Here is a 47,072-nt window from a genome sequence, read left to right as displayed (position 1 = left end):
CGGGAAGGCCCCCAGGCCTCAGACTTTGCTTCGGGCTAGACGCACCAATGCCAACCGAGCTCAGCCGGACCCGACCCGATTCTCATACCTCGTGGCGGCCGAAGGCCATGGGGGACTTTGCTGCAATCCGGCGCGGACGGCTCAGCCGTGCCGCTGCGCCTGCCGCTGCAGCTCGCGGCGCGCGAGGGCGTTCTTGTGCACCTCGTCGGGGCCGTCGGCGAACCGGAGCGTCCGGATGCCGGCGAACGCGCGGGCGAGCGGGAAGTCCTGCGAGACCCCGCCGGCCCCGTGCACCTGGATCGCCTTGTCCAGGATCCACTCCACCGTCCGCGGGGCGGCGATCTTGATGGCCTGGATCTCGGTGTGGGCCCCCTTGTTGCCGACGTTGTCCATCAGCCAGGCGGCCTTGAGCGTCAGCAGCCGCAGCTGCTCGATCCGCACCCGCGCCTCGGCGATCCAGTCCCGGATCACGCCCTGCTCGGACAACTTCTTGCCGAACGCCTCGCGCTGCGACGCGCGGTCGCACATCAGCTCCACCGCGCGCTCGGCGACGCCGATCACGCGCATGCAGTGGTGGATCCGGCCCGGGCCGAGCCGGGCCTGCGCGATGGCGAACCCGTCGCCCTCCTGCCCGACGAGGTTGGCCGCGGGCACCCGGACGTCGGCGAACTCCAGCTCGGCGTGCCCGCCCTTCTCCCGGTCGTCGTAGCCGAAGACCTCCATCCCGCGCTTGATCGTCAGGCCGGGGGTGTCGCGTGGCACCAGGATCATCGACTGCTGCCGGTGCCGCGCCGCCTCCGGATCGGACTTGCCCATGACGATGAAGACGGCGGCCTCGGGGTTGAGCGCGCCGGTGATCCACCACTTGCGGCCGTTGAGGACGTAGTCGTCGCCGTCGCGCTCGATCCGGGTGCTGATGTTGGTGGCGTCCGAGGACGCGACGTCCGGCTCGGTCATCGCGAACGACGAGCGGACCTCACCGGAGAGCAGCGGCTCCAGCCACTCCTTGCGCTGCATCTCCGTGCCGAACATCGACAGCACTTCCATGTTGCCGGTGTCGGGGGCCGAGCAGTTGATCGCGGCCGGGGCGACGCCGACCCGGCCGGTGATCTCGGCGAGCGGGGCGTACTGCAGGTTGCTGAGTCCGGCGCCGTGCTCGCCGGGCAGGAACAGGTTCCACAGCCCGCGCGAGCGCGCCTCGCGGCGCAGGTCCTGCAGGACGGGCGCCGTGGACCAGGCCCACGGGTTCTCCAGCTGGTCGAGCTGGTCGTGGAACACCTGCTCGGCCGGGTACACGGCCTCGTCCATGAACGCGAGCAGCTGGGTGCGCAGCTCCTCGGTGCGGGGGTCGAAGGAAAAGTCCATCGGAGGGCTCCTTGGTCGAGAGATCAGGCGTGGTCGAAGCGGCGCTGCAGCTTGCGCATGCCGGCGAGCCACCGCTCGTGGTCGGTCGCGCGCCGCGCCATGTAGCCGCGCACCTCGGGATGCGGCAGCACCAGGAACTCCCCGGTGCACATGGCCTGCCAGAGGGCCTCGGCGACCTGCTCCGGCTCGAGCGCGCTGTCGTGGGTGAGGATCCCGCGGCGGGACCCGGCGTTCTCGAGCATCCGCGTGTTGACGCCCTGCGGGCAGATGCAGTGCACGGCGAGCCCACGGTCGCCGTAGGTGGCCGCGAGCCATTCCGCGAACGCCACCGCGGCGTGCTTGGTGACGGCGTACGGGGCGCTGCCCAGCGAGGTCAGCAGCCCGGCGGCCGACGCGGTGACGACGAACCGCCCGTGGCCGCGCTCGACCCAGCCGGGGACGAGCAGCCGCGCCGCGCGCACGTGGGCGAGCACGTTGACCTCGAGCATCTGCGCCCACCGGTCGTCCTCGGTGGTGACGTCCCCCGCCCCGGCGATCCCGGCGTTGGCGCAGTAGACGTCGATCTCCCCGACCGCGTCGCGGGCCGCGGCGACGAGCGCCTCCACCCCGGCTTCGGACGCGGCGTCGCCGCCGATCGCGTGCCCGCCGATCTCGCGCGCGACGGACTCGGCCGCCTCGGCGTCCAGGTCGTTGACGACGACGTGGGCGCCCCGGTCGGCGAACAGTCGGGCGATCGCCCGCCCGATGCCCCGCCCGCCACCGGTGACGACGACGCCGGACCCGGCCACGTCCACGTCGGTCACCGCTCCCGGGTCAACGTGACGCCGCCGTCGAGCACCACGAGCTCGCCGGTCATCCAGGACGCGTCCTCGGACAGCAGGAACGCCACCGCGCTGCCGATGTCCGCCGGGACGCCGAGCCGCTTGAGCGGGTACGCCTGCGCGACCTTCTCCTCGCCCTCGGAGTAGAGCGCCTTGGCGAAGTCGGTCTTGACCACGGCCGGGGCGACCGCGTTGACCCGCACGGCCGGCCCGAGCTCCACCGCCAGCTGCCGGGTCATGTTGATCAGCATCGCCTTGCTGGCGCCGTAGAGCCCGATCCCCGGCGACGATCCGAGGCCCGCCACCGAGGCGACGTTGACGATCGAGCCGCCGTGCTCGGCCATCCACCCGTGGTAGGCCCGCTGCGTCCACGCCAGCGCCGCCAGGCAGTTCACCTCGACGATCTTGCGGGCGGCGCCCAGGTCGAGGTCGACCAGCCGCCCGTACACCGGGTTGATCCCGGCGTTGTTCACCAGGCAGTCGATGCGGCCGAACGCCTCCAGCGTGGCCTTCACCGCCGACTCCTGGTGCTCGGCGTCGTCACCCTTGCCGGCCACCGCGATGGCCCGGTCCGCGCCCAGGGCCGCGACGGCCTCGTCGAGCGTCTCCTGCTTGCGGGCGGTGATGCACACGCGGCCGCCCTCGTCGACGATGCGCTGCGCGATCGCCAGCCCGATCCCCCGGCTGGCGCCGGTGACGATCGCGGCCTTTCCCTCGAACCTGGTGTCCACTCCGGACGTTCCTCCCTAGTCGTTGCTTCGCAGCGCCGCCAGCCCGGCGGCCAGCAGCGGTTCCACCGCCTGTCCGACGGTGTCGAACCCGGCCCCGACGGTCTGGCCCTGCTGGTAGCGGTAGTGGATCCCCTCGCAGATCACGGCGGACTTGAAGTAGCCGAGCGCGAGGTGGAAGCCGAGCTCCGACAGGTCCCGCCCGCTGCGCTCGGCGTAGCGCGCCACGGCCTCGTCCGGGCGCAGGAACCCGGGCGCGGTCGCGACGCCGCCGGTGAACGTGCCGCCGAGCTCGTGGCGGCGTTGGTAGACCAGCAGCAGGCCGACGTCGGCCAGCGGGTCGCCGAGCGTGGCCATCTCCCAGTCCAGCACCGCCCGCACCCGGCCGTCGTCGTCGACGAGGGCGTTGTCGAGCCGGTAGTCGCCGTGCACGATCGCGGCGGCCTGCTGCTCGGGCACGTTCTCCGCCAGCTGCCGGTGCAGCTCCTCGGCGCCGGCGAGGTCCCGGCTGTGCGACGCGTCGAGCTGCTGCTTCCAGCGCCGCACCTGCCGCGCGAGGTAGCCGTCCGGGCGGCCGAAGTCGCGCAGGCCCACCTGCTCGGGGTCCACCGAGTGCAGGAGGGCGAGGGTGTCGACCAGCCGCGTGGAGATGGCGCGCACCTCTTCGGGCGAGAACCGGCCGAGCTCCTCCGCCGTCCGGTAGGGCACGCCCTCGACCTTCTCCATCACGTAGAACGGCGCGCCGATCACCTCCGGGTCGGTGCACAGGGCGTACGTCCGGGGCACCGGCACCGGGGTCGCGCTCAGCGCGCTGATCACCCGGTGCTCGCGGCCCATGTCGTGGGCCGTGGCCAGCACGTGCCCCAGCGGCGGGCGGCGCACGATCCACTCGCCGTGCCCGTCGGTGATCTCGTAGGTCAGGTTCGACTTCCCGCCGGCGATCACCCGCCCGCGCAGCTCGCCCTGCACCGTCCCCGGGAGCTCGGCGTCGAGGTACGCCCGCAGCCGGGGCAGGTCCAGCCCGGGAAGGTCGACGGCGACGGCTGGGGATCCCGTCCGGTTCGTCATCGCGGTCCTCTCATCCCAGTTCACGGTCAGCGCAGCTCACCATGCGTCGAGGGTCGGGCGCAGGCGCGGGTTGGTCCAGCCCTCCCGCGGCACCGACGGCAGCGACGCCAGCAGGACGTCGCGGGTGTCGGCGGGGTCGATCACGTCGTCGACCTCCAGGGCCATCGCGGTGTTCAGCGCGCTCCCCCGCTCGTACATCTGCTCGAGCAGTTCGTCGTAGCGCCGTTCCCTGGCCTGCGGGTCGGCGATCGCCTCCAGCTCCTTGCGGAACCCGAGCCGGACCGCGCCCTCGAGCCCCATGCCGCCGAACTCGCCGGTCGGCCAGGACACGGTGACGCCCGGTTCGCCGAACCCGCCGCCCGCCATCGCCATCGCGCCGAGCCCGTAGCCCTTGCGCAGAACGACGGTGGCGAGCGGCACGGTCAGGTTCGCGCCGCGGACGAACAGCCGGCTGAAGTGCCGCACGGTCGCCGTCCGTTCCGCGTCGGGGCCGACCATGAACCCCGGGGTGTCGCACAGCGAGACGACCGGCAGCCCGAACACGTCGCACAGCTGCAGGAACCGCGCGAGTTTGTCGGCGCCGTCGGCGTCGATGGCGCCGCCGAGCACGGCCGGGTTGTTCGCGACCAGCCCCATCGGCCTGCCGGCGATGCGCACGAGCGCGGTGAGCACGCACTTGCCGAACGCGGGACGCAGCTCCAGCACCGAACCGACGTCGCACAGGATCTCGACGGCGCGGCGGACGTCGTAGGCGCGCTTGCGGTTCTCCGGCACCACGTGCCGCAGCCGCCGCTGGTCGTGGGCCTCGAACCGGTCCAGGTCGCCCTGGAAGTAGCCGAGGTAGCGCTTGGCGACCGCCACGGCCTCTGCCTCGTCGGCCACCGCGACGTCCACGACGCCGTTGGCGGTCTGCACGTCGATGGGCCCGACGTCCTCCGGCGCGAACCGGCCCAGTCCGGCCCCCTCGATCATCGCGGGACCACTCATCCCGATCGTGGAGTCGGCCGTGGCGATCACGACGTCGCAGGTGCCGAGGAGAGCGGCGTTGCCCGCGAAGCAGCGGCCCGCGGCGATCCCGACGAGCGGCACCTTCCCGCTCAGCGCCCTGGTTGAGCCCGCCGACCTTGGGGACGTCGACGTCGCCCGGCCGGCCGCCCCCACCTTCGGCGAACAGGACCAGCGGGTGGCGGTGCCTGCCCACCACGTCGAGCAGCCGGTCGGTCTTCTTGTGGTTGAACCAGCCCTGGGTGCCGGCGAGCACGGTGTAGTCGTAGGCGAGCACGGCGCAGGTGGCGCGGTCCGGCCCGAACACGTCGCCGTTGACGCTGCCGATGCCGGCGACGATGCCGTCGGCCGGGGTGGTGCGGATCAGGTCGTCGAGCTGTCGGCGGCTGCGCTGGGCGGCCACGGCGAACCCGCCGTACTCGACGCGCAGCCCGTCGTCGAGCAGGTCGTCGACGTTCTCCCGGGCGGTGCGCCCGCCCCGGTCGTGGCGCTTGCGCACCGCCTCGGGCCGCGCCGCGTCGTGCAGGAGCGCCCGGCGGGCCAGCAGCGCCGCGAGGTCGGGCCGGATGTACCCGGGCTCGGGCTCCGCGTCGACGGCGACCGCGTCCTGTGCTTCCCCCGACGGTTCCAGGTACACCAGAGGGTCCCCGGGCGCGACGACGTCACCGATCTCCACGAGCACGTCACGGACGACGCCGCCGGTGGCGACGTGCACCGGGTGCTGCATCTTCATCGACTCCAGCACCACGGCGGACCGGCCCGCCGCGACGGGCTCGCCGACGGTCACCTCGATCGCCGTGACCACGCCGGCCATCGGCGCGGTGAGCACGACGACCCCGTCCGGCGCGACCGGATCGCTCGAATCGCCCGACTCGCGCACACGGATCGCCCGACTCGCGGAAGGAGGGACAGGAACTCCCCGCGAGTCGGAACCTGAGTGCGCGCGAGTCGGGGCCTGGGTGCCCGCGAGTCGGGGCTCGGGTGCGGGTGAGTCGGGGCGTCCGTGCGGCCCGACGGCGTCCGCGCCGCTCTCGGCCACCAGCCGAGCAGCGTGTTCGTCGACGAAGCGGGTGTGCATCGCGCCGCCGACGAACGCGTCGTCGGCGAGGATCGCGCTCTGCAGCGCGAGGTTCGTGGGCACGCCCTCGATCGCGGTCTCGCGCAGCGCGGCCAGCGCCCGGCGGCGGGCGCCCTCGAACCCCGAGCGGTCGTGCACCACGACCTTCGCGAGCAGCGAGTCGAAGCGCGGGTTGATCCGCTGCCCGGTGGCCGCCGCCGTGTCGACGCGGACGCCGGCGCCGGTCGGCAGGTCCAGCCGCGTCACGGTGCCCGGGTGCGGGACCACGGTGCCGTCGGGACGCAGGGTCTCGGCGTTGATCCGGATCTGGATCGCGCACCCGGCGGGGGCGGGGACCTGGTCCTGGGTGAGGCCGAGCGCGGCCGGCTCGGCGCCCGCCGCCACGTCCAGCTGGGCCCGCACCAGGTCGATGCCGAGGATCTCCTCGGTGACGGTGTGCTCCACCTGCAGGCGCGGGTTGACCTCCAGGAAGAAGAACGTGCCGTCGGCGGCGACCAGGAACTCCACCGTGGCGAGGCCGCGGTAGCCGACGCCCGCGGCCAACCTGGTGGCGGCCTGCAGGATCTCCGCGCGCACCGCCGGGTCCAGGCCGGGGGCGGGCGCGACCTCGATGAGCTTCTGGTGCCGGCGCTGCACGCTGCAGTCGCGGTCCCACAGGTGCACGACGGTGCCGGTGCCGTCGCCGAGCACCTGCACCTCGACGTGCCGCGCGCCCTCGAGGAGCTGCTCGACGTAGAGCTCCCCCGACCCGAAGGCCGCCTCGGCCTCGGCCGCGCACTCCCGGAACGCGCCGTCCAGCGCCGTGCGGTCGCGAACGACGCGCATCCCCCGGCCGCCGCCCCCGGCGACCGCCTTGATGACGACGGGGGCGTCGACCTCCTCGAGGAACTTCTCCATCTCCGACACCGTGGTCGCGCCGGTGGTGCCCGGCAGGGTCGGCACGTCCTGCGCCTCGGCGAGCTCGCGGGCGCGGCCCTTGTCACCGAACACGTCGAGGTCCTCCGGGGACGGCCCCACGAAGGTGACGCCCGCGGCCGCACAGGCCCGGGCCAGCTCGCCGCTCTCGGACAGCAGCCCGTAGCCCGGGTGCACCGCGTCCGCGCCGCTGCGCACGGCCGCGTCGACGATCGCGGCGGGGTCGAGGTACGCCGCCGGGCCGGTCCCGGGCAGCGCCATCGCCTCGTCGCAGCGCCGGACGTGCAGGGCGTCGGCGTCGTCGGCCGAGTACACCCCGACCGTACGGATGCCCATCGCCGCGGCGGTGCGGAACACCCGCAGCGCGATCTCACCCCGGTTGGCGACGAGGAGGGTGCCGATGGCCGTCACGAGGCCACCCCGGTGATCCCGGCCGTGCGCAGCCCCGCGACGCGGGCGTCGGAGTAGCCGAGCTCGGTGAGGACGGCCTCGTCGTCCTCACCCAGGCGCGGGGCGCGCCTGCCGGGCCGCGCCGGGGTGTCCTCCAGGCGCAGCGCCGGTCCGGCGACGGTCGCGGGCGCGCCGCTGTCGAGCTCCATCTCGTAGGTCATCCCGCGCTCCCGGACGTGGTCGTCGGCCAGGACGTCGGTGACGGACTGCACCGGGCCGCAGACGACGCCCGCTGCCTGGCAGATGTCGACGATCTCCCGCGTGGTCCGGCTCCGCGTCCAGTCGTTGACCACGGGGTTGAGCTGCGGGCGGCAGCGTAGCCGCCAGCGCGGCTCGCGCTCCTCGTGCTCGGCCCACTCCGGGTGCCCGACGATCGTGCTGAACGCCGCCCACATCCCCGGCGTCACCGGCGCGAGGTAGACCCACCCGTCGGACGCGGGGTACAGGCCGCAGAAGGAGGTGGGCAGCTCGGCGCCGAAGCGGGTGGGGGCGAGCCCGGCCGCGGCCGCGGCGACGTGGTGGCCGAGCAGGGGCAGCAGCCCGTCGAGCATGGCGGCGTCGACGAGCTGTCCGGCACCGGTGCGCTCCCGTGCCGCGAGCCCGAGCAGCACCGCGATGACGCCCTGCAGGGCGGCGACGTTGTCGGCGACGAACGGCCCGGCGATCGTCGGCGGCCCGTCCGGGCACCCGGTCATGTCGGCCAGCCCGCTCATCGCCTGCACGATCCCGTCGTAGGCGACCCAGGACGACTTCGGCCCGCTGCGCCCGAACCCGGTGATGTGGACCAGCACGGTCCTCGGGTTGATCGCGCGGATGTCCTCGAAGCCGAAGCCGAGCTTCTCCGGCACCCCGGCGGCGTAGTTGGTGACCAGCACGTCCGCGGTCCGGACGAGGTCGTGCAGCACCTCCTTGCCCTCCGGCCGGGCCAGGTCGAGCGTGAGGCTGCGCTTGCCGCGGTTGTTGGCGGCGAAGTAGATGCTGTCGGTGCCCGTGCCGTAGGCCGGCCCCGAGCGGCGGCCCTGCTCACCGGTCCTCGGCTCGATCTTGACGACCTCCGCGCCGTGGTCGGCGAGGACCTGGCAGCACTGGGGACCTGCGATGTAGTGCGCGATCTCGAGGACACGGACACCGTTCAGGGCGCTGATCGCGGTCACTGTTTCCGGTCACCTCTCGGAAGTCGGGACGGCACGCGGGCGAGCACTGCCTGCTAAGGGCTCATTCAGCTTGCGCATCTCCTGCAGTAGAGTCAACGAGCAGTTGCCGGAACGAAGGGGGCAACGGTGGGCCAGGCCTCATCGAGCAGTCGCACGCTGCGGGAGATCCGCTCCGACGACACCCGCGAGCGACTCCTCGACGCCGCGCTGGAGTGCTTCGCGAACAAAGGTTTCCACGCCACGACCACCCGGGACATCAGCAACGGGGCCGGGCTGAGCCCGGCGGCCCTCTACGTGCACTTCAAGTCGAAGGAAGACCTGCTCTACCAGCTGTCGATCGTGGGCCACAGCCGGATCCTCGACCGCATCCGGCGGGCGGGCGCGACCGGATCGACCCCGCCTCGCGAGAAGCTCGTCGACGTCGTCCGCGCCTTCGTGCTCTGGCAGCTGCAGACCCACACCCGCTCCCGGGTCAACAACCACGAGTACGGGGCGCTGAGCCCCGCACACCGCCGCGAGGTGTCGGCCCTGCGCCGGAGCGTCGAGGAGGAGATGCGTCGGCTCGTCGATGCCGGCATCGCCTCCGGCCACTTCGTCACGAATCGGCCCGACATGACCGCGGTGGCCATCCTGTCGCTGGGCATCGACACCACCCGGTGGTACCGCGAGGACGGCAAGTGGAGCGCGGACGAGATCGCCGACCACTACTGCGACCTCGCCCTGGGCATGCTCGGCGCCGCGGACCGAGCCGCTCGTCCAGCGGCAGCCGCTGAATAAGCGATCGCTCAGCATCCCGGCACTCGGGCGGCGAGCAGCCGGGAACAGGCCGCGCCGCGTCACGCCACGACGGCGATCACGTCGCCCTCCTGCACGGCGTCGCCCTCCGCCACGGTGAACCGCTGCAGGACCCCGGCGGTCTCGGTGACGACGGGGATCTCCATCTTCATCGACTCGAGGATGCAGATCTCGTCACCCGCGTCGACGGCACTGCCCTCCGTGACCACCAGCTTCCACACGTTCGCCACCATCTCGGCTCGGATCTCGGCCATGTCTCTCCTCCGTTCACGGCCGCCGCGAGGCGACGAGCCGGTCCACGATCCCGGTGTCGTAGGTGCCCGAGGTGAACTCGGGGTCGGCGAGGACCTCCCGCAGGAACGGCAGGTTGATCTTCGGCCCGCGGACGCGGAACGCCTCGAGCGCGTCCCGCGCCCGTTCGAGCACCTGGGTGCGATCCGCGCCGCTGACCACCAGCTTCGCCAGCAGGGGGTCGAAGTGCGGGGTGACGGTCGTGCCCGCCGCGTAGCCCGAGTCCACCCGGATCCCCGGCCCGGAGGGCTCCGCCCACTCCGTCACCGCACCCGGCCCGGGCAGGAAACGCACCGGATCCTCGGCGCACACCCGGAACTCCATCGCGTGGCCCCGGACCTCCACCGGTTCGACGTGCACGTCCTCCCCGGCCGCCACCCGCAGCTGCAGCTCGACGAGATCGACACCGCACGCCTCCTCGGTGATCGGGTGCTCCACCTGCAGCCGCGTGTTGACCTCGAGGAAGAAGAACTCGCCGGTGCCGGGCTGCAGGAGGAACTCGACGGTGCCGGCGTTGCGGTAGCCCACGCTCTGCGCCGCCGTGACGGCCGCCGCGCGCAGCCGCGAGCGCAGCGGCGCGTCCACCGCGGGCGAGGGCGTCTCCTCCACCACCTTCTGGTGCCGGCGCTGCACCGAGCAGTCGCGCTCGGCGGGGAAGGCGACGACGGAGCCGTCCGGCAGGCCGAGCACCTGCACCTCCACGTGCCGCGCACCCGACACGTAGCGCTCCAGGAGCACCCGCGCGTCGCCGAACGCGCCGCGGCCGCGGGACGCCGCCGTCGCCACCGCCCGGCCGAGCTCGTCGTCGTTGCCGGCGACGCCCATCCCGATGCCACCACCGCCTGCGCTCGCCTTGACCATCAGCGGGTAGCCCAGCCGGCGCGCCGCCGCCAGCGCCCCGTCGACGCCGGTCACGGCGTCGGCGGTGCCGGGCAGGACCGGCACGCCCCGCGCGGCGACGTGGTTGCGCGCGGCCACCTTGTCGGCCAGCAGCTCCATCGACTCCGGGTCCGGGCCCACCCACAGCAGGCCCTCCTTCCCGCACGCCCTCGCGAGCGCGGGGCTCTCGGACAGGAAGCCGTAGCCGGGGTGCACCGCCTCCGCGCCCGTGGCGCGGGCCGCCGCGACCACCGCCTCGACGTCCCGGTAGGCGGCCGGGCCCGGCAGTGCCACCACCTCGTCGGCCTCGCGCACGTGCGGCAGGTCGGCGTCGACGCCCGCGTGCAGCGCGACGGTGCGCACGCCGAGCGCGCGGGCCGTGCGGATCACGCGGCGGGCGATCTCGCCGCGGTTGGCGACGAGCAGGCTCTCGATCACGATGCCGCGCCCGCGGCCAGCCGGTGTGCCACGTCGAGCAGCTCACCTTTCTTGATCTTGCCGGTGGTCGTCATCGGCATCGCCTCGACGACCTGGAACCGCGGGACCTTGTACGGCGCCATGTTCTGCCGCGCCCAGGCGGTGAGCTCGGCGACGTCGATGTCGGCGCCGTCCACGGGCTGCACGAACGCGAGCGGGACCTGTCCCTTCGCCGGGTCGGACAGCGGCGCGACCGCCGCGGTGAGGACGTCGCCGTGCCGGGTCAGCAGCGCCTCGACCTCGGACGGGAAGACGCTCATCCCGTTCACTTTGATCATTTCCTTGTTCCGGCCGAGGAAGTGTAGGCAGCCGTCGTCGTCGAGGAACCCGACGTCGCCGGTGTGCAGCCAGCCGTCCCGCAGGGCCCGCGCCGTCGCCTCCGGGTTGCGCCAGTAGCCGGTGAGCAGCGACGGGCTGCGGACGAGGATCTCGCCGCGCTCGCCGACCGGCAGCGGCTCCCCGCTCCCCTCGTCCACGATCAGGAACTCGGTGCCCGGCACCGGCAGGCCGCAGAACACCGGCTCGGCCAGCAGGTCGTGGTCGCCGTCCTGGAAGCCGCTGACGATCGAGTCGGCGGTGTGCGTCTCGGTCATCCCGTAGGAGCCCTCGCGCAGCACGCTGTGCTCCCCCACCGCCCGCTGCCAGCGGCGCCGGATGTCCACGGTCAGCTTGCGCACGAACGACATGGCCCGGGGCTGCCGCAGGCTCGACAGGTCCCGCTCGCCGAAGTCGGGGTGCTCCATCAGCTCGACGTAGTTGTCGACGGTGCCGATCATGCTCGTGACGCGGTAGCGCTCGATCCCCGCCAGCACCGCCGCCGGGTCCCATCGCGTGAGCAGGACGACGGTGGCGCCGACGACGAGCGGCACGAGGATGCCGAAGTCCTCCCCCGCGATCCAGAAGATGGGGACGTAGACGAGGAACACGTCGTCCCCGCCGGAGCCGAAGGCCGCGCCCACCTCGCTCGCCGCGGCGGCCGTCACCGCGGTGTAGAGCATGTGCCGCTGGGTGTGCTCGCACCCCTTCGGCATCCCGGTGGTCCCGCCCGTGTAGTTGAGCGCGGCGAGGGCGTCGAGATCGGCCTCGCGCGGCTGCGCACGCGGGCTTCCCAGGACACGCGACCACGTGCTCGCCGCACCGCCGCCGCGTAGCGCGTCCGGGACCGGCAACGCCGGGTGCTCCGGCAGCATGTCGGCGAGCGAGGTGACGAGGACCTCGCGCACGGCGGTGCGGGGGCGCACCGCCTCGACCAGGGGCACCAGCGTGTCCACCGCGACGAGGACCTCGACCCCGGCGTCGGTCAGCTCGTGGGTGAGCTCGTGCTCGCGGAACAGCGGGTTGACCGGGACGTGCACCGCCCCGCGTTTGAGGATGCCCAGCATGGCCACCACGAACTGCGGGCAGTTGGGCAGCAGCACCCCGACCCGGTCGCCGGGGCCGACCCCGACCGACTCCAGCCAGCCCGCGAACCGGTCGCTCAGCTCGTCCAGCTCGCCGTAGGTGATCTCGCGGCCGTAGAAGACGATCGCAGCCCGGTCCGGCGTGCGACGGGCCCAGATCCGCAGGTGCTCGGTGATCGCCACCTCGCCCTCGGGATACCCGACCTCGCGGGGCACGGCGTCCGGCCACACCCGCTGCCGGCGCCGATGGAGGTCGGCGCGATGAGCGTCCAGATCCATGCCCTGTCCTCTCGGTCTGCGTCGGCCGGTGGAGGTGCTATGCGGTGGGTGGCCGGTCCTCGAGCAGGTCGGCGCGCGCCTGCTCGCTGAAGGTCCCGATGGCCCACACCGCGGCGAGCTCCCGGCTGACCTCGCCCAGGTCCCGCTCCGGGTAGCGGTGCAGGACGAAGCGGTAGTACGCGTAGTGCTCGGTCATCCCGCCGAGCAGCGCGGCGCCGAGGTCCGGGTCGAGGTCGGGGCGCATCAACCCCTTCTCCACGGCCCGCCGGATCATCCGCGTGATGCGCTCGTGGAAGTGCCGGCGGTTGTCCGCCTGCATCGCCTCGATCTCCGGGTGGGTCTGCATCGTCTCGTGCAGCAGGCCGAACAGGTCGGCGTTGCGTTCGTAGAACCGGAAGTAGCGCTCGGTCGTCACCACGACGGACTCGGCCGGGTCCCGCGGGCTCCACCGCGCCTGCGACTCGTCGTAGAGCTGCTGGAGGAGCATCGTGATCAGCTCGATCAGGACCGCGTTCTTGTCCACGTAGTAGCGGTAGAAGGCGCCGTTGGACATCCCGGCCTCGGCCGCGATGTCACTGACCCGGGCCGCCGCGAAACCGTCCCGGCCGAAGACCACGCGCCCCGCCTGGAGCAGCGCCTCCTTCGAGCCGCGACCCTTCCTCGTCCTCGGATCGGCGACCGGGAGAGCTCGTCCCGCAGTCACGTCCACCTCGCCTCCGCCGTCGTGCGAGAGGCGAGCGTAGCCGCCCTCCACCGAAAACGCGATATTGACGTCACTTTTACGACCACCCTAACGTGGTCGCGGTCACGAGTCCCGCAGCGAAGGGGGGCACTCCGGTGTCAGCGCGTCGCACGACCGGACCGGTGCTGGAAGTCGAGCACCTGAGCGTGTCCTTTCCCGGGGCAGGCGGCCGCCGCAGCACGGCCGTGCGGGACGTCTCCTTCACGATCGGCGAGGGCGAGATCCTCGGCATGGCCGGTGAGAGCGGCAGCGGGAAGTCCCTCACCGCGCTGTCGGTGATGGGGCTGGTCCCGCGGCCGCCGGCCGAGATCACCGGAGCCATCCGGTTCGACGGCACCGGCCTGCTGCAGCTGCGGCCCGCGCAGTGGGAGAAGCTGCGCGGCGAGCAGCTCGGCATGATCTTCCAGGAGCCGATGACCGCGCTCGACCCGGTCTTCACCGTCGGCCGACAGCTCACCGAGACCCTGCAGGCGCACCGTCGGATGACGCGCCGGGCCGCCCGCCGGGACGCGGTGGAGATGCTCGAGGCCGTCGGCATCCCGCTGCCGGAACGCCGCGTCGACGAGTACCCGCACCAGCTCTCCGGCGGCATGCGGCAGCGCGTCATGATCGCGATCGCCCTGATCTGCAGCCCGCGGCTGCTCATCGCCGACGAGCCGACCACGGCGGTCGACGTCACCATCCAGGCGCAGATCCTCGAGCTCCTGCGCACGCTGAGCCGGGACCGCGGCACCGCCGTCCTGCTCATCACCCACGACCTGGGCGTGGTCGCCGAGCTGTGCGACCGGATGGTCACCCTCTACGCCGGTGAGGCGTTGGAGGCCGGTCCCGTCGACGACGTCCTGCGGTCCCCGCAGCACCCCTACACCTCGGGCCTGCTCCAGGCGATTCCCCGGATCGAGGACCGGCACCGCGTCCTGCAGACGATCCCGGGGCGCGTCCCGCCGCCGAGCGCGCCACCGTCGGGCTGCGTGTTCCACCCCCGGTGCGGCCACGCCACGGCCGAGTGCGCCGACCGCAGACCCGAGCTCGACCCCCTGCCCGGCGGTTCCGCACGGCTGGTCCGGTGCGGGCGCTCCGCCGAGCTCGACCTCCCGGGAGCCCGCCGATGAGCCCTCTTCTCGACGTCGACGACCTGCGCGTCTCGTACCCGACGCGCCGGCGGGACGAACGGGTCAAGGCGGTCGACGGCGTGTCCTTCGTGATGCAGGAGGGCGAGACGCTGGGGCTCATCGGCGAGTCCGGGTCGGGGAAGTCGACGCTCGGCCGCGCGCTGATGCGGCTGGTGCAGCCCACGGCGGGCACCGCACGGCTGCGGGGCACCGACCTGGTCGCCCTGCGCGGGCGGGCCGGCCGGGAGATGTCCGCGCACCTGCAGATGGTGTTCCAGGACCCGCACGCCTCGCTGAACCCCCGGATGCGTGTGCTCGCCAGCATCGAGGAGCCGCTCGCGATCCGCCGGGTCGGCGACCGGGAGCACCGCCGCGCGCGGGCCCTGGAGCTGTTCGACCTGGTGGGGCTGTCCCGTGAGCTCGGAGCGCGCTACCCCCACGAGCTGTCCGGCGGCCAGAAGCAGCGGGTCAACATCGCCAGGGCGCTGGTGCTCGACCCGGCGCTCGTGGTGTGCGACGAGGCGGTGTCGGCCCTCGACGTGGCACTGCAGGCCGAGATCTTGGAGCTGCTGCGCAGGCTGCAGTCCGAGCTGGGGCTGGCGTACCTGTTCATCACCCACGACCTGTCGGTGGTGGCGCACATCGCCGACCGCGTCGCGGTGATGTACCTGGGCCGGCTGATGGAGATCGGCCCGGTCGACCAGCTCGTCACACGGCCCCGCCACCCCTACACCGAGGCGCTGGTGTCGGCCCAGCCCCGGATCAGCCCGGACGGCCGGGAGCGGATCGTGCTCGAGGGCGACATCCCCAGCCCGGTGCACCCACCGTCCGGATGCCGGTTCCGCACCCGGTGCCGCTACGCCACCGAACGCTGCGCGGAGGAGGTGCCCGCCTGGCGGGAGCCGGCTCCCGGGCACCGGGTGGCCTGCCACTACGCCGACACGCTGGAGCTCTCCGGCGTCGACGCAGCGTCGACCTCCACCCTCGACGGAGGCAGGCCATGACGAGGATCTCCAGGGTCCCCACGCTCGTGCTGGCGCTGGTGCTCGCGATCGTCTGCGCGGGATGTGCCGGGAGCAGCGCCGCCGCCACCCCGGGGGTGCTGAAGGTGGCCTGGCCCTCGAACCCGTCCTCGCTCGACCCGCAGCGCGGCAACGCCGGGTCCGACCACGGCGTGCTGTTCACCCTCTACGACACGTTGATCTCGTTCACCCCCGAGACCCTGGAGCCCGCGCCGGGCCTGGCGGAGTCGTGGGACCAGAGCGACCCGAACGTGCTGGTGCTGCACCTGCGCCACGGTGTGACGTTCCACGACGGCACCCCGTTCGACGCCGAGGCGGTGAAGTACAACATCGAACGGGCGCAGGGCGAGAAGTCCAACATCCAGGCCGACGTGCAGGCGATCGCGAGCGTCGACGTCGTCGACGAGTACACGGTCCGCCTCGACCTCGCCGAGCCGGACTCGTCGCTGCTGCTGACCCTCGCCGACCGGGCCGGGATGATGATCTCCCCGACCGCCGCGGAGGAGCACGGCGACGCCTTCGAGCGCAACCCCGTCGGAGCCGGGCCGTGGCAGTTCGTCGAATGGCAGAACGGTGCGCGGGTGCGGGTCGAGCGCTTCCCCGGCTACTGGCAGGAGGGGCTGCCCCACCTCGACGGCATCAACTTCACGATCATGACCGACGACTCCACCGCCGTGAACGCGTTGCGGTCGGGCCAGCAGGACTTCGCGTTCGACCCGCCGCCGCAGGACATCGGCAACCTCGAGGAGTCGCCCGGGTTCGGCGCGAGCGTCAGCCCGCAGCTCTACCAGAAGATCGTCTACCTCGACGTCTCCGCAGCGCCGTTCGACGACGTGCGGGTGCGGAAGGCGCTCAACCTCGCCATCAACCGCCAGCAGCTGCTCGAGGTGGCCCACTTCGGGCGCGGTGAGGTCGGCTGGACCCCGCTGCCGTCCGCGCACTGGGCCTACGCCGAGCAGCTCGTGCCCACCTACCCGTACGACCCCGAGCAGGCGCGCCGGCTGCTGGCCGAGGCGGGCCACCCCGACGGCGTCTCCTTCCCGATGATCGTCTACTCGGACCCGACGAGCATCCGGCTCGGGGAGGTGCTCGCCTACCAGCTCAGCAAGGTCGGGATCCGGGTGGATCTCATCCCGACCGAGCTCACGCAGGGCACGAGCGAGTTCTTCAACGAGCGCCGCTACCCCGCCATGCTGTCGGCCTGGACCGGTCGCCCGGACCCGGCGCTGACCTACAAGCTGATGTTCACCGCCGAGGGCTACTACAACACCGGGCACGTCGCGACACCGGGCATCGACGAGGCGCTCGCCGCGGCGAACACCACCCCCGACCTCGCCGAGCGCAAGGCCGGGCTGGCCCGGCTGGCCGAGATCGTCGCGGACAACGCGCTGTTCGTCCCGCTGTTCTTCCCGGCGAGCGCCGCCATCTACAGCGACGACGTCAGCGGCTACGAACCGAGCTTGCTGGGCAAACCCAAGTTCACGACGGTGAGGATCGAGCGATGACGGCCACGGCGTCGACCACCGTCGAGTCCCCCGCGCCGCGGAGGCGCCGACAGCTGCCCCGGGTGCGAGGGGTCGGCAAGCGGCTCGTCGGGGTCATCCCCACGCTGCTGCTCGCGACGTTCCTCGTGTTCGCCCTGCTGCACCTCATCCCCGGCGACCCGGCGCAGGCCATCGCGGGCGAGAACGCCACCCCGGAGCGGCTGGCGCAGCTGCGCGAGCAGCTGGGTCTGGACCGCCCGTTCCTCCTGCAGTACGTCGACTGGCTCGGCGGCGTGGTCACCGGCGACCTCGGGACGTCGCTCGCCACCGGTGAGCAGGTCCTCGACCTGATCGGGCAGCGGCTCCCGACCACGCTGACGCTGGGCGCGGCGTCCCTGGTCGTCGCCGTGGGCATCGGGGTGCCGCTGGGCATCGCGGCCGCGCAGCGGCGCGGCCGGGGCGCCGACACGGCGATCACCGGTGCCGCCACGCTGGGCATCGCCGTGCCGAACTTCTGGCTCGGCATGGTGCTGGTGCTGGTGTTCGCCCTCACCCTGAAGTGGCTGCCCGCCACCGGTTTCGTCCCGCTCACCGAGAATCCGCTGCGGGCGCTGTGGCACCTGGTGCTGCCCGCGATCGCCCTGGGCGCCGTCGGTGCGGCCGAGGTGTGCCGACAGCTGCGCAGCGCGATGATCGAGGTGCTGCAGTCGGACTACATGCGCACGCACCAGGCCAAGGGCCTGTCCCGGCGCACCCGGATCTGGAGGCACGCGCTGAAGAACTCGGGGCTGCCGCTGGCCACGATCATCGGCCTGCTGGTGAGCCGGGTGCTCGGGGCCACGGTCGTGGTCGAGGCGCTCTTCGCCATCCCCGGCATCGGGTCGCTGGTGGTGCAGTCCACCACGCAGCGCGACTACCCGGTGATCCAGGGCATCGTGCTGGTCACCGCGCTGCTGGTGCTGGCGACCAACCTGCTGGTGGACCTCGCCTACCGGGTCATCGACCCCCGAATCGCGGAGTGAGCGGCCATGTCCGTCCAGGTCCAGTCCCCGACCCCCACGACCGTCGCCGAGCCGGCCGGCCCGCCCACCGCCGCCGCCACCCTGCTGTCCCGGCTCGCCCGCGACTGGCGGGCCGTCGCCTCCCTCGGGTTCCTGGTCGTGCTGGTGGGCGCCGCGCTGCTGGCCCCGTGGATCGCACCGCACGACCCCGACGCGCAGAACTACGAGTCGATCCTGCAGCCCGCCGGTACCCCCGGCTACCTCCTGGGCAGCGACGACCTCGGCCGCGACATCCTGAGCAGGCTGCTGTACGGCGCGCGGGCGTCGCTGCTGGCCAGCGTGCTCGCCGTCGGCGTCGCGGTGGGGCTGGGCGTGCCGCTCGGGCTCGCGGCGGGCTACCTCGGCGGGGTGGTCGACAACGCCCTGATGCGCGTGATCGACACGCTGCTGTCCTTCCCCGCGATCATCCTCGCCATCGGCATCACCGCTGCGCTGCAGCCGAGCCTGGTCAACTCGATGATCGCGGTGGGCATCGTGTTCTCCCCGTCGGTGGCACGCCTGATGCGGGCACAGGTGCTCGCCGTCAAGGAGGAGCCCTACGTCGACGCCGCCCGCACGTTCGGCAGCCGGGGCGGGCACCTGGTCCGACAGCACCTGCTGCCCAACGCGGTCCAGCCGGTGCTCGTGCAGGCGAGCCTGCTGCTGTCGCACGCCCTGATCGCCGAGGCGAGCCTGAGCTTCCTCGGGCTGGGCGTGCAGCCGCCCACCGCGAGCTGGGGCTCCATGCTCGCCCGCGCCTACACCTTCATCTACCAGGCGCCGCTGCAGATGCTGGCGCCTGGCCTCGCCATCGTGGCCACGGCGCTGGCCTTCACCGTGCTCGGGGACGTCGCCCAGATGGCGATCGACCCCCGGCACCGCCGGACGTCCTGAGGAGCAGAGGAGACGCATGGACCGGACGATCGACACCGGCACCGACGACCTGCTGGCCCGCGTGGAGCGCGGCGTCGGCGTCGTGGTGCTGAACCGCCCCGAGCGGCGCAACGCCCTGTCGGCGGACATGGTGGCCGCGCTCGCGGCCGTCCTGGCCGACCTGGAGGTCGCCGACGACGTCGGATCCGTCCTGCTCACCGGTGCCGGTGGTGCGTTCTGCGCCGGGGGCGACGTCAAGGGCTTCGCCGCCCGGGGCGGCGAAGGCGGCGGCACGACGGTGCCGCAGGAGGAGCGCGCGCAACGTCAGCAGCGGCTCCAACGCGCGACGACGGGCCGGCTGCACGCCATGGGCAAGCCCACCGTGGCGGCCCTGCCCGGAGCGGCGGCCGGGGCGGGGCTGGGGCTCGCGCTGGGCTGCGACCTGCGGATCGGGTGTCCGGCCACGGTGATCGCCACGGCGTTCGGCAAGGTCGGCCTGTCCGGCGACTACGGCACGGCCTGGCTGCTCTCGCGGCTGGTCGGGCCCAGCCGGGCCCGCCGGTTGATGTTCCTCGGCGAGCGCCTCGACGGGCAGGCGGCACACGAGCTCGGGCTCCTGGACTGGATGGTCGACACCGACGAGCTGGACGCGTTCGCGCTCTCGATCGCGGCCGGCCTGGCCGCCGGGCCGCGGCAGGCCCTCGCGGGAATGAAGGCCAACCTGCTGGACGCGCAGCGGTACGGCCTGGACGACGCCATGGACCGCGAGGTGCCCCGGCACCTCGAGTGCGGGGTGAGCGAGGACCACAAGGAGGCCGTGCAGGCCTTCGTGGAGAAGCGCCCGCCGGTGTTCGGGGCACGGACGACGGGGGACGCATGAGTAGCAGCGAGGGCGATTCCTGGCAGCCGGAGGTCGACGAGCTGCGGCGCCGGGAGCAGCAGGCCCGCGGCATGGGCGGGCCCGAGAAGATCCGCCGCCAGCACGACGCCGGGCGGCTCACCGTGCGCGAGCGCATCGACGAGCTGCTCGACCACGGCAGCTTCCGGGAGATCGGTGCGCTGGCCGGGCGTGCGCTGCCCGACGGCGGGTTTCTGCCCGCCAACTTCGTGTTCGGCCGGGGCAGGCTCGACGGGCGACCCGTGGTCGTCGGCGGTGACGACTTCACCGTGCGCGGCGGCGCCTCGGACGCCTCCATCCGCGAGAAGCAGGTCATGGCCGAGCAGCTCGCGAACGAGCTGCGGCTCCCGCTGGTGCGGCTCGTCGAGGGCACCGGCGGAGGCGGCTCGATCCGGTCGCTCGAGGCGATCGGGCGCACGTACGTCCCCGCGAACCCGGGATGGGAGTGGGTGGTGGCGAACCTGGGCACCGTCCCGGTCGTCGCGCTCGCGCTCGGCCCGGTGGCGGGGCTGGGCGCCGCGCGGGTCGCCGCCAGCCACTACTCGGTGATGGTGCGCGGGGCGGCCCAGGTCTTCGCCGCCGGGCCGCCGCTGGTGGCGCGGCTCGGCGCCCCGATCACCAAGGAGGAGCTCGGCGGCAGCGAGATCCACGGCACCAACGGCGTGGTCACCGACGTCGTCGAGTCGGAGAAGGACGCCTTCGAGCGCACCCGCCGGTTCCTGTCCTACCTGCCGCCGTCGGTGTACGACCTGCCCGAACGGGTCCCCGGCGAGGACGACACCGAGCGGCGCGAGGACTGGCTGATCCGGGCGATCCCGCGCAACCGCAGGCGCACCTACAAGATCCGGCCGATCATCGAGGCCGTCGTCGACCAGGGGTCGTTCCTCGAGCTCGGCAAGGGGCACGGGCGGTCGGCGGTGACCGGCCTCGCGCGGCTGGACGGGTGGCCCGTCGCGGTGCTCGCGGGCGACCCGACGATCTACGGGGGCGGCATGACCGCCGCGTCCGCGCGCAAGATCGAGTGGTTCGTCGACCTCGCCGAGACGTTCCACCTCCCCGTCGTCCACCTGGTCGACCAGCCCGGCTTCGTGATCGGCGCCGAGGCCGAGCGCGCGGGGACGATGCGCTTCGGCGTGCGTGCGCTGAACGCCGTCTACCAGGCGAGCGTGCCCTGGTGTTCCGTGATCCTGCGCAAGGTGTTCGGCGTGGCCGGCGCCGCGCACACGAACGCCTCCCGGGTGCAGTACCGGTACGCGTGGCCGTCGGCCGACTGGGGATCGCTCCCCCTGGAGGGCGGCATCGAGGCCGCCTACCGCGCCGACCTGGAGGCGGCCGACGACCCCGAGGCGATGCTCGCCGACATCTGGGAGCGGATGGATGCGATCCGCTCCCCGTTCCGCACGGCGGAGGCGTTCAACATCGAGGACATCATCGACCCCCGCGACACCCGGCCGCTGCTGTGCGAGTTCGCGTCACTCGCCGCGCCGCTGCGTACGCCGGGGCCGGTGAGCTGGAGGTTCCGGGGATGACCGACCCGCGCGCGCTGCTCGACGTGCTCACCCGGGACGGCGACCTCGCGACGGAGCGGCTCGGCCACTGGGCCGCGGCCACGCCCGACGCGGTCTTCGTCCACTACGGGGAGAACGGCACCGACCTCAGCTACGCCGAGGCCCGGCGGGCGACCGACGCGATCGCGGGGAACCTCGCCGCGCACGGCATCTCGCGCGGCACGCGGGTCTCGGTGTTCTCGGCCGACCCGTTCGCGACGACCCTGTGGATGTTCGGGATCTGGAAGGCGGGCGCGGTCTACTGCCCGGTGAACTTCGCCTTCACCGGCAGGCTGCTCGCCTACCAGCTGAACGACACCGCGCCTGCCGCCGTCGTCGTCGACGCCGACCTGGTGCCCGCGCTCGAGGCCGTCCGCGGCGACCTGCTCGCGCCGCCGGCGGTGATCCTGCATCCCGGACCGCGCCACGAGCACGGGTTCGCGGAGATCGGCTACGACGAGCTGCGGGCCCCCACCGAGGCGCCGGACGTGCCGCTCGCGTTCGATGACGTGGCCAACGTGATCTACACGTCGGGCACCACCGGCCCGCCCAAGGGCGTGGTGCAGCCGCACCGCTGGATGAACCAGTACACGTTCATGCTGCGCTCGTACCTCACGCCCGAGGACGTCGTCTACACCGACCTGCCGATGTACCACGTGGGCGGGGCCATCGCGAACGTGGTGCGGGCGTGCTGGGCGGGCGCGACCGTGTCGATGTGGAACCGGTTCAGCCCACACGACTTCTGGCACCGGGTCCGCTCGACGAACGTGACCACGGCGATCCTGCTCGACGTCATGATCCCGTGGCTGGCCAACGCACCCGAACGGCCCGACGACCGCGCCCACCCGCTCAAGTGCGTCCACATGCAGCCGCTCCCACTCGGGCACCACCGGTTCGCCCGGCGGTTCGGGATCGACTTCGTCTCGGCTGGGTTCGGGCAGAGCGAGTCGGGCGCGCCGCTGGCGGCGATGCTCGAGGAGGTGGCCGAAGGCGAGGGCACCCCGCCCGAGCAGTACCGCGGCCGCTCGCACGCCGAGATGCGCGAGGTGTGCCTGCGCAACGGCCTGCCGTTCCTGCCCGGGGAGCAGGTCGACCGCAAGGGCTTCATGGGCACGCCCACGCAGTTCTTCGAGGCCACGGTGCTCGACGAGCAGGACATGCCGTGCCCGCCCGGCGTCCCCGGCCAGCTCGCGCTGCGCCCGCAGCTGCCGGGGCTGGTGCTCCGCGAGTACCTCGGCAAGCCCGAAGCCACCGCCGCCGCGTTCGCCGACCTGTGGTTCCACACCGGCGACGCCGCCCTGCAGGAGGCCGACGGCACCTTCTACTTCCTGGACCGGCTGACCGGATCCGGGTGCGCGGGGAGAACCTCTCCTCCTCCCAGGTCGAGGACGTGCTCCACGACCATCCCGACGTCGGGCTCGCCGCCGCCTTCGCGGTGTCCGGCGCCGAGGGCGACGAGAACGACATCGTCGTGTACGTCCAGCCCGAGGACGGCCGCACGATCGATCCCGAGGACGTGTCGCGGTGGTGCGCGCAGCACATGCCGAAGTTCATGCGCCCCCGGCACATCCGTGTCGTCGACGAGATCCCGCGCACCCCGACGAACAAGATCGAGAAGTACCGGTTGAGGCAGGATTTCCGGGGGGACCGCACACATCGTTCATAGGCGGCACACATGGTGAGCGGTGTGTGCGGACTCTTCTCGGTGTGTGCCGTGCGGCTTGGCGTCGGCCGGCGGCCCGAGCGCCGCGCCGCAGGAACCCGCGGAACGGAGGACCATGGGGGGCGACATCGGAGGTGGACGTGCCCGAGGACCGACCTGGTTCCGGACCGTTCGACGACCTGTTCGAACGGTTGATCGGCAACCTGGAGACGACGCTCGGCTCGGCCATGTCACGGCCGGCCCCCGCTCCCGGCACGGGCCCGACCCGCACCCCGCGACTGGACCGCTTCGGCCGGGACCTCACCGCGGCCGCCGCGCAGGGCAGGCTCGACCCGGTGATCGGCCGCGACGCCGAGGTGGAGCAGGTCATCGAGGTACTGGCCCGACGGACCAAGAACAACGCCGTGCTCCTCGGCGATCCCGGCGTCGGCAAGACCGCGATCGTCGAAGGAATCGCGCAGCGTGTGTCGGACGGCGAGGTGCCGGCGGCGTTGCGGAACGTCCGGGTGGTCGCGCTCGATCTGGCAGGGATGCTCGCCGGGACCAAGTACCGGGGCGAGTTCGAGGCCCGACTGACCGGCGTGATCGACGAGGTCGTCGCGGCCGGGCGGTCGATCGTGCTGTTCGTGGACGAGCTGCACGCCGTCGTCGGGGCCGGCGCGGCCGAGGGTGGGGCGATGGATGCGGGCACCCTGCTCAAACCGGCCTTGGCCCGCGGCGACCTGCAGCTCATCGGTGCCACCACGGTCGGTGAGTACCGCCAACACATCGAGAAGGACCCGGCCCTGGAGCGCCGCCTCGCGCCGGTCCGCATCGCCGAGCCGACCGTCGAGGGCACGATCGCGATCCTGCGCGGGCTTCGACCGCGCTACGAGGGACACCACCAGGTACGGATCTCCGAGGACGCGCTGGTCGCGGCCGCCGAACTGGCCGACCGCTACGTGACCGACCGGTTCCTCCCCGACAAGGCCATCGACCTCGTCGACCGGGCCGCCGCCAGGACCCGGATCCGGGTCGCGCGCGCGGACACCGGGTCCCTGGACGAGGAGCGGATCGCGCAGCTGCGGCGTGCCCGCGATGTCGCCGTCGATGCCGAGGACTACGAGCGCGCCCTTCTCCTGACCAGGGAGCTCGAGGCAACCGAGGCAGAGGTCACAGGGCCGGCCCGGAGCGTGCAGGTCACCGCGGACGATGTGGCCGCGGTGGTGGCGCTGAGCACCGGCATCCCGGTCGCGCGCCTGACCGCGACCGAACGGCACCAGCTGCTCGACCTGGAGGAGCTGCTGCACCGCCGCGTCGTCGGGCAGGACGACGCGGTGGAGGCCGTCGCCGACGCGGTGCGGGCAGGCCGGGCAGGCCTCGCGCACCCGGATCGGCCGGTCGGCTCGTTCCTGTTCCTCGGGCCGACGGGGGTGGGCAAGACCGAGCTGGCCAGGGCGCTGGCCGAGGCACTCTTCGGCAGCACACACGCGCTGCTGCGCTTCGACATGAGCGAGTACGCCGACCGCGGCAGCGCGTTGCGGCTGGTCGGTGCACCGCCAGGACACGTCGGCTACGAGGACGCCGGTCAGCTCACCGAAGCGGTGCGGCGCACCCCGTACTCCGTGCTGCTGCTCGACGAGATCGAGAAGGCGCACCCCGACGTCACCGCGATGCTGCTGCAGGTGCTCGACGCCGGCCGGCTCACCGACGCGCACGGCCGCACCGTCGACTTCACGCACACGGTCGTGATTATGACGAGCAACCTCGGCGCCGACCGGTTGCTCGCCGCGGCTGCGGCGGGACGACCCGTCGACGAGGTCCGCGACCCGCTGCTCACCGCCGTGCGGGCGCACCTGCGGCCCGAGTTCGTCAACCGCATCGACGACGTCGTGCTGTTCCACGCCCTCGGCCGCGCGGAGCTGCACCGGATCACGGCGATGCTCCTCGCCCAGACCACGGAGCGGTTGGCCGCGCAGGGCATCGTGCTGCACGTCGCCGAGGCGGCCGTCGACTGGCTCGCCGACCGCGGTCACCAGCCCGAGCTCGGCGCCCGGCCGCTGCGGCGCACCATCGGCCGCGAGGTGGAACGCAGGTTGTCCCGAATGATCATCGCGGGCGAGCTGCGTTCCGGGCAGCGGGTCGCCGTCGACCTGGCGGACGGCGAGCTCGTCCTGACGGTCGACGGCAGCTGAGCAGGGCGTACCTCAGGGGCCGGCGCTCGTCCCGGTCGTCGCCGGCGTCCGGCCCTGACCCGCCGGCCCGCCAAATCCGTTGCCCCACGGGGCGCCCGTCTGCTGGGGTGCTCCGTGCGACGACCCACGAGAGGAGCAGGACATGCGAAAGGCGTTCGTGTTCGCCCAGATGGACTCATCCCCCGGTCTGAAGGACATGACGCCGCGTGCGCACCCTGAACCTCGGAATCCTCGCCCATGTCGACGCCGGTAAGACCAGCCTGACGGAGCGGCTGCTCCACGCCGCCGGGGTCATCGACGAGATCGGCAGCGTCGACCACGGCAGTACGCAGACCGACTCCCTCGCCCTCGAACTCCGTCGCGGTATCACCATCAAGTCGGCGGTCGTGTCGTTCGTCGTCGGCGACCTCACCGTCAACCTGATCGACACCCCCGGCCACCCGGACTTCATCGCCGAGGTGGAACGCGTGCTCGGTGTTCTCGACGGCGTCGTGCTGGTGGTGTCCGCCGTCGAGGGGGTGCAGGCGCAGACCCGCGTGCTGATGCGGACCCTGCAGCGCCTCGGCATCCCCACCCTGCTGTTCGTCAACAAGATCGACCGTCGCGGCGCACGGGCGGACGACCTGCTTCGGGACATCGCGGCGAAGCTGACGCCCGCGGCCGTCGCCATGGGGACGCCGGTCGGAACGGGCACGCCCGGCGCCGCGGTCGTCGCCCACGACGGGAGCGACGCCGGATTCGCCACCCGGCTGGCGGGCCTGCTCGCCGAGCACGACGACGCGCTGCTCGCCGCGTACGTCGAGGACGAGGCCGCTCTCCCCTACGCCCGGCTGCGGCGGGAGCTCGCCGCCCAGACCGCACGGACACTCGTCCACCCGGTGTTCTTCGGCTCGGCGATGACCGGAGCGGGCGTGTCCGACCTGGTCGCCGGCATCGCCGAGCTCCTGCCCGCATCGCACGGCGACGCGGACGGGCCGGTGTCGGGCAGCGTCTTCAAGGTCGACCGCGGTCCGGCCGGGGAGAAGATCGCCTACGTGCGCCTGTTCGCCGGCACGGTCCGCCCTTGGGACCAGCTGGAGTTCGGGCCCGGCGGTGCCGCCAAGGTCACCGCCGTCAGCGTGTTCGACCGTGGCGGCGCCGTCCCGGCGGACGCTCTCGAGGCCGGCCGCATCGGCACGCTGCGGGGTCTGGGCGACGTCCGCGTCGGCGACGCGATCGGCCGTCCGCCGGCGGGCGCGCACCAGCAGGTCTTCGCCCCGCCGACCCTCGAGACCGCCGTCGTGCCCGTGCGGCCCGCCGAGAAGGGACTGCTGCACGCCGCGCTCGCCCAGCTCGCCGAGCAGGACCCGCTCATCGACGTGCGCCAGGACGACGTCCGGCAGGAGATGCACGTCTCGCTCTACGGCGAGGTGTAGAAGGAGGTCATCCAGGCGACGCTCGCCGACGAGTTCGGCGTCGACGTCGCGTTCCGGGAGACGATGACGATCTGCATCGAACGCCCGACCGGCAGCGGCGCCGCCGTCGAGATCATCCACGCCGACCCCAACCCGTTCCTGGCGACCGTCGGGCTCCGGGTCGACCCCGCCCCCGTCGGCAGCGGCGTGGACTTCCGGCTGGAGGTCGAGCTGGGCTCGATGCCGTTCGCGTTCGTCCGGGCGGTCGAGGAGACGGTGCACGAGACGCTCCGGGAGGGCCTGCACGGCTGGCAGGTCGTGGACTGCACCGTGACCATGACCCACTCCGGGTACGCGGCGCGGCAGAGCCACGCACACGCCGTGTTCGACAAGAGCATGTCGAGCACGGCGGGCGACTTCCGCAACCTGACCCCGCTGGTGCTGATGTCCGCGCTGCGGCGGGCCGGGACGCAGGTGCACGAGCCGATGCACCGGTTCCGCCTCGAGGTTCCGGCGGACGCGTTCGGGGCGACCCTGCCGGTGCTGGCCAGGCTGCGGGCCGTTCCCCGGACCACGACCACCTCGGGCGCCTCCTACGTGCTGGAGGGGGCGGTGCCGGCGGCGCAGGTGCACGGGGTGGAGCAGCGGCTGCCCGGGCTGACCCGCGGTGAGGGGGTCCTGGAATTGGCGTTCGACCACTACGCGCCCGTGCACGGAGCCGTGCCCGAGCGGCCCCGGACGGACCACAACCCGCTGGACCGCAAGGAGTACCTGCTGCACGTGGTGCGGCGCGTGTAGGTGCGGGGGCCCGGGCTCTCCGGGACTTGCGCCGTGGTGCAGGGTGGACCCGTGGGCGTCCTCCCCCGGGCCGGTGCCGCCCGCGATCCCGCGCGGAACCCGTGGCACGAGACGGCCTTCCGCTGGTTCTTCGCCGGCCAGCTGGTGTCGTTGTCCGGGAGTGCGATGGCCCCGGTCGCGCTGGCCTTCGCCGTGCTGGACGCCTCCGGAAGCACCGGCGACCTCGCGATCGTGCTCGCCGCGAACAGCATCCCGTTGCTGGCGTTCCTCCTGGTCGGAGGGGCCGTCGCCGACCGCGCCTCGCGCAGCACGGTGCTCGTCGTGGCCAACCTCGGGGCGGCCGCCACCCAGGCCGTCGTCGCCGTCCTGATCATCTCCGGGCAACTACCACCTCGGCGCGGTCGTCGTGCTGGAGGCGCTGGGCGGCGCGCTCACGGCCTTCACCCGGCCGGCGCTGCGCGGGATCGTCCCGCAGCTGGTCGCGCGGCCCGCCCTGAAGCAGGCCAACTCCGTGCTCGCCACCACCCGCAGTGCCACCCGCGTGCTGGGGCCGACCGTCGCCGGCATCGTCGTGGCCACCGCGGGTGGCGGCTGGGTGATGGCGATGCACGCCGCGACGTTCGCCGTGGCCGCCGCCTGCATCGCCCGGCTCCGGCTGCCGTCGCAGGTGGTCGGCGGGCGCACCGGACTGCTCCGCGACCTGCGCGACGGCTGGGGCGATCCGGTCGCTCCCGTGGGTCGTCGCCGTCACGGCCGCCTTCGCCGGAGCCAACTTCGTCCTCGCCGGCGTCTGGCTGGTGCTCGGTCCGGCGATCGCCCGCGACACGATCGGCGAGACGGCCTGGGGTGTCGTCCTGAGCGCCCGGGCGGTCGGGCTGTTGCTGATGGCCGTCGTCATGTACCGGCTCGTCGTGCGCCACCTGCTGCGGTTCGGTCAGCTGTGCGCGGCCCTCCTCGCCCTCCCGATGGTCGTCCTCGGGCTCGACGTCCCCGCGGCCTGGCTCGTCGCGGCCGCGTTCGTGGCCGGGCTGGGTTCCTCCGTGATGGCCATCGCCTGGGAGACCTCGCTCCAGGAGCACGTGCCCCGCAGATCACTGTCCCGTGTGGCCTCCTACGACGAGCTGGGGTCCTTCGCCGCCGTCCCCCTCGGCCAGCTGGCCATCGTCCCGATCGCCGCCGCCCTCGGCGACCGGACCGTGGCGATGTGGGGTGGCGTGCTGTTCGCCGCGCTGACGCTCGCGGCGCTCCTCTCACCCGCCGTGCGCCGCCTGCGGCACGACCCGGACAGGCGCACGGACTGACGACGCTCAGCCCCCCCGTCCAGATGCGCGGCAACCGCCTCGGCGAGGTCGACCGGCTGCCAGCCGTGGTCGCTACCCGTGAGCTCCGCCCGCTCGGCGGTGGGGAGGGACGCGACGATCGCGTCGGCGGCGTCGGAGAAGAACGGGAACGCCGTCGTTCCCACGAGCACCACGGTCGGGGCCGTCACTCCTGCCCACAGCTGCCGGCGCGGCGCCGACTGCGTCCAGGCCAGGGCCTCGGCGTCGGCCTGCACGCTCGGGGCCATCCGCTCGAACAGCGGCCAGTCCGGTCCGTTCCGCATGCCGTCGAACCACTCGGGCGGCATCCCGTCCATGAACCGGCGGAGGGTGCTCTCCCGGTCCCCCGACCGGACCCGCTCGGTGATCTCGGAGAGGAACTCGCGGCCGTCCGAGCCCTCCTCCTCGCCCAGCGGCACCTCCCAGAGCACGAGGTGTTCGATGCCGGGGATCTCGGCCGCCGCGGCGAGCGCGATCGCACCTCCCGACGAGCTGCCGTACAGCGATGCGCGTCCACCCAGCATCGCGACCAGTGCGCGCAGCGCCGCGACCTCCCGGGCGAGCGTGAACGGCGGCTCGCCGCCGCTGTCCCCGCGGCCCGGGCGGTCGTAGTGCACCACGTGGAAGCCGCGGGTGGCCAGCTCGGTCGTCAGCGTCCGGGTGGGCTGGTCGACCGCGCGGAACTGCCCGGCGCCCCCGATCAGGATCAGCGGCCGCCCGCTGCCCTCCCGGTCGTACGCGATCCGGACGCCGTCCTCGGTGTCCACGTACTCGGTCATGGGCTCCCCTTCCTCCGCAGCCTTCAGATGTAGACGCCGGCCGGGGCGCGAATTCATCGTTTTCCCGTGGGAGCCGGTTCGGCGGCGGGCAGCGGAGCGGCCCGCCGGACGAGCCAAGTGGGTCTCTCCTCGCGTCGGCCCGATGGGTTCTTACCCGGCCGAAGGGCCTGGACCGCCGTCGGGTTTCCGGGCACCGTCAGAGCTCATACGCGAGGAGAGACCAACCGGCCCGCGCTGAGCGATCACCCGGTCGGCCGACCCGTGCACAAGACCGATGAGCCGCAGGCCGACCCGAGGTCCTTATCCGTACACGAGAACCGGGAGGTGCATGATGGGCAAGGTCCTCATGGGAGCGGTGGTGTCGCTCGACGGCTACATCGCCGCCGACGACGACAGCGTCGGACCGCTGTTCGACTGGTACGGCAACGGCGACGTCGAGGTCACCCTCGGCGACCCCGACCGGGTATTCCGGGTCAGTGCGGCCAGCGCCGCCTACATCCGCGCCGAGTGGTCCGGCGTGCGAGCGACGGTGATCGGACGCCGACTGTTCGACATCACCAACGGCTGGGGCGGCGTGCCCGCGGCGGGTGAGCACGTCTTCGTGGTCACCCACAGGCCACCGAAGGAGTGGCCGTTCCCCGACGCGCCATTCACGTTCGTCAGCGACGGAGTGGCGAGCGCCGTTGCACAGGCGCAGGCCTTCGCGGGCGCGGGCGACGTCTCGGTGACCGCCGGCGACATCGGCGGTCAGGCGCTCGCGTCAGGCCTGGTGGACGAGGTGCACTCCGATGTCGTCCCGGTCGTGTTGGGCAGCGGCAAGCGGTTCTTCGGCTCTTTCGCGGGCGGGCCGCAACTGTTGGAGGATCCACGGGTGATCGTCAAAGGCGACCGGGTACTGCACCTTGTCCATCCCGTTCGCCGATAGACACGACGCCCCCCTCACGGACTGGCCTGGTCGACCCGCAACATGGTGACTTCGTCACTCCTCGTGAGATCGTGGGCACGGCCCGGTCCCGTTCGACACCGCGCCCGGCAGACCGCATGCTGATGGGACGCGACGAGCGGAGGTGGCGCCGTGGACACCGTGCCGCGAGTGACCGTTCCGACGAACCGGCGGGAGGCGGCGCCGCCGCTGGCCTGGTACCTCACCGATGCGGCGCGGGCCGTCTCCGAGTACGGGATGTTCCTGGCGGCGGGACCGTGGCTGCCTGCGCTTCCGCGCGGTGACGGGCAGCCCGTGCTCGTGCTGCCCGGGCTGATGACGGCCGACAGCTCGACGCGCCCGCTGCGCCTCGTCCTCAAGCACCTGGGCTACCGGGTCCACGGCTGGGGGCTGGGGCGCAACATCGGTCCCACCGCGCGCGCGGTCCACGGCATGCGCGATCGGCTCGACGACCTCGCCCAGCGCTACCGGCGTCCGGTCAGCATCGTCGGCTGGAGCCTGGGGGGAATCTTCGCGAGGGAGCTGGCGCGCCGGACGCCGGACTCGGTCCGGCAGGTGATCACGCTCGGCAGCCCGATCCGCCTCGCGTCCGAGAGCCAGAGCCGCGCCCACCGGTTCTTCGAGCGGTACTCCCACCTGCACATCGAGCACTGGCAGCTGCCGCTGGAGCACGGCTACGAGCCCCTGACCATGCCGGCCACCTCGATCTACTCGAAGTTCGACGGGATCGTCGCGTGGCGGGCGTGCCTGGACGACCCGTCGCCGCGGTCGGAGAACATCGCCGTCCTCGGCAGCCACCTGGGGTTGGGCCACCACCCGGCGGTGGTGTGGGCGGTCACGGACCGGCTCGCGGAGCCGGAGGGTGCATGGCGACCGTTCCGGGCACCCGCCCTGCTGCGCCACGCGTTCCCCCGGCCGGACGTCCCCGCGCCCTCCCGGCCGGCGACCGGCGCCACCGCCTGACGGTCATGCCGATCGTGGCCGCCGACGACGGGGTGCCGTTGCACGTCGAGTTCGACGGCCACCCCGACGCCCCGCTCACGGTGGTGTTCACGCACGGCTTCACCGTGCAGCTGGCCGAGTGGGACCTGCAGCGCCGGGCCCTGCGGGGCCGGGCGCGGCTGGTGCTGTGGGACCAGCGCGGCCACGGGCGCTCGGGCTGGGCGCGCCCGAGGACGGCGACCATCGACCGGACCGCGCGCGACCTCGGGGCGGTACTCGACGCCGCCGCCCCGGCCGGCCCCGTGGTGCTCGCCGGGCACTCCATGGGCGGGATGAGCATCATGGCACTCGCCCGCAGGCGCCCCGAGCTGTTCGGGACGCGGATCGTCGGGGTCCTCCTGCTCGCCACGTCGGCGGGCGGGCTGGTGCAGCGCGGGCTGATCGGGCGCCAGGTGAAGCTCCTGCGGCGGCTCGGGCTGCTGCGCCTGTGGCTCCGGCTCCTGCAGGTGTGGGCGCCCCTGCTGGAACTGTTCCGCCGGCGGGGCAGCGTGTGGGGTCGCTGGTTCACCCGCCGGTACCTGTTCGGCGCCGACGACGCCGACCCCCGCCTCGTCCGGCGCGTGCAGGACATGGTCGAACGGACCCCGTACCCCGTGACGGCCGCGTTCTACGCGACCTTCCTCGACCACGACGAGGAGGCTGCACTCGCCGTCGTCGGACGCGTGCCGGTCACCGTCGTCGCCGCGACCCACGACCGGCTCACCCCCGCCGCCCACGGGCGCCTGCTGGCCGAGCGGCTCGGGTCGGACGTCGAGCTCATGGTCGTGCCCGGCGCAGGGCACAGCGTGAACATCACGCGTCCCGAGCCGGTGAACCAGGCCTTCCTGGACCTCCTCGGCCGCGTCGAACACCGGCTGCGACCGAGCGCATGAGCACGCGCCGCCCTCGTCAGGCCAGGACGTCGTCCGGCGGCACCACCTCGCGGCGCAGGATCTTGCCGGTCGGGCCCTTCGGCAGCTCGCCGACCAGCCAGATGTGCCGCGGGTACTTGTAGGCGGCCACCCGCTCCTTGACGAACTCGCGCAGCTCGTCGACCTCGGCCGCCGCGCCCGGCTTCAGCGCCAGCGCCGCGCCGACCTCCTCGCCCAATGACGGGTGCTCGATCCCGATGCACGCCGCCTCGGCGACCGCAGGGTGCTCGTAGAGCGCCTCCTCGATCTCCCGCGGGTAGACGTTGTAGCCGCCGCGGATGATCAGGTCCTTCTTGCGGTCGACGATGAAGTAGTAGCCGTCGGAGTCGCGGGTGGCGAGGTCACCGGTGCGAAACCAGCCGTCGGGAATCGCCTCCGCCGTCGCGTCCGGCCGTCCCCAGTAGCCCTTCATGACGTTCTCGCCGCGCACCGCGATCTCGCCGACCGCGCCGTCGCCGGTGACGTCGGCGCCGGTGCCGTCGACGAGCCGCATCTCGACCCCGCGTACCGGGGTGCCGATCGAGCCCGGCTTGCGCTCCCGGTCGGGGTGGTTGAACGAGACGACCGGCGAGGTCTCCGACAGCCCGTAGCCCTCCATCAGGATGCAGCCGAACGCCTCCTCGAAGCCGCGGAGCACCTCCACCGGCATCGCGGAGCCGCCCGTGCAGCACGCCCGCAGCGTCGACACGTCGAACGACTCCCGGTCCGGATGGTGGAGCATCGCCGCGTACATCGTGGGCACGCCCTCGAACACCGTCACCCGGTCCCGCGCAACGATCTCCAGCGCCTTGCCGGCGTCGAAGCGCGGCAGCATGGTCAGGCAGGAGCCGGCGAGCACCGACGCGTTCAACGCGCAGGTGAGGCCGAAGACGTGGAACAACGGGAGGCACCCCATGACCACGTCGTGGAGGTGCAGGTCGAGCAGCGTGGTCATGGTGAGCGCCGCGTTGGTGTCCAGGCTGTGGTGGGTCAGCTCGGCGCCCTTGGGCCTGCCGGTGGTCCCCGAGGTGTAGAGGATCACCGCCGTGTCGGCGCCGTCCCGCTCGACGGGTTCCGGCGCCGCTTCGGCGGCGTCGAAACCCTCCGGTCCGAGCGGGCCCACGACCACGACGTCCACCCCGGCCGCCGTCGCCGCCTCCTGCGCGGCCGCTGCCGCGGGTTCGAAGGCGAACACCAGCCGGACCCCGGCGTCCTCGAGGTAGAACTGGACCTCACGGGCCTTCAGCAGCGGGTTCATCGGAACCACCGCGCAGCCGGCCATCAGCGCCCCGTAGAACAGCACGGGGAACGCGGGCACGTTGGGGAGGACGAGGCCGACGCGGTCGCCCGGCCGCAGCCCCTTCGCGCGCAGCGTGCCGGCCACCGCGGCCGCGCGGTCCCGGAACTCGCCGTAGGTCAGGTCGAACCCGTCGAGGCGGATCGCCGGGCGGTCCGCGTGCTGTTCCGCGGCCGCCACGAGGTTGCGCGCCAGGTTGGTCATCGCCCGTCCCTTCAGCTGGTCAGCATGCCGCCTTCGACCGGCAGCGTCGTCCCGGTCACGTAGCCGCCCGCGTCGCTGGCCAGGAAGATCAGCGCGGCGGCGAGCTCATCGGGGTCGCCGGGCCGCCCGACGAGCACCCGCGGCATCTGCGCGTCGAGGTAGCCCTCCGGGTACGCGTCCGTCATCTCCGAGGCGAAGAACCCGGGGGCCAGCGCGTTGACGCGGATCCCCTTGCGACCGGTCCACTGCTGCGCCAGGTCGCGGGTGAGCCCGATCAGCCCGGCCTTGCTCGCGGCGTAGGCGGCCTGCGGGAGCCCGGCCGTGGTCAGCCCGAGGACGCTGCTGATGTTGATGATCGAGCTGCCGGGGCGCATCACCCGCCCGCACGCCTGGGCCATCCAGTAACAGCCGTTGAGGTTCACGTCGATCACCGAGCGGAACTGCTCCGCCGTCTCGCGGGTGGCCGGGTAGGCGGTGCCGATCCCGGCGTTGTTGACCAGAACGTCGACGGCGCCGAACTCCTGCATGCAGGCGTCCACCAGCGCCTTGCAGTCCTCCGGACGGGAGACGTCGGTGCGCACGGTGATCGCGCGCCTGCCGGCCTCCTCCACGAGCTTGCGGGTGTCGGCGAGGCGCTCCTCGCGGCGCGCACCGAGCGCGACGTCGGCCCCCGCCTCGGCCAGCGTCCGCGCGAACACCGTGCCCAACCCGGAGGACGCCCCGGTCACGATGGCCGTCCTGCCGTCCAGCCGGAACTTGTCCAGGATCGTCATGCGTTCTCCCTCCCCAGCTCGTCGGCCAGTCCGACGGCTCTCATGCCCGACCAGGTGCCGTCGACGTCGTGCGCGAGCATGACGAGGTCGCGAAACCGTCCGTCGCGGTCGCGGATGTGATCGCGCAGCAGGGCCTCGCCGGTGAAGCCGAGCGCGGTGAACATGGCCAGGGCGTGCTCCTGGTCGGCGACCAGCTCGACCACGACCTTGGCCAGCCCGGCCTCCACCGAGCGCGCCAGCGCGTGCCGCGCAAGCTCGCGACCCAGCCCGGTCCGGCGGTGGGCGGGGTGCACCACCAGACGGATCTCCCCGACGTGGTCGGACCAGCCGGTCAGCGGCCGCACGGCGACGTAGCCCGTCACCGTGGCGCCGTCGAGTGCCACCCACCGGAGGCCGGCGCCCTCGGCCGCCCACGATCGAATCGTGGCCGGATCGGTCACGTCCTCCTTGATGAAGGTCAGGTCCCCCGTGGGCAGCTCGTCGAAGAACCGGGTCAGCGCCTCGACGTGCTCCGGGTCCAGCCGCGCGATCATGCGTGCACCTCGCTGCGCCGGTGCAGGAACTCGATGATCGTCGGGACGGTGGTCTTCGCCGCGGTCTTGCCGACGACCAGGCCGATGTGCCCGGCGTCGAGGCGCAGCTCGTGCTTGTCCTCGGACCCGACGAGATCGATCAGCGGAGCCACGGCGGGCTCCGGGACGATGTGGTCCCGGTTCGCCAGCACGGTCATGAACGGGCAGCGGATGTCGCGCAGGTGGACGGTGTCACCACCGATCGACAGTCGGTCGGCGAGCATCCCGTTGTCCCGCAGCAGCATCTGCGCCGACTCCCGCGCGGCCGCGCCGGGGAAGGGGACGTGATCGGTCGACCACCGGGTCATCGCCTGGTACGCGGCGACGTACTCGTCGCTCCACAGCTTCTCCCACAGGTTCACGTAGCGCGTCACCTCCGAGGTGGGTGTCAGGGTGCGGAAGCCGGACAGGATGACCTGCGGGGGCACGTTGCCGTCGGGACCGATCACGGAGTCGATGTCCAGCCCGCCGGTGGCGATGATGTCGCCGAGCGGGCCGAGGTGCCGGAAGTCGACCGGCGTCGCCATCACCGTCAGGCTGCGCAGCGGCGTCTCGGGATGGTGCGCGGCGTGCAGCAGGGCGAGGTTGCCCCCGAAGCAGTAGCCGATCATGTTGACCTCGTCGCACCCCGACAGCGCCAGCACCCGCTCGATCCCGGCCGGGATGTAGTCGTCGACGTAGTCCTCGAGCCGGTTCGCCGCGTCCCGCTCGTCGGGCACGCCCCAGTCGAGGAGGTAGACGTCGAACCCCGCGTCGAGCAGGCGCTCGATGAAGCTGTTGCCGGGCGTGAGGTCGAGGATGTAGCTGCGGCTGACCAGGCTGAACACGATCAGCAGCGGCGGGGAGACACGCACCCCGCCGTCGCTCTCGTTGCGGTAGTGCCACAGCTCGCACCGGCCACGCCGCCAGACGACGTCCTTCGGGGTGAGCCCGACGCCGGGCCGCTCGGTCCCGGTGGCGAGTTTGATGCCGTTACGAGCCCGCAGGGCGTTGCGCTCGACGTCGCGCCGGACGCGGTCGAGGACGGCCAGCGGATTCGGTACCGGCGGCATCGGCGGGTTCCTCCTCGGTGCGGTGTTCCTGACGTTCCCGTTCGAGCTGCAGGGTGAGCCGCCGCACCTCGCGGTCCAGCGCCCCGATCTGGGCCCGCAGCCGGCGCACATCGGTGCCCGCGGGCAGGTTGAGCAGGTGCCACATCCGGGCGCTGACGTCGTTGGCCTGGTTCCGGGCGGCGGTCTGGGCCCAGGTCACGAGCGCGGCGGTGCGCGCGAACTGGTCGGTGCGGACCAGCGACTCCAGGTGCGAAGCGGCGGCGCGCTCCGCGGCGTCGAATGCCTGACGCCACAGCGGTGGAGGGGGCGGCATCGGCGGCGTCACCGGACCCGGACCGGCTCGTCCGCGCGCAGCCCGGTGCGCAACGTCTCGGCCATCAGGTACGAGCAGGTGAACGAGATCAGCGCGATGACGATGACGAACACGCCGACCGAGGAGCGCAACGAGGGTCCGTCCGACGACATCGGCCTGCCGCTTGCGGAAGTTGCCATGAGAGATGTCCCATCCTGGCCGGTGGCTGTCCTGGGGTCCCCCTTCCGGGTGGCGACAAACCGTCGTTTCGGCGTACCGCGGGTAGGGGACCCGCTCGGGGGAGACGAGCGGCCGGAGGGCGACGTGGGTGACGACCAGCGCGACACGGTCGCCGTCATCGGCGCAGGCACGATCGGGCTGTCGTGGGCGACGCTGTTCGCCGCCCGCGGTTTCCTGGTGCGGGTGCACGATCCGAGGCCCGACCTGGCGACGACCCTCGAGCAGGCAGTGCGTCAGTTCGCGGCGACGTTGCCCGACGGGCCCCGGGACCCGGACGACCTGCTGGGCCGGATCGCTCTCGAACCGGACCTCGAGCGGGCCGTGTCCGGCGTCGCCGCCGTCCAGGAGAACGGGCCGGAGAACATCGACCTCAAACGGGAGCTGTTCGCCAGGATCGAGCGGGCGGCCCCGGCGACAGCGCTGCTGCTGTCGTCCACGTCCGGGTTGATGCCCACCGACATGAGCCGGGACATGACCGATCCCGGGCGCCTCCTCGTCGGTCACCCGTTCAACCCGCCACACGTCCTGCCGCTGGTCGAGGTGGTGCCGGGCGAACGGACCGAACCGGCCGTGAGCCGCGCCGTTGTCGAGTTCTACCGGGAGCTCGGCAAGGAGCCGGTGCTGCTGCGCAAGGAGATCGGCGGCTTCGTGGCCAACCGGCTGCAGTCCGCGCTGTTCCGGGAGAGCGTCAGCCTGGTGCTGCAGGGGGTCGTCACCCCCGAGGAGCTCGACCGGGTCGTCACCGAGTCGGTCGGCCCCCGGTGGGCGACGGCGGGGCCGTTCGCCAGCTATCACCTCGGTGGCGGCCCCGGCGGGCTGCGCCACCTGCTGGAACACCTCGGCCCGGGCATGGCGCGCCGATGGAAGGACCTCGGGCAGCCGGAGCTCACCCCGGAGACCGTCGACGTGCTCAGCCGTGACACCGAGGAACGGTTCGCGGGGCGCAGCTACGAGCAGCTCACCGAGGCCAGGGACCGCGCCCAGCTGGCCGTGCTGGCCGCCCGTGCCGCGTCCGCCGCCGACGGACAGCCCGGCGCGCTCCCGCGACTGCTCGGCGACTTCTACGGGTACGAGGAGCTGCTGCCCCCGGCCGACCAGCAGCTCCTGCTCGGGGCCAGGGAGTTCCTCGAGCGCGAGGTCCGCCCCATCGCGAACGACTGCTGGGCGCGAGCGGAGTTCCCGCACCACCTCCTGCCGCGGCTGGCGGAGCTGGGGATCGTCGGCATCGGCTATAAACGCCCCGACCGGCCGGCCGCGAGCAGGCTGCTCACCTCGTTCCTGTCGATGGAGCTGTCCCGGGTGGACACCTCGATGGCGACGTTCTTCGGCGTGCACACCGGCCTCGCGATGGGCAGCATCGTGCACTGCGGCTCCGCCGAGCAGCGGCAGCGCTGGCTGCCCGGCATGTTCGCCCTCGACACGGTCGGCGCGTTCGCCCTCACCGAGCCGGACGGCGGTTCGGACGTCGCGGGCGGGCTCGAGACCACCGCCCGGCGCGACGGGGACACCTGGGTGCTCGACGGGGCGAAGCGCTGGATAGGCAACGGGACGTTCGCCGACCTGGTGGTGGTGTGGGCGCGCGATGTCGCCGACGACAGCGTGAAGGGCTTCGTGGTCACGAAGGGCACGCCGGGCTTCACCGCCACCAAGATGGAGGGCAAGCTCGCGCTGCGCACCGTGCAGAACGCCGACATCGTCCTCGACGGCTGCCGCGTCCCCGAAGCCGACCGGCTGCAGCGCGCGAACTCGTTCAAGGACACCGGCCGGGTGCTGCGTCTGACCCGCGGCGGGGTCGCCTGGAACGCGGTCGGCTGCATGATGGGTGCTTACGAGGCCGCGGTGGCCTATGCCGCTCGCCGCGAGCAGTTCGGCCGGCCGATCGGAAGGTTCCAGCTGATCCAGGACCACCTCGTCGAGATGCTCGGCAACATCACCGCGTCGCTGAGCATGGCCGTGCGGGTGGCGCATCTGCAGGACCGCGACGAGTGCAGCGACGCCCAGGCGGCGCTGGCCAAGCTGTACTGCACCACCCGGCTGCGCGAGACCGTCGCGCACGGCCGCGAGCTGTTCGGCGGCAACGGCGTCCTGCTGGAGTACGACGTGGCCCGGTACTTCAACGACGCCGAAGCGCTCTATTCCTACGAGGGCACGCGAGAGATCAACACCCTGATCGTCGGGAGATCGATCACGGGCTACGGCGCGTTCACCTGAGGGATGACGCCGGACCGGGCCAGACCGGCGAGTTCCTCCTCCGTGAGGCCTGCCTCTCGGAGCACCTCCATGGTGTGTTGGCCGATCTCGGGGGCTGGGCCGCGAGGCCCGACGCCGGCCCCCCGCAAGCCCAGCGGTGAGGCGACCGTGCGGAACCGGCCCGCGGCCGGGTGCTCGATCTCGGGGAACAGCCCGATCGCCTCGGCATGCGGGTCGACGGCCAGCTCGGCGACAGTGGCGGCAGGCGCCCAGATCAGGGCGGCCTCATCGAGGATCCGGGCCCAGTCGGCCAGCGGCCGGGTGGCGAACAGCGCGTCCATCAGGTCGGTGATCTCGTCCATGTGCTCGCGGCGGCCCACCAGGCTCTCGAAGCGCGCGTCCTCGGCCCACTCGGGGTGCCCGACCGCGTTGCAGAACCGGGGCCACCAGTGGGCCTCGGGCATGAACAGCAGCACCCATCGCGCGTCCGCGGTGCAGAAGCTCTCCTGCAGCGCGTGCAGCCTGCGGCGCCGGCCAAGGGTGCGCGGGTTCTTCCCGTCGACGAGGCTCGCCGACAGGTCCGTCGACATGGTCCAGGCCGCGGTCGCGAGCAGGCTCACGTCGATGACCTGGCCCTCGCCGGTGCGCTCCACCAACCGCAGGGCCGCGAGGATCGAGGCGACCATCGCCAGCGCCGCGGTGTGGTCGCCCTGCGCGGGACGGGACCGCGGCGCCTGGCTGCCCGGTTCGGTGATCGAGTGCGTGATGCCCCCGCGGCCGAAGAACGCGGTGATGTCGTACCCGGGCCGGGCGGCGTCCGGGCCCTCCAGCCCGTAGCCGGTCAGGGTCGCGTGCACCAGCCTGCTGTTGACGGTGAGCAGGCTCTCGGCGTCGAGCCCGAACCGCCGTTGCCGCTTCCCGAGCAGGTTGTTGACGAACACGTCCGCGCCGGCGACGAGCCGGCGCACGAGGTCGGCACCCTCGGGCCGGTCGAGCGCGATCGCCACACCGCGCTTCCCGCGGTTGTCCATCTGGAAGCTCGCATCCAGCGGCGGCGCCCCCTCGGGAACCTCCGGCTGCCGGATGACGCCGCGCACCGCGTCGCCGCGCACCGGCTCCACCTTGACGACGTCGGCCCCCAGGTCGGCGAGCACCGCCGCCGCACCGGGAGCCGCCATCCAACCTGCCACCTCGACGACCCGCACCCCGTGCAGCGGGCCCGTACTTCCGGCGCTTCCTGGCGTGCTCATGCCACCGTCCTCGGCTCGGGTGGCTGTCGGTTACCCGAGGGTTGGTCCGTCACTCGTTCAGGTAGTCGAAGACCACCCGAGCCCGGCCCAGGGTGAGGTCGGTGAGGATGTGGGACGCGGCCAGCACCTCGTGCACCGGCAGGTCGGCGAGCGGGGCCATGGCGTGCTCGAACAGCTGCAGCCGGGCGGGACCCGACCACGCACCTTTGATCGTGATGTCGGTGATCTGGCTGCGGACGAGCTCCAGGATGCGCGGCCTGCGGTCGTAGCCGGGGAGGATCTTCAGGCCGAACGTGGGCTGCCCGATCTCCGCGCGCGCGGCCGCCTCGTCGAGCGGGAGGTGTTTGTAGCCCATGGTCGCGGTCGCCACGCGCAGCGACCCGTAGTCCAGGGTGCCGACGAGGGTGTCCGTGTCGACGTAGAGCGCGGGCGCGCCGAACTTCTTGGGGAACGCGCTGATCTCGCGACCGCTGGCGATCGAGGCGAGGCTGTCGACGTACATGTGGAGCTCAACCGAGCGGTCGCCGTGCTGCACGCCGACGGCCCGGAGGCAGGGCTCGCGGCGATCGAGGCCGTGCGTGCGGATCCCCGCCTCGCCCGCTATCACCTGCTGGGAGCGGTGCACGGCGACATGCTCGCGCGGGCCGGCCGGCACGCCGAGGCCGCCGAGGTCCTGGAGCGGGCCGCGCAGCTCGCGCCGACGCAGCGCGAGCGCAGCCTGCTCATGGAACGCGCCGCAGCTGCCTCCGCGCAGTTCAGCGCCGCGGCACCTCCGGTCGAGGGCCGCGACGGACGGGCCCGGCTCGGCCCGTGACCACCGGCCGGCCGCCCGGGCCGCGATCACGCGGCTCGATCCGTCAGCACGCTCCGGGTCGGGCCGCGAGCTGCTCACGGACCTCCATGAGGGCGAAACCGAGCAGGTTCTGACCGCGCCAGTAGTCGGGGTTCCTGGCGTTCTTCTCGTCGCGGGCGAGGCCGCTCCCCCAGACCAGATCCGTCTTCGACGCCTCGACGAGCACCTTGTCGCCCGTGCTGAGCAGGAACTCGCGCAGGTCGCGGTGCTGACCGAACTTCGCAAGGTTGCCGTCGACCACGATGTCGAAGCGTTGGCGCTCCCAAGCCCCGGCCTCGAACCCCCTGACCTCGCGACCGAGGATCTTCGCGCCCTTCGGCTCCGGCTCCGCGCGGATCTTCCCGGCAGCCTCGTGGTCGCCGAACAGCTCGGCCTTGCTCGCCATCATGAAGTGCTCGGCCGTGAAGTACCGCTCGCCGTCCACCACGAACTCCGCCCGCCACCACTGGCTCAGGCAGGACGCGCCGATCCGGCCGCTCTTCAGGGGGCTGTGGCCGTAGAAGAGCAGGTACTCGGGTGCCGCGCCACCGTGGACCAGCTCGCGCAGCGCGTCGAGCGTGCGCACTCCGTCAACCGTGCTCGCCATGTGGCTCAGTGGACCACAACGCCCGAATCGGTCCTTCGGCAAGTCCCGCGGCCCGGCGAGTTCGATGCGAATCATCGTGGTCGAGTGCCGGGCGTCGACCCCACCGATGAAACGGGGGATCTTCGCGTGATTCGACGTGATCAGCGGTCACACGGCGACGACGTCCACGCCGTCCGCCTCGATGCGGGCACGAAGCTTCTGGAGCGCCCGGTGCTGCGCGACCCGCACTGAGCCCGGCGACATGTCGAGCACCGCGGCCACCTCGGCCACCGGGACGTTGCCGAGCAGGCGCAGCCGGAGGATCAGCACCTGTCGATCGGTGAGCAGCTCCGCCAGCAGGCCCTCCATTCTCGCGGCCCGCTCGGCGCGGAGGGCCAGTTCCTCCGGACCGGCGGTCCCGTCGGACGCCTCGGGCAGGGTGTCGGAGGGAAGGGATCTGTTGCGGCCTGCCACCCGGAACGCGTCCGTGATCTTGTGCTGGGCGATGCCGGTGACGAATGCCGCGAACGTCCCGTTGTGCGTCCGGTAGCTCGTCAGTGCCTTCGTCATGGCGAGCGTGGCCTCCTGCACGACGTCCTCGACATCGAACGCGGCATCCGACAGCCGCCCGATCCGCTGTGGCAGGTGCGGGTCCAACCTGCGGCGTGGCGCGGTAGCGAGCAGTCAACCGCCCCTCACCCTCCGGTGTCACGTCGCTCGGGCCACAGCGTGAAAGCCCGTACAACTCCGTACACGGTCGCGACGTGGCCACCGAACAGGATCAGCTCGGGCTGACGGACCGTCACGTCTTGGACGCGCCGAGCGAATACCCGTACAAGTCCGTGCAGGCTCGGTGATGGCGGGGGGTTGGGTCTCGGGTGGAGGTCACCGAGGAGGACGAGGTCGCGGAGCCGTCGTAGATCACCTCCCCGCAGCAGCTCGCCGCGGCACTCAGCCTGCTGCGGGAGCGATCGGCCCTCACGGTGCGGGACGTGCACAAGCGGACCGGAATCGCCGCCAGCACTCTCGGCGGGTACTTCAGCGGACGGCACCGCCCCTCCGTCGACACCCTGACGGCGCTGCTGCACGCCTGCGGGGTGACCGATCCTGCCGAGACGGCGGCGTGGACGGAGGCGCTGCTGCGAGTCCGGCGGACAGGGCGCCGGCGCAGGCAGAGCGGGATCTGCCCCTACCGCGGCCTGGAACCGTTCCGCCCCGAGCACCACCAATGGTTCTTCGGCCGCACGGCGCTGGTCGAGACCGTCATCGACCGCCTCGCCGAATGTGGGGCGGCGGGGCACCCCGTCGTCCTGGTCGGACCGTCCGGCTCGGGGAAGTCCTCGCTGTTCGGCGCCGGAGTGATCCCCATGCTCGAACAGGGAGGACTGCGGTCGCTGTTGCTCACCCCGGGCCGGGACCCGCTCGGCGAGCTCACGGCGCGGCTGGCGACGGCCGAGGACGCGAGCGATCGCCCGGACGTGCTCGTCGTCGACCAGTTCGAGGAGCTCTTCGCGCCGGACGTTTCCCCGCCCGACCGGATGGCGTTCGTCCGAGCGCTGCACGAAGTCGCGTCTGGTCCGGCCGACGCAGGCCGATGGCCATCCTGATCGGGTTGCGCGCCGACTTCTACGCCGAGGCGCTACGGCTGCCCGGGATGGCCACCGCTCTGGAGACCGGACAGGTGCTCATCGGGCCGATGGCTCGGAAGGAGCTGCGCGAGGCGATCACGCAACCAGCCGAGCAGGTCGGCCTCGAGATCGAGGACAACCTCGTGGAACTGCTGCTGGAGGACCTCGATGCGGACGACAGGTCGACCCGCTCGACCGCGGCGCTGCCGCTGCTCTCGCACGCCCTGCTGGCGACCTGGCACCGCTCGAACCGCGCCCGGTTGACGCTCGCGGACTACCGGGCGATCGGTGGCGTGCGCGGGGCCGTCACCCGCAGTGCCGAGGACGCTGTCGCCGAACTCGGCCCGCAGCAGGAGGAGTCCGTCCGGCAGCTGTTCCTCCGGCTGGTCCACGTGGCCCCCGATGTCGCCGATACCCGCCGTCGCGTGGACCGGGGCGAGCTGCTCGACGGCGCCGACATCGCGGTCCTCGACCAGTTCGTGCGGCGCAGGCTGCTCGTCGTCGACGGCGAGACGGTACAGATCGCGCACGAGGCACTGCTCGGCGCATGGCCGCGGCTGCAGTCGTGGATCGACGCCGACCGGGCCGGCATCACGGCGCACCGCAGGCTCACCGAGGCCGCCCGGCACTGGCGCGACGGCCACGACCCGGACGCGCTGTTGCGCGGGGTCCGGCTGAGCGCGGCGTCCGAGCGGTTCCGCCAGCCGCGCACGCCACCGACCTGACCGAGCTCGAGCGGCGCTTCCTGGAGGCCAGCGAGGAGCAGGAGGCCCGGCGGGTCGCCGCAGGGCGGCGGACGACCCGGCGCCTCCGCCGCCTGCTCGCCGCGGTGTCGGTGCTGTTCCTCGTCGCCGCCGGGCTCGGCGGGCACACCCTCGTCCAGCGCAATGCGATCGCCGCCGAGCGGGACGCGGCCGTCTCCCGGCAACTCGCCGTCCGCTCCGACACCCTGCGGGAGAAGGATCCGGCGCTGGCCGCGCAGCTCGCCGTCGCGGCGTACCGGATCGCCCCCACCACGGAGGCGCGCTCGAGCCTGCTCAACACCACCGCCGTGCCGATACCGGCCCGGCTGCCCGGGCCCGCCGCCATCACCCAGACCCTCGCCGTCCGGGACGGTCTGCTGGTCTCGGCGACAGGAGCGCTCCCGCACGCCCAGACATGGCGGCTCTCGGGAGACGGTCCGCCCCGGTTCGTCGGCGACACTTCCGCGAGCAGCGCACCGATTCAGGCAGTTGCGCTCGGCCCGGACGCGACCACGCTCGCGGCCGGGAGCAGCGACGGGCGAATCGTGCTGCTGGATCCCGCCGACCCGACGCGGCAGCCGGTCATCGTGCGGCCGGACGGCGGGAACGTGCTGGCCCTGGCGTTCACCCCGGACGGCGGCATGCTGCTCGCGGGTACCGCCGACGGCCTGCGCGCGTGGGCGATCGCCGACGGCACGGCGCCCCGCGAGATCACTCCGCCGCCGGGGCCACCCGGCCCGGTCCAGGCCGTCGCAGTCAGCGCCGACGGGCGGCTGCTCGCCAGCGGCGGCGCGGGCGGAGTCACCGCTGTCTCCACCCTGCTCGGCACCGCGATCGCGCCCCCGGTCCCGCTACCGGCATCCGGCACCAAGGTGCTCGCCGTCACGTTCGGGCCGGACGGGCGCACGCTCGCCACGGCGGGCGACGACCGGACCGTCCGGCTCTTCGACCTCACCGACCCGGCCCGCCCACAGCCCGGCGCGGTGCTCACCGGCCCGGCGAACTGGGTCAACACCGTCGCGTTCGCCCCGGACGGCGGCACGATCGCGGGCGGCAGCTCCGACGGCACGGCCTGGTTGTGGGACGCTGCGACCGGCCGGGTACGTGCCCAGCTGCCGCACCCCACTCCGGTGACCTCAGCGGCATTCGTAGACGGATCGGCCATGGTGACGGGCGCAGCCGATGGGACGGCGCGCGTGTGGCCGGTGCACGGTCCGGTGCTCACCGGGTTCGACGACGCGGTCTTCGCGCTCGACTTCGACGCCACCGGCGCGGTGCTCGCGGTCGGTCCGGGCAAGAAGGACAACGGGGTTCACCTCTGGACGGTCGCCCCGGACGGGCCGCGCCCGCTCACCCCCCGGATTCCCAACGTGCCGGGCGAGCCCGCCGTCTCCGGCTCCGCCGCACTGACCCCGGACGGGCGCACCCTCGCCGTCGGTCGCGTCGACGGCAGTGTCCGGCTGTGGGATGTGAGCGACCCGGCGCGGCCCGTCATCGCCGGTCCGCCGCTGGTCGGCTCCACCGCGCTCGTCGAACAGCTCACGATCAGCCAGGACGGTCACCTGCTCGCCGTCTCCGGCGACGACAACAGCGTGCGGCTCTGGGACATCACGACCCCGGCGGCGGCCCGCGCCGTCGCCACCCTCACCGGGGCCGGCAGCTACGTGCTCGCGTCTGCGTTCAGCCCGGACGGGCGGCTGCTCGCCGCCGCCAGCGCCGACACCCGCACCTATTTGTGGGACCTGGCGCAGCCCGAACGGCCCCGCCTGGTCGCCTCGCTCTCCGGCCCGTCCAGCTACGCCTACTCCCCCGCGTTCAGCCCGGACGGCCGCCTACTCGCGGTCGGCAGCGCAGACCGCAGCGTGTGGTTGTGGGACGTGCGCGACCCGGCCCGCCCGCAGCCGCTCGGTTCCCCCCTCGTCGGTCCGAGCAACTACGTCTACGCGGTGGCGTTCAGCCCCGACGGCGCCCACCTCGCCGCCGCGAGCACCGACGGCACGGTGTGGCTCTGGGAGGTCACCGACCCGGCCGCGCCACAGGTGGTCGCCACACTGACCGGGCCGACCGAGGCCGTCTTCTCCGTGGCGTGGAGCCCCGACGGCCGGCTGCTCGTCGCCGGCAGCGGTGACCATACGGTCCGGCTCTGGCGGGCGGACCCGGCGGAGGCCGCGCGCATCCTGTGCTCGGCGGCAGGCGCCCCGCTGTCCGCCGACGAGTGGGCGCGGTACGAGCCGAGCGGACGGTACGAGCCGCCGTGCCGGTAGCGCCTAGAGACCTGTACGGACGTGCCACCGCGCTCGCCCCCATCTGTCAGGACTGGCACCGGTGCGCGGCGATGGGCGGCGTCGGCGGCCGCCACGCTCCCCACTGCCTGAAGAACGACGCCACGCCGGCGGCCTGGCACTGATCACGCAGTTACCTGGCGCAGTCCGGGTGCATGGCCGCGCCTTCGGACCCGGACCCGCCGCCGGCGATCACCCGGTCGAGGCCGCCGCCCAGCCAGGGCCTGATGTCCAACGCGCCCAGCAGCGGCTCAACACCGCGGGCAGCGCGTGCGGCCACCCGACCACCGGCTGTAAGCGGTGAGGGTGATCTTGAGATACCAGCTGGGCAGCGAACCAAGCCGGCCGTTTGCGATACATGCGGAGGCTTGAGCGCCTGAGAATGGTTACTGCCCGTTGACCAGGGGCGATCGAGACGTTGCGATGTCAGGCATTGCCAGAAGCTGCGGCTTTGGCGGCCCGCTCGATCTTCGCGCACCGGTCTTCCCAGAAGGCCGCCTCTCGCTTCGGGTTTGCGTATTCGGCGGCTGTCCCGGTCGTGCCGTCGAGCTGTTCACGCAGGATGTCGGCGTGTCCGGCGTGCCGGTTGGTTTCGGTGAGCACGTGGACCTGGATATTGGGGTCTTCGATCTTGGCCGGGCAACGACCGTTTCGACCTGGCTCGCCGGTGACGTTCTGTAGTTGCCCTTGGGTGGGGTGACCCTGGTGTGAGGTGCCCGCAGCTCTTCGTGATCATGACTGTTGCT

42 protein-coding genes and 5 pseudogenes are annotated in these 47,072 nt (G+C 72.8%); 23 read left to right on the top strand and 24 right to left on the bottom strand.

Annotated elements, in window-relative coordinates:
* Positions 1-141: 141 nt before the first annotated feature.
* The 7 genes and pseudogenes from KME75_RS13345 to KME75_RS13320 form a co-directional block, all read right to left on the bottom strand.
* A complete protein-coding gene (locus KME75_RS13345; RefSeq protein ID WP_219414940.1) occupies positions 142-1,365 on the bottom strand; it encodes an acyl-CoA dehydrogenase family protein in 1,224 nt (407 codons plus the stop codon).
* A 23-nt stretch (positions 1,366-1,388) separates the two neighbouring features.
* Positions 1,389-2,168 (bottom strand): SDR family oxidoreductase, encoded by a 780-nt coding sequence (locus KME75_RS13340; protein WP_308282740.1) that lies wholly within the window; start codon positions 2,166-2,168, stop codon positions 1,389-1,391.
* On the bottom strand, positions 2,165-2,917 hold the full coding sequence (locus KME75_RS13335; RefSeq protein ID WP_219414939.1) for an SDR family oxidoreductase: 753 nt from the start codon (positions 2,915-2,917) through the stop codon (positions 2,165-2,167). Before KME75_RS13335 ends, KME75_RS13340 begins: the two co-directional genes overlap by 4 nt.
* A gap of 15 nt (positions 2,918-2,932) precedes the next feature.
* Entirely contained in the window at positions 2,933-3,982 is a 1,050-nt protein-coding gene (locus KME75_RS13330) for a phosphotransferase family protein (RefSeq protein WP_219414938.1), read from the bottom strand.
* A gap of 36 nt (positions 3,983-4,018) precedes the next feature.
* Positions 4,019-5,071: a carboxyl transferase domain-containing protein gene (locus tag KME75_RS45835; RefSeq protein WP_308282739.1), complete on the bottom strand. Its 1,053-nt coding sequence runs from the start codon at positions 5,069-5,071 to the stop codon at positions 4,019-4,021.
* 121 nt (positions 5,072-5,192) lie between these two features.
* Positions 5,193-7,337, bottom strand: a pseudogene (locus KME75_RS45830) (ATP-binding protein); the annotation flags it as partial.
* A 50-nt stretch (positions 7,338-7,387) separates the two neighbouring features.
* The gene (locus tag KME75_RS13320) at positions 7,388-8,584 is read right to left on the bottom strand and encodes a CaiB/BaiF CoA transferase family protein (protein ID WP_219414937.1); all 1,197 of its coding nucleotides are present in this window, start codon (positions 8,582-8,584) and stop codon (positions 7,388-7,390) included.
* Between the two features lie 126 nt (positions 8,585-8,710).
* Here KME75_RS13320 and KME75_RS13315 point away from each other — a divergent pair, with 126 nt between their 5' ends.
* On the top strand, positions 8,711-9,361 hold the full coding sequence (locus KME75_RS13315; protein WP_219414936.1) for a TetR/AcrR family transcriptional regulator: 651 nt from the start codon (positions 8,711-8,713) through the stop codon (positions 9,359-9,361).
* Between the two features lie 59 nt (positions 9,362-9,420).
* On the opposite strand, the gene KME75_RS13310 is transcribed toward KME75_RS13315, so the two are convergent.
* From KME75_RS13310 to KME75_RS13295, 4 genes are read right to left on the bottom strand one after another with little or no spacing between them, the layout of a single operon-like run.
* Positions 9,421-9,633: a biotin/lipoyl-binding carrier protein gene (locus KME75_RS13310; RefSeq protein WP_219414935.1), complete on the bottom strand. Its 213-nt coding sequence runs from the start codon at positions 9,631-9,633 to the stop codon at positions 9,421-9,423.
* Between the two features lie 13 nt (positions 9,634-9,646).
* On the bottom strand, positions 9,647-10,987 hold the full coding sequence (locus KME75_RS13305; RefSeq protein ID WP_219414934.1) for an acetyl-CoA carboxylase biotin carboxylase subunit: 1,341 nt from the start codon (positions 10,985-10,987) through the stop codon (positions 9,647-9,649).
* Positions 10,984-12,705, bottom strand: coding sequence for an AMP-binding protein (locus KME75_RS13300; protein WP_219414933.1), 1,722 nt, complete (start codon positions 12,703-12,705; stop codon positions 10,984-10,986). Before KME75_RS13300 ends, KME75_RS13305 begins: the two co-directional genes overlap by 4 nt.
* 37 nt (positions 12,706-12,742) lie before the next feature.
* On the bottom strand, positions 12,743-13,414 hold the full coding sequence (locus KME75_RS13295) for a TetR/AcrR family transcriptional regulator (protein WP_219414932.1): 672 nt from the start codon (positions 13,412-13,414) through the stop codon (positions 12,743-12,745).
* A 155-nt stretch (positions 13,415-13,569) separates the two neighbouring features.
* On the opposite strand from KME75_RS13295, the gene KME75_RS13290 reads away from it, so the two are divergent.
* The 13 genes and pseudogenes from KME75_RS13290 to KME75_RS46720 all read left to right on the top strand — a co-directional run.
* Complete coding sequence (locus KME75_RS13290; RefSeq protein ID WP_219414931.1) at positions 13,570-14,559, top strand: ABC transporter ATP-binding protein; 990 nt, start codon at positions 13,570-13,572, stop codon at positions 14,557-14,559.
* Positions 14,556-15,563 (top strand): ABC transporter ATP-binding protein, encoded by a 1,008-nt coding sequence (locus KME75_RS13285; RefSeq protein WP_219414930.1) that lies wholly within the window; start codon positions 14,556-14,558, stop codon positions 15,561-15,563. Before KME75_RS13290 ends, KME75_RS13285 begins: the two co-directional genes overlap by 4 nt.
* On the top strand, positions 15,560-17,086 hold the full coding sequence (locus tag KME75_RS13280) for an ABC transporter substrate-binding protein (RefSeq protein ID WP_219414929.1): 1,527 nt from the start codon (positions 15,560-15,562) through the stop codon (positions 17,084-17,086). The genes KME75_RS13285 and KME75_RS13280 overlap by 4 nt, the downstream gene beginning before the upstream one ends.
* Entirely contained in the window at positions 17,083-18,087 is a 1,005-nt protein-coding gene (locus KME75_RS13275; protein ID WP_219414928.1) for an ABC transporter permease, read from the top strand. The genes KME75_RS13280 and KME75_RS13275 overlap by 4 nt, the downstream gene beginning before the upstream one ends.
* A 6-nt stretch (positions 18,088-18,093) precedes the next feature.
* Complete coding sequence (locus KME75_RS13270; RefSeq protein WP_219414927.1) at positions 18,094-18,999, top strand: ABC transporter permease; 906 nt, start codon at positions 18,094-18,096, stop codon at positions 18,997-18,999.
* Positions 19,000-19,015: 16 nt separating this feature from the next.
* Positions 19,016-19,858, top strand: coding sequence for an enoyl-CoA hydratase-related protein (locus KME75_RS13265; RefSeq protein ID WP_219414926.1), 843 nt, complete (start codon positions 19,016-19,018; stop codon positions 19,856-19,858).
* Positions 19,855-21,405 (top strand): acyl-CoA carboxylase subunit beta, encoded by a 1,551-nt coding sequence (locus KME75_RS13260; protein WP_219414925.1) that lies wholly within the window; start codon positions 19,855-19,857, stop codon positions 21,403-21,405. The genes KME75_RS13265 and KME75_RS13260 overlap by 4 nt, the downstream gene beginning before the upstream one ends.
* Positions 21,402-22,613, top strand: a pseudogene (locus tag KME75_RS13255) (AMP-binding protein); the annotation flags it as partial. The gene KME75_RS13260 and the pseudogene KME75_RS13255, both read left to right, overlap by 4 nt.
* On the top strand, positions 22,586-23,089 hold the full coding sequence (locus KME75_RS46725) for an AMP-binding enzyme (RefSeq protein WP_372452596.1): 504 nt from the start codon (positions 22,586-22,588) through the stop codon (positions 23,087-23,089). The pseudogene KME75_RS13255 and the gene KME75_RS46725, both read left to right, overlap by 28 nt.
* A 137-nt stretch (positions 23,090-23,226) precedes the next feature.
* Positions 23,227-25,260: an ATP-dependent Clp protease ATP-binding subunit gene (locus KME75_RS13250; protein ID WP_308282738.1), complete on the top strand. Its 2,034-nt coding sequence runs from the start codon at positions 23,227-23,229 to the stop codon at positions 25,258-25,260.
* A gap of 206 nt (positions 25,261-25,466) precedes the next feature.
* Complete coding sequence (locus KME75_RS45825) at positions 25,467-26,675, top strand: GTP-binding protein (protein ID WP_308282737.1); 1,209 nt, start codon at positions 25,467-25,469, stop codon at positions 26,673-26,675.
* Positions 26,676-26,738: 63 nt separating this feature from the next.
* Positions 26,739-27,452 carry a hypothetical protein gene (locus tag KME75_RS45820; protein WP_372452595.1) on the top strand — a complete coding sequence of 238 codons (714 nt, stop codon included), beginning with the start codon at positions 26,739-26,741 and terminating at the stop codon, positions 27,450-27,452.
* Positions 27,453-27,821, top strand: a pseudogene (locus tag KME75_RS46720) (MFS transporter); the annotation flags it as partial.
* Positions 27,822-27,836: 15 nt separating this feature from the next.
* Here the strand turns inward: KME75_RS46720 and KME75_RS43095 are convergent.
* Both KME75_RS43095 and KME75_RS13235 read right to left on the bottom strand, forming a co-directional pair.
* The gene (locus KME75_RS43095) at positions 27,837-28,136 is read right to left on the bottom strand and encodes a hypothetical protein (RefSeq protein ID WP_246632010.1); all 300 of its coding nucleotides are present in this window, start codon (positions 28,134-28,136) and stop codon (positions 27,837-27,839) included.
* Between the two features lie 427 nt (positions 28,137-28,563).
* Positions 28,564-29,550: an alpha/beta fold hydrolase gene (locus KME75_RS13235; RefSeq protein ID WP_219414922.1), complete on the bottom strand. Its 987-nt coding sequence runs from the start codon at positions 29,548-29,550 to the stop codon at positions 28,564-28,566.
* A gap of 331 nt (positions 29,551-29,881) precedes the next feature.
* On the opposite strand from KME75_RS13235, the gene KME75_RS13230 reads away from it, so the two are divergent.
* From KME75_RS13230 to KME75_RS13220, 3 genes are all read left to right on the top strand, one after another.
* Entirely contained in the window at positions 29,882-30,475 is a 594-nt protein-coding gene (locus tag KME75_RS13230) for a dihydrofolate reductase family protein (RefSeq protein ID WP_219414944.1), read from the top strand.
* Positions 30,476-30,643: 168 nt separating this feature from the next.
* Positions 30,644-31,456 (top strand): esterase/lipase family protein, encoded by an 813-nt coding sequence (locus KME75_RS13225; RefSeq protein WP_219414921.1) that lies wholly within the window; start codon positions 30,644-30,646, stop codon positions 31,454-31,456.
* A gap of 5 nt (positions 31,457-31,461) precedes the next feature.
* Positions 31,462-32,367, top strand: a complete 906-nt coding sequence (locus KME75_RS13220) for an alpha/beta fold hydrolase (RefSeq protein WP_219414920.1) — start codon at positions 31,462-31,464, stop codon at positions 32,365-32,367.
* Positions 32,368-32,383: 16 nt separating this feature from the next.
* Here the strand turns inward: KME75_RS13220 and KME75_RS13215 are convergent, their stop codons facing one another.
* The 6 genes from KME75_RS13215 to KME75_RS13190 are packed head-to-tail and all read right to left on the bottom strand — an operon-like array spanning position 32,384 to position 36,775.
* Complete coding sequence (locus KME75_RS13215; protein ID WP_219414919.1) at positions 32,384-33,886, bottom strand: long-chain-fatty-acid--CoA ligase; 1,503 nt, start codon at positions 33,884-33,886, stop codon at positions 32,384-32,386.
* Between the two features lie 11 nt (positions 33,887-33,897).
* Positions 33,898-34,659 carry an SDR family NAD(P)-dependent oxidoreductase gene (locus KME75_RS13210; RefSeq protein WP_219414918.1) on the bottom strand — a complete coding sequence of 254 codons (762 nt, stop codon included), beginning with the start codon at positions 34,657-34,659 and terminating at the stop codon, positions 33,898-33,900.
* Entirely contained in the window at positions 34,656-35,192 is a 537-nt protein-coding gene (locus KME75_RS13205) for a GNAT family N-acetyltransferase (protein ID WP_219414917.1), read from the bottom strand. The genes KME75_RS13210 and KME75_RS13205 overlap by 4 nt, the downstream gene beginning before the upstream one ends.
* Entirely contained in the window at positions 35,189-36,283 is a 1,095-nt protein-coding gene (locus KME75_RS13200; RefSeq protein WP_219414916.1) for an alpha/beta fold hydrolase, read from the bottom strand. Before KME75_RS13200 ends, KME75_RS13205 begins: the two co-directional genes overlap by 4 nt.
* A complete protein-coding gene (locus tag KME75_RS13195; RefSeq protein ID WP_219414915.1) occupies positions 36,204-36,596 on the bottom strand; it encodes a hypothetical protein in 393 nt (130 codons plus the stop codon). Before KME75_RS13195 ends, KME75_RS13200 begins: the two co-directional genes overlap by 80 nt.
* 8 nt (positions 36,597-36,604) lie before the next feature.
* Positions 36,605-36,775, bottom strand: coding sequence for a hypothetical protein (locus KME75_RS13190; RefSeq protein WP_219414914.1), 171 nt, complete (start codon positions 36,773-36,775; stop codon positions 36,605-36,607).
* On the opposite strand from KME75_RS13190, the pseudogene KME75_RS13185 reads away from it, so the two are divergent.
* Positions 36,693-37,658, top strand: a pseudogene (locus KME75_RS13185) (3-hydroxyacyl-CoA dehydrogenase NAD-binding domain-containing protein); the annotation flags it as partial. The gene KME75_RS13190 and the pseudogene KME75_RS13185 sit on opposite strands and share 83 nt — an antisense overlap.
* A 204-nt stretch (positions 37,659-37,862) precedes the next feature.
* Positions 37,863-39,026 carry an acyl-CoA dehydrogenase family protein gene (locus tag KME75_RS13180; RefSeq protein ID WP_219414943.1) on the top strand — a complete coding sequence of 388 codons (1,164 nt, stop codon included), beginning with the start codon at positions 37,863-37,865 and terminating at the stop codon, positions 39,024-39,026.
* On the opposite strand, the gene KME75_RS13175 is transcribed toward KME75_RS13180, so the two are convergent.
* On the bottom strand, positions 39,008-40,255 hold the full coding sequence (locus tag KME75_RS13175; RefSeq protein ID WP_219414913.1) for a CaiB/BaiF CoA transferase family protein: 1,248 nt from the start codon (positions 40,253-40,255) through the stop codon (positions 39,008-39,010). The genes KME75_RS13180 and KME75_RS13175 overlap by 19 nt on opposite strands.
* A 49-nt stretch (positions 40,256-40,304) precedes the next feature.
* Positions 40,305-40,781, bottom strand: a pseudogene (locus tag KME75_RS13170) (acetoacetate decarboxylase); the annotation flags it as partial.
* Here KME75_RS13170 and KME75_RS13165 point away from each other — a divergent pair.
* The gene (locus tag KME75_RS13165) at positions 40,758-41,069 is read left to right on the top strand and encodes a hypothetical protein (RefSeq protein WP_219414911.1); all 312 of its coding nucleotides are present in this window, start codon (positions 40,758-40,760) and stop codon (positions 41,067-41,069) included. The pseudogene KME75_RS13170 and the gene KME75_RS13165 overlap by 24 nt on opposite strands.
* Before the next feature lie 43 nt (positions 41,070-41,112).
* On the opposite strand, the gene ybiA is transcribed toward KME75_RS13165, so the two are convergent.
* Together ybiA and KME75_RS13155 are read right to left on the bottom strand one after the other, a co-directional pair.
* Entirely contained in the window at positions 41,113-41,694 is a 582-nt protein-coding gene (ybiA, locus tag KME75_RS13160; protein WP_219414910.1) for a riboflavin biosynthesis intermediates N-glycosidase, read from the bottom strand.
* Between the two features lie 147 nt (positions 41,695-41,841).
* Positions 41,842-42,330, bottom strand: a complete 489-nt coding sequence (locus tag KME75_RS13155; RefSeq protein WP_219414909.1) for a sigma-70 family RNA polymerase sigma factor — start codon at positions 42,328-42,330, stop codon at positions 41,842-41,844.
* Positions 42,331-42,593: 263 nt separating this feature from the next.
* On the opposite strand from KME75_RS13155, the gene KME75_RS13150 reads away from it, so the two are divergent.
* The 3 genes from KME75_RS13150 (at position 42,594) to KME75_RS13140 (ending at position 46,308) form a co-directional block, all read left to right on the top strand.
* Positions 42,594-43,280, top strand: a complete 687-nt coding sequence (locus KME75_RS13150) for a helix-turn-helix domain-containing protein (RefSeq protein ID WP_219414942.1) — start codon at positions 42,594-42,596, stop codon at positions 43,278-43,280.
* On the top strand, positions 43,268-44,026 hold the full coding sequence (locus KME75_RS13145; protein WP_219414908.1) for an nSTAND1 domain-containing NTPase: 759 nt from the start codon (positions 43,268-43,270) through the stop codon (positions 44,024-44,026). Before KME75_RS13150 ends, KME75_RS13145 begins: the two co-directional genes overlap by 13 nt.
* Before the next feature lie 104 nt (positions 44,027-44,130).
* On the top strand, positions 44,131-46,308 hold the full coding sequence (locus tag KME75_RS13140; RefSeq protein ID WP_219414907.1) for a WD40 repeat domain-containing protein: 2,178 nt from the start codon (positions 44,131-44,133) through the stop codon (positions 46,306-46,308).
* A 444-nt stretch (positions 46,309-46,752) separates the two neighbouring features.
* Here KME75_RS13140 and KME75_RS13135 read toward each other — a convergent pair whose 3' ends face one another.
* Positions 46,753-46,941: a mycothiol transferase gene (locus KME75_RS13135; RefSeq protein ID WP_308282741.1), complete on the bottom strand. Its 189-nt coding sequence runs from the start codon at positions 46,939-46,941 to the stop codon at positions 46,753-46,755.
* Between the last annotated feature and the right edge of the window lie 131 nt (positions 46,942-47,072).

It is taken from the genome of Pseudonocardia nigra (assembly GCF_019396355.1).
Lineage (GTDB): Bacteria > Actinomycetota > Actinomycetes > Mycobacteriales > Pseudonocardiaceae > Pseudonocardia > Pseudonocardia nigra.
The sequence above is the reverse complement of the archived record's forward strand: the minus strand, read 5'-3'. Positions and strand labels throughout refer to the sequence as shown.

Coding starts and splice junctions, on each gene's coding strand:
- KME75_RS45820 (WP_372452595.1), top strand. CDS start 26,739: ATGACGATCTGCATCGAACGCCCGACCGGCAGCGGCGCCGCCGTCGAG.
- ybiA (WP_219414910.1), bottom strand. CDS start 41,694: ATGGCGAGCACGGTTGACGGAGTGCGCACGCTCGACGCGCTGCGCGAG.
- KME75_RS13190 (WP_219414914.1), bottom strand. CDS start 36,775: ATGGCAACTTCCGCAAGCGGCAGGCCGATGTCGTCGGACGGACCCTCG.
- KME75_RS13195 (WP_219414915.1), bottom strand. CDS start 36,596: ATGCCGCCCCCTCCACCGCTGTGGCGTCAGGCATTCGACGCCGCGGAG.
- KME75_RS13310 (WP_219414935.1), bottom strand. CDS start 9,633: ATGGCCGAGATCCGAGCCGAGATGGTGGCGAACGTGTGGAAGCTGGTG.
- KME75_RS13220 (WP_219414920.1), top strand. CDS start 31,462: ATGCCGATCGTGGCCGCCGACGACGGGGTGCCGTTGCACGTCGAGTTC.
- KME75_RS13300 (WP_219414933.1), bottom strand. CDS start 12,705: ATGGATCTGGACGCTCATCGCGCCGACCTCCATCGGCGCCGGCAGCGG.
- KME75_RS13330 (WP_219414938.1), bottom strand. CDS start 3,982: ATGACGAACCGGACGGGATCCCCAGCCGTCGCCGTCGACCTTCCCGGG.
- KME75_RS13345 (WP_219414940.1), bottom strand. CDS start 1,365: ATGGACTTTTCCTTCGACCCCCGCACCGAGGAGCTGCGCACCCAGCTG.
- KME75_RS13280 (WP_219414929.1), top strand. CDS start 15,560: ATGACGAGGATCTCCAGGGTCCCCACGCTCGTGCTGGCGCTGGTGCTC.
- KME75_RS13270 (WP_219414927.1), top strand. CDS start 18,094: ATGTCCGTCCAGGTCCAGTCCCCGACCCCCACGACCGTCGCCGAGCCG.
- KME75_RS13210 (WP_219414918.1), bottom strand. CDS start 34,659: ATGACGATCCTGGACAAGTTCCGGCTGGACGGCAGGACGGCCATCGTG.
- KME75_RS13260 (WP_219414925.1), top strand. CDS start 19,855: ATGAGTAGCAGCGAGGGCGATTCCTGGCAGCCGGAGGTCGACGAGCTG.
- KME75_RS13285 (WP_219414930.1), top strand. CDS start 14,556: ATGAGCCCTCTTCTCGACGTCGACGACCTGCGCGTCTCGTACCCGACG.
- KME75_RS13275 (WP_219414928.1), top strand. CDS start 17,083: ATGACGGCCACGGCGTCGACCACCGTCGAGTCCCCCGCGCCGCGGAGG.
- KME75_RS13175 (WP_219414913.1), bottom strand. CDS start 40,255: ATGAGCACGCCAGGAAGCGCCGGAAGTACGGGCCCGCTGCACGGGGTG.
- KME75_RS13235 (WP_219414922.1), bottom strand. CDS start 29,550: ATGACCGAGTACGTGGACACCGAGGACGGCGTCCGGATCGCGTACGAC.
- KME75_RS13230 (WP_219414944.1), top strand. CDS start 29,882: ATGGGCAAGGTCCTCATGGGAGCGGTGGTGTCGCTCGACGGCTACATC.
- KME75_RS13215 (WP_219414919.1), bottom strand. CDS start 33,886: ATGACCAACCTGGCGCGCAACCTCGTGGCGGCCGCGGAACAGCACGCG.
- KME75_RS13145 (WP_219414908.1), top strand. CDS start 43,268: ATGGCCATCCTGATCGGGTTGCGCGCCGACTTCTACGCCGAGGCGCTA.
- KME75_RS13200 (WP_219414916.1), bottom strand. CDS start 36,283: ATGCCGCCGGTACCGAATCCGCTGGCCGTCCTCGACCGCGTCCGGCGC.
- KME75_RS13265 (WP_219414926.1), top strand. CDS start 19,016: ATGGACCGGACGATCGACACCGGCACCGACGACCTGCTGGCCCGCGTG.
- KME75_RS13205 (WP_219414917.1), bottom strand. CDS start 35,192: ATGATCGCGCGGCTGGACCCGGAGCACGTCGAGGCGCTGACCCGGTTC.